The 57,671-nt window shown below is 39.4% G+C and carries 56 protein-coding genes (2 of these 56 only partly in view); 25 read left to right on the forward strand and 31 right to left on the reverse strand.

What is annotated here, in order from left to right; genetic code table 11:
• On the forward strand, window positions 1-1,011 hold the 3' portion of the coding sequence (locus tag EHQ70_RS02635; RefSeq protein WP_135583393.1) for a peptide chain release factor 3. The gene continues 579 nt to the left of window position 1, outside the view; the window shows 1,011 of its 1,590 coding nt (coding positions 580-1,590); its start codon lies beyond the left edge, outside the window; its stop codon occupies window positions 1,009-1,011.
• A 1-nt stretch (window position 1,012) separates the two neighbouring features.
• Here the strand turns inward: EHQ70_RS02635 and EHQ70_RS02640 are convergent, their stop codons facing one another.
• The 4 genes from EHQ70_RS02640 to EHQ70_RS02655 are packed head-to-tail and all read right to left on the reverse strand — an operon-like array spanning window position 1,013 to window position 6,891.
• Window positions 1,013-2,932 (reverse strand): PP2C family protein-serine/threonine phosphatase, encoded by a 1,920-nt coding sequence (locus EHQ70_RS02640; RefSeq protein ID WP_135583394.1) that lies wholly within the window; start codon window positions 2,930-2,932, stop codon window positions 1,013-1,015.
• A gap of 2 nt (window positions 2,933-2,934) precedes the next feature.
• On the reverse strand, window positions 2,935-3,873 hold the full coding sequence (locus EHQ70_RS02645) for an LBF_2017 N-terminal domain-containing protein (protein ID WP_135583395.1): 939 nt from the start codon (window positions 3,871-3,873) through the stop codon (window positions 2,935-2,937).
• On the reverse strand, window positions 3,870-4,766 hold the full coding sequence (locus EHQ70_RS02650; protein ID WP_135583396.1) for a FecR family protein: 897 nt from the start codon (window positions 4,764-4,766) through the stop codon (window positions 3,870-3,872). The genes EHQ70_RS02645 and EHQ70_RS02650 overlap by 4 nt, the downstream gene beginning before the upstream one ends.
• A gap of 22 nt (window positions 4,767-4,788) precedes the next feature.
• Complete coding sequence (locus EHQ70_RS02655) at window positions 4,789-6,891, reverse strand: (Fe-S)-binding protein (RefSeq protein WP_135583397.1); 2,103 nt, start codon at window positions 6,889-6,891, stop codon at window positions 4,789-4,791.
• Window positions 6,892-7,014: 123 nt separating this feature from the next.
• Here EHQ70_RS02655 and mqnC point away from each other — a divergent pair, with 123 nt between their 5' ends.
• On the forward strand, window positions 7,015-8,130 hold the full coding sequence (gene mqnC / locus EHQ70_RS02660; protein ID WP_135583398.1) for a cyclic dehypoxanthinyl futalosine synthase: 1,116 nt from the start codon (window positions 7,015-7,017) through the stop codon (window positions 8,128-8,130).
• 177 nt (window positions 8,131-8,307) lie between these two features.
• On the opposite strand, the gene EHQ70_RS02665 is transcribed toward mqnC, so the two are convergent.
• The 3 genes from EHQ70_RS02665 to EHQ70_RS02675 all read right to left on the reverse strand — a co-directional run bounded on the left by EHQ70_RS02665 (window position 8,308) and on the right by EHQ70_RS02675 (window position 11,055).
• On the reverse strand, window positions 8,308-9,468 hold the full coding sequence (locus EHQ70_RS02665; RefSeq protein WP_244288197.1) for a GGDEF domain-containing protein: 1,161 nt from the start codon (window positions 9,466-9,468) through the stop codon (window positions 8,308-8,310).
• An 89-nt stretch (window positions 9,469-9,557) separates the two neighbouring features.
• Window positions 9,558-10,376 carry a GerMN domain-containing protein gene (locus EHQ70_RS02670; RefSeq protein ID WP_135583400.1) on the reverse strand — a complete coding sequence of 273 codons (819 nt, stop codon included), beginning with the start codon at window positions 10,374-10,376 and terminating at the stop codon, window positions 9,558-9,560.
• Window positions 10,377-10,410: 34 nt separating this feature from the next.
• Window positions 10,411-11,055 carry an HAD family hydrolase gene (locus EHQ70_RS02675; protein ID WP_244288198.1) on the reverse strand — a complete coding sequence of 215 codons (645 nt, stop codon included), beginning with the start codon at window positions 11,053-11,055 and terminating at the stop codon, window positions 10,411-10,413.
• 82 nt (window positions 11,056-11,137) lie between these two features.
• Between EHQ70_RS02675 and EHQ70_RS02680 the strand changes: the two genes are divergently transcribed.
• From EHQ70_RS02680 to EHQ70_RS02690, 3 genes are read left to right on the forward strand one after another with little or no spacing between them, the layout of a single operon-like run.
• Entirely contained in the window at window positions 11,138-12,343 is a 1,206-nt protein-coding gene (locus EHQ70_RS02680; protein WP_135584307.1) for a KamA family radical SAM protein, read from the forward strand.
• Window positions 12,340-13,335, forward strand: coding sequence for a D-alanine--D-alanine ligase family protein (locus EHQ70_RS02685; RefSeq protein WP_135583402.1), 996 nt, complete (start codon window positions 12,340-12,342; stop codon window positions 13,333-13,335). Before EHQ70_RS02680 ends, EHQ70_RS02685 begins: the two co-directional genes overlap by 4 nt.
• Window positions 13,332-14,006, forward strand: coding sequence for an iron-containing redox enzyme family protein (locus tag EHQ70_RS02690; protein ID WP_135583403.1), 675 nt, complete (start codon window positions 13,332-13,334; stop codon window positions 14,004-14,006). The genes EHQ70_RS02685 and EHQ70_RS02690 overlap by 4 nt, the downstream gene beginning before the upstream one ends.
• Here the strand turns inward: EHQ70_RS02690 and EHQ70_RS02695 are convergent.
• Genes EHQ70_RS02695 through bfr form a run of 4 tightly spaced genes read right to left on the reverse strand, consistent with a single transcriptional unit; the run spans window position 13,998 to window position 17,109 of the window.
• The gene (locus EHQ70_RS02695; RefSeq protein WP_135583404.1) at window positions 13,998-14,351 is read right to left on the reverse strand and encodes a DCC1-like thiol-disulfide oxidoreductase family protein; all 354 of its coding nucleotides are present in this window, start codon (window positions 14,349-14,351) and stop codon (window positions 13,998-14,000) included. The genes EHQ70_RS02690 and EHQ70_RS02695 overlap by 9 nt on opposite strands.
• A 9-nt stretch (window positions 14,352-14,360) precedes the next feature.
• Window positions 14,361-15,506 (reverse strand): acetylglutamate kinase, encoded by a 1,146-nt coding sequence (locus tag EHQ70_RS02700; protein WP_135583405.1) that lies wholly within the window; start codon window positions 15,504-15,506, stop codon window positions 14,361-14,363.
• Window positions 15,503-16,696 (reverse strand): THUMP domain-containing class I SAM-dependent RNA methyltransferase, encoded by a 1,194-nt coding sequence (locus EHQ70_RS02705; RefSeq protein WP_425270016.1) that lies wholly within the window; start codon window positions 16,694-16,696, stop codon window positions 15,503-15,505. The genes EHQ70_RS02700 and EHQ70_RS02705 overlap by 4 nt, the downstream gene beginning before the upstream one ends.
• The gene (gene bfr / locus EHQ70_RS02710; protein WP_135583407.1) at window positions 16,633-17,109 is read right to left on the reverse strand and encodes a bacterioferritin; all 477 of its coding nucleotides are present in this window, start codon (window positions 17,107-17,109) and stop codon (window positions 16,633-16,635) included. The genes EHQ70_RS02705 and bfr overlap by 64 nt, the downstream gene beginning before the upstream one ends.
• 78 nt (window positions 17,110-17,187) lie before the next feature.
• Here bfr and EHQ70_RS02715 point away from each other — a divergent pair, with 78 nt between their 5' ends.
• The 4 genes from EHQ70_RS02715 to EHQ70_RS02730 are packed head-to-tail and all read left to right on the forward strand — an operon-like array spanning window position 17,188 to window position 21,156.
• Window positions 17,188-18,288, forward strand: coding sequence for a thiolase family protein (locus tag EHQ70_RS02715; protein ID WP_135583408.1), 1,101 nt, complete (start codon window positions 17,188-17,190; stop codon window positions 18,286-18,288).
• A complete protein-coding gene (gene waaF / locus EHQ70_RS02720) occupies window positions 18,288-19,358 on the forward strand; it encodes a lipopolysaccharide heptosyltransferase II (protein WP_135583409.1) in 1,071 nt (356 codons plus the stop codon). The genes EHQ70_RS02715 and waaF overlap by 1 nt, the downstream gene beginning before the upstream one ends.
• Entirely contained in the window at window positions 19,345-20,664 is a 1,320-nt protein-coding gene (locus EHQ70_RS02725; protein WP_135583410.1) for an aminopeptidase P N-terminal domain-containing protein, read from the forward strand. The genes waaF and EHQ70_RS02725 overlap by 14 nt, the downstream gene beginning before the upstream one ends.
• Before the next feature lie 33 nt (window positions 20,665-20,697).
• The gene (locus EHQ70_RS02730) at window positions 20,698-21,156 is read left to right on the forward strand and encodes a MarR family winged helix-turn-helix transcriptional regulator (RefSeq protein ID WP_135583411.1); all 459 of its coding nucleotides are present in this window, start codon (window positions 20,698-20,700) and stop codon (window positions 21,154-21,156) included.
• Window positions 21,157-21,173: 17 nt separating this feature from the next.
• On the opposite strand, the gene EHQ70_RS02735 is transcribed toward EHQ70_RS02730, so the two are convergent.
• From EHQ70_RS02735 to EHQ70_RS02745, 3 genes are all read right to left on the reverse strand, one after another.
• Window positions 21,174-21,932 (reverse strand): enoyl-CoA hydratase/isomerase family protein, encoded by a 759-nt coding sequence (locus tag EHQ70_RS02735; RefSeq protein WP_135583412.1) that lies wholly within the window; start codon window positions 21,930-21,932, stop codon window positions 21,174-21,176.
• A gap of 70 nt (window positions 21,933-22,002) precedes the next feature.
• A complete protein-coding gene (locus EHQ70_RS02740; protein ID WP_135583413.1) occupies window positions 22,003-23,184 on the reverse strand; it encodes a M20 metallopeptidase family protein in 1,182 nt (393 codons plus the stop codon).
• Window positions 23,181-24,740: a TolC family protein gene (locus EHQ70_RS02745; RefSeq protein ID WP_135584309.1), complete on the reverse strand. Its 1,560-nt coding sequence runs from the start codon at window positions 24,738-24,740 to the stop codon at window positions 23,181-23,183. The genes EHQ70_RS02740 and EHQ70_RS02745 overlap by 4 nt, the downstream gene beginning before the upstream one ends.
• Before the next feature lie 241 nt (window positions 24,741-24,981).
• Here EHQ70_RS02745 and EHQ70_RS02750 point away from each other — a divergent pair, with 241 nt between their 5' ends.
• On the forward strand, window positions 24,982-27,051 hold the full coding sequence (locus EHQ70_RS02750; RefSeq protein ID WP_135583414.1) for a thioredoxin domain-containing protein: 2,070 nt from the start codon (window positions 24,982-24,984) through the stop codon (window positions 27,049-27,051).
• Here the strand turns inward: EHQ70_RS02750 and rsfS are convergent.
• The 10 genes from rsfS to rplU all read right to left on the reverse strand — a co-directional run bounded on the left by rsfS (window position 27,038) and on the right by rplU (window position 33,903).
• Complete coding sequence (rsfS, locus tag EHQ70_RS02755; protein WP_135583415.1) at window positions 27,038-27,403, reverse strand: ribosome silencing factor; 366 nt, start codon at window positions 27,401-27,403, stop codon at window positions 27,038-27,040. The genes EHQ70_RS02750 and rsfS overlap by 14 nt on opposite strands.
• Window position 27,404: 1 nt before the next feature.
• The gene (locus EHQ70_RS02760; RefSeq protein WP_135583416.1) at window positions 27,405-28,562 is read right to left on the reverse strand and encodes a LytR C-terminal domain-containing protein; all 1,158 of its coding nucleotides are present in this window, start codon (window positions 28,560-28,562) and stop codon (window positions 27,405-27,407) included.
• Window positions 28,563-29,174, reverse strand: coding sequence for a bis(5'-nucleosyl)-tetraphosphatase (symmetrical) YqeK (gene yqeK / locus EHQ70_RS02765; protein ID WP_135583417.1), 612 nt, complete (start codon window positions 29,172-29,174; stop codon window positions 28,563-28,565). It abuts the gene before it with no gap.
• Entirely contained in the window at window positions 29,174-29,782 is a 609-nt protein-coding gene (locus EHQ70_RS02770; RefSeq protein WP_135583418.1) for a nicotinate-nicotinamide nucleotide adenylyltransferase, read from the reverse strand. The genes yqeK and EHQ70_RS02770 overlap by 1 nt, the downstream gene beginning before the upstream one ends.
• Before the next feature lie 2 nt (window positions 29,783-29,784).
• On the reverse strand, window positions 29,785-31,050 hold the full coding sequence (locus EHQ70_RS02775) for a glutamate-5-semialdehyde dehydrogenase (protein WP_135583419.1): 1,266 nt from the start codon (window positions 31,048-31,050) through the stop codon (window positions 29,785-29,787).
• A 4-nt stretch (window positions 31,051-31,054) separates the two neighbouring features.
• Window positions 31,055-31,915, reverse strand: coding sequence for a glutamate 5-kinase (gene proB / locus EHQ70_RS02780; RefSeq protein WP_135583420.1), 861 nt, complete (start codon window positions 31,913-31,915; stop codon window positions 31,055-31,057).
• Window positions 31,902-32,927: a GTPase ObgE gene (gene obgE, locus EHQ70_RS02785; RefSeq protein ID WP_135583421.1), complete on the reverse strand. Its 1,026-nt coding sequence runs from the start codon at window positions 32,925-32,927 to the stop codon at window positions 31,902-31,904. Before obgE ends, proB begins: the two co-directional genes overlap by 14 nt.
• A gap of 76 nt (window positions 32,928-33,003) precedes the next feature.
• Window positions 33,004-33,261, reverse strand: coding sequence for a 50S ribosomal protein L27 (gene rpmA, locus EHQ70_RS02790; protein WP_135569430.1), 258 nt, complete (start codon window positions 33,259-33,261; stop codon window positions 33,004-33,006).
• A 3-nt stretch (window positions 33,262-33,264) separates the two neighbouring features.
• Window positions 33,265-33,594: a ribosomal-processing cysteine protease Prp gene (locus tag EHQ70_RS02795; protein ID WP_135583422.1), complete on the reverse strand. Its 330-nt coding sequence runs from the start codon at window positions 33,592-33,594 to the stop codon at window positions 33,265-33,267.
• Window positions 33,595-33,903 (reverse strand): 50S ribosomal protein L21, encoded by a 309-nt coding sequence (gene rplU, locus EHQ70_RS02800; protein ID WP_002974492.1) that lies wholly within the window; start codon window positions 33,901-33,903, stop codon window positions 33,595-33,597.
• Window positions 33,904-34,021: 118 nt separating this feature from the next.
• Between rplU and typA the strand changes: the two genes are divergently transcribed.
• A complete protein-coding gene (typA, locus tag EHQ70_RS02805; RefSeq protein ID WP_135584311.1) occupies window positions 34,022-35,830 on the forward strand; it encodes a translational GTPase TypA in 1,809 nt (602 codons plus the stop codon).
• Between the two features lie 81 nt (window positions 35,831-35,911).
• Here typA and EHQ70_RS02810 read toward each other — a convergent pair whose 3' ends face one another.
• Entirely contained in the window at window positions 35,912-37,360 is a 1,449-nt protein-coding gene (locus EHQ70_RS02810) for an AsmA family protein (protein ID WP_135583423.1), read from the reverse strand.
• An 82-nt stretch (window positions 37,361-37,442) separates the two neighbouring features.
• Window positions 37,443-37,871: a hypothetical protein gene (locus EHQ70_RS02815; RefSeq protein ID WP_135583424.1), complete on the reverse strand. Its 429-nt coding sequence runs from the start codon at window positions 37,869-37,871 to the stop codon at window positions 37,443-37,445.
• Window positions 37,872-37,918: 47 nt separating this feature from the next.
• Between EHQ70_RS02815 and EHQ70_RS02820 the strand changes: the two genes are divergently transcribed.
• The 4 genes from EHQ70_RS02820 (at window position 37,919) to EHQ70_RS02835 (ending at window position 43,035) form a co-directional block, all read left to right on the forward strand.
• Window positions 37,919-38,926 (forward strand): hypothetical protein, encoded by a 1,008-nt coding sequence (locus tag EHQ70_RS02820; RefSeq protein ID WP_135583425.1) that lies wholly within the window; start codon window positions 37,919-37,921, stop codon window positions 38,924-38,926.
• Between the two features lie 171 nt (window positions 38,927-39,097).
• Window positions 39,098-40,918 carry a GAF domain-containing SpoIIE family protein phosphatase gene (locus EHQ70_RS02825; protein WP_135583426.1) on the forward strand — a complete coding sequence of 607 codons (1,821 nt, stop codon included), beginning with the start codon at window positions 39,098-39,100 and terminating at the stop codon, window positions 40,916-40,918.
• Between the two features lie 9 nt (window positions 40,919-40,927).
• A complete protein-coding gene (locus EHQ70_RS02830) occupies window positions 40,928-42,352 on the forward strand; it encodes an ammonium transporter (RefSeq protein ID WP_135583427.1) in 1,425 nt (474 codons plus the stop codon).
• A 38-nt stretch (window positions 42,353-42,390) separates the two neighbouring features.
• On the forward strand, window positions 42,391-43,035 hold the full coding sequence (locus tag EHQ70_RS02835; protein WP_135583428.1) for an LIC11874 family lipoprotein: 645 nt from the start codon (window positions 42,391-42,393) through the stop codon (window positions 43,033-43,035).
• Here the strand turns inward: EHQ70_RS02835 and EHQ70_RS02840 are convergent.
• A complete protein-coding gene (locus EHQ70_RS02840) occupies window positions 43,032-43,778 on the reverse strand; it encodes a menaquinone biosynthetic enzyme MqnA/MqnD family protein (RefSeq protein ID WP_135583429.1) in 747 nt (248 codons plus the stop codon). The genes EHQ70_RS02835 and EHQ70_RS02840 overlap by 4 nt on opposite strands.
• 71 nt (window positions 43,779-43,849) lie before the next feature.
• Between EHQ70_RS02840 and EHQ70_RS02845 the strand changes: the two genes are divergently transcribed.
• Window positions 43,850-44,707 carry a CheR family methyltransferase gene (locus EHQ70_RS02845; RefSeq protein ID WP_135583430.1) on the forward strand — a complete coding sequence of 286 codons (858 nt, stop codon included), beginning with the start codon at window positions 43,850-43,852 and terminating at the stop codon, window positions 44,705-44,707.
• Window positions 44,708-44,715: 8 nt separating this feature from the next.
• Here the strand turns inward: EHQ70_RS02845 and EHQ70_RS02850 are convergent, their stop codons facing one another.
• The gene (locus EHQ70_RS02850) at window positions 44,716-45,231 is read right to left on the reverse strand and encodes an HIT family protein (protein WP_135583431.1); all 516 of its coding nucleotides are present in this window, start codon (window positions 45,229-45,231) and stop codon (window positions 44,716-44,718) included.
• Between the two features lie 72 nt (window positions 45,232-45,303).
• On the opposite strand from EHQ70_RS02850, the gene rsmH reads away from it, so the two are divergent.
• The 7 genes from rsmH to murC are packed head-to-tail and all read left to right on the forward strand — an operon-like array spanning window position 45,304 to window position 52,934.
• On the forward strand, window positions 45,304-46,248 hold the full coding sequence (gene rsmH, locus EHQ70_RS02855) for a 16S rRNA (cytosine(1402)-N(4))-methyltransferase RsmH (RefSeq protein ID WP_135583432.1): 945 nt from the start codon (window positions 45,304-45,306) through the stop codon (window positions 46,246-46,248).
• Window positions 46,236-46,589, forward strand: a complete 354-nt coding sequence (locus EHQ70_RS02860; RefSeq protein ID WP_135583433.1) for a hypothetical protein — start codon at window positions 46,236-46,238, stop codon at window positions 46,587-46,589. Before rsmH ends, EHQ70_RS02860 begins: the two co-directional genes overlap by 13 nt.
• Complete coding sequence (locus EHQ70_RS02865; protein ID WP_135583434.1) at window positions 46,589-48,109, forward strand: UDP-N-acetylmuramoyl-L-alanyl-D-glutamate--2,6-diaminopimelate ligase; 1,521 nt, start codon at window positions 46,589-46,591, stop codon at window positions 48,107-48,109. Before EHQ70_RS02860 ends, EHQ70_RS02865 begins: the two co-directional genes overlap by 1 nt.
• 18 nt (window positions 48,110-48,127) lie before the next feature.
• Entirely contained in the window at window positions 48,128-49,240 is a 1,113-nt protein-coding gene (gene mraY, locus EHQ70_RS02870) for a phospho-N-acetylmuramoyl-pentapeptide-transferase (protein WP_135583435.1), read from the forward strand.
• Between the two features lie 23 nt (window positions 49,241-49,263).
• The gene (locus EHQ70_RS02875) at window positions 49,264-50,412 is read left to right on the forward strand and encodes an FtsW/RodA/SpoVE family cell cycle protein (RefSeq protein ID WP_135583436.1); all 1,149 of its coding nucleotides are present in this window, start codon (window positions 49,264-49,266) and stop codon (window positions 50,410-50,412) included.
• Window positions 50,409-51,494: a UDP-N-acetylglucosamine--N-acetylmuramyl-(pentapeptide) pyrophosphoryl-undecaprenol N-acetylglucosamine transferase gene (locus EHQ70_RS02880; protein ID WP_135583437.1), complete on the forward strand. Its 1,086-nt coding sequence runs from the start codon at window positions 50,409-50,411 to the stop codon at window positions 51,492-51,494. The genes EHQ70_RS02875 and EHQ70_RS02880 overlap by 4 nt, the downstream gene beginning before the upstream one ends.
• A gap of 12 nt (window positions 51,495-51,506) precedes the next feature.
• A complete protein-coding gene (murC, locus tag EHQ70_RS02885) occupies window positions 51,507-52,934 on the forward strand; it encodes a UDP-N-acetylmuramate--L-alanine ligase (RefSeq protein ID WP_135583438.1) in 1,428 nt (475 codons plus the stop codon).
• Here the strand turns inward: murC and EHQ70_RS02890 are convergent.
• The 3 genes from EHQ70_RS02890 to EHQ70_RS02900 are packed head-to-tail and all read right to left on the reverse strand — an operon-like array spanning window position 52,929 to window position 55,948.
• Window positions 52,929-54,029: a 5-(carboxyamino)imidazole ribonucleotide synthase gene (locus EHQ70_RS02890; RefSeq protein ID WP_135583439.1), complete on the reverse strand. Its 1,101-nt coding sequence runs from the start codon at window positions 54,027-54,029 to the stop codon at window positions 52,929-52,931. The genes murC and EHQ70_RS02890 overlap by 6 nt on opposite strands.
• A gap of 11 nt (window positions 54,030-54,040) precedes the next feature.
• Window positions 54,041-54,538 carry a 5-(carboxyamino)imidazole ribonucleotide mutase gene (gene purE / locus EHQ70_RS02895; protein WP_135583440.1) on the reverse strand — a complete coding sequence of 166 codons (498 nt, stop codon included), beginning with the start codon at window positions 54,536-54,538 and terminating at the stop codon, window positions 54,041-54,043.
• A gap of 30 nt (window positions 54,539-54,568) precedes the next feature.
• A complete protein-coding gene (locus EHQ70_RS02900; protein WP_135583441.1) occupies window positions 54,569-55,948 on the reverse strand; it encodes a UDP-N-acetylmuramoyl-tripeptide--D-alanyl-D-alanine ligase in 1,380 nt (459 codons plus the stop codon).
• Between the two features lie 51 nt (window positions 55,949-55,999).
• Here EHQ70_RS02900 and EHQ70_RS02905 point away from each other — a divergent pair, with 51 nt between their 5' ends.
• Both EHQ70_RS02905 and EHQ70_RS02910 read left to right on the forward strand, forming a co-directional pair.
• On the forward strand, window positions 56,000-57,040 hold the full coding sequence (locus tag EHQ70_RS02905; protein WP_135583442.1) for a Gfo/Idh/MocA family protein: 1,041 nt from the start codon (window positions 56,000-56,002) through the stop codon (window positions 57,038-57,040).
• Window positions 57,037-57,671: the beginning of an ABC1 kinase family protein gene (locus tag EHQ70_RS02910; RefSeq protein ID WP_135583443.1), read on the forward strand. It continues 997 nt past the right edge of the window; the window shows 635 of its 1,632 coding nt (coding positions 1-635); it begins with the start codon at window positions 57,037-57,039; the stop codon falls past the right edge of the window. Before EHQ70_RS02905 ends, EHQ70_RS02910 begins: the two co-directional genes overlap by 4 nt.

A 57,671-nucleotide genomic window follows, 5' to 3' on the forward strand; every position in this document is an offset into this window, starting at 1 on the left:
GATCGCACACCTGGTGGAAAACAAAAGGCAGTGTTTCGTATGGCAGGTCCGACTGATCCTAGTCTGGACGAACAGTTTGATGCCGAAATTGTCACTGCGTTTCGTGAACAAATTGATTTGGTAGAAAATGGAATTGGTCAAGTTGACAAAAATTCTTTTTTACTAGGAAAGGAAACACCGGTTTACTTTGGTTCGGCGGTCAATAACTTTGGAATCGAACTTTTTTTAAATAAATTTTTAGAGCTAGCACCTGGTCCTGATCACATTCCTCTTCGAGATGGGAATTATTTAGATCCGGTGAATGCACCTTTTAGCGCTTTTGTCTTTAAGGTCCAAGCCAATATGAACAAGGCACATAGAGACCGAATTGCCTTCCTTCGCATTTGTTCTGGTGTTTTTGAAAGAGGTCTTAACGTAAACCATAACCGCTTAGACAAACCGGTTAAGTTATCTTCTAGTTTCGCTTTTTTTGGCCAGGATCGGAACACCGTGGATACAGCTTATCCGGGTGATATCATTGGCCTCGTGAATCCAGGAACATACAAAATTGGAGATGTTCTATCTACTGGAAATACACCACCACTTCGTCCACTCCCAAGTTTTGCTCCTGAACTTTTTGCCACTATTTCTTGTAAGGATACCTTACAACTCAAATCCTTTAAGAAGGGTCTTGACCAGTTGGCAGAAGAAGGAATTCTTCACCTTTTCACCTCACGAACGATTGGTGGTGGAGTTCCTATCATTGGAGCTATGGGCAAACTACAATTCGAAGTTTTCCAACGACGTTTGAAAGATGAATATGGTGCAGATACCTCCATCCATATCCTTCCATACGGAATTTCACGTTGGGTGAAAAAAGAAGATCGTTCCAAAATTCCATCAAACGCTAATTTGGTAGAGGATCTATTTGGAAATATGGCACTTCTTTTTGATACAGAGTGGGATATGAACTATTTCCACAAAAACAACGAAGGAATTGAACTTTTAGACAATCCTCCTTTGGAAGACTGATTTAAATGACTTCTATCCCAATCCAGGTGATATCATCTAGGAATGGGATTCCTTCGGAATAAGATTTGATTTTAAGTTCTAACTCTTGTTTGATGAGGGACATGTGTTTTGACCCGACAGAATTAAAAAACTGGAGTAATTCCGGTTCATAGAGTTTTTCACTTTTAGAGTTTTCAACATCCTTCAATCCATCTGTAAAAAGAAAAAACCTGTCTCCTTTTTCCAGAGGAAGTTCTAAAACTTTGGGTTCTCTGTTTAATAACATCCCAAACATAGGGTTTAATTTTTCATAACATTCCATAGTTTTTGTTTGTTTTGAAAGATGCAACATACCTGGATGGCCTGCATTTCCATATTGAATTGTATTTTTGTTGAAATCAAAAAGTAAAAAAAGGAAGGGAACAAAGGCATAAGGATCGGGAAAGTTTGTAGAAACACCTTCATTCATTTTTTTTAGGATTTGTTTTGGATCCGATTCTGTTTTCACTATTTGGTGAAATAAAACACGAAGTACGGTCATCATCATTGCTGCTTTCACTCCATGCCCGATCACATCACCGAGTGCAAAAATAGAACGATTGTTACCTAAATCAATATAGTCATAGTAGTCACCTCCAACTTGGATAAGAGGTTTGTATAAAACTTCGTAATCTAGATGTGGGAGTATAATGATTTGGTTGGGAAGGTATTTTTTTTGTAAATCTTTTGCATAAGCCATTTCCGTTTCAAATTCCAAACGTTTTTTGGTTACGTTTTGAACAAGAACAAGGGCTCCACTGGCAAATTTATACTTTTGTTCTAAAAACCAAAGTTGGTATGTGATTTCTAATAAATATACAGAGCCATCCTCTGAATAAAATTCTGATTCTTCTTTCCTTAGGTTCTGCGCATCATTTTGTAATTTAGAATCGTCTTTTAGAAACAAACTGGCTTCTTTTTCAATCCATTCCTTTACCGATAGTTGGTCTCGGTATAGATTTGATACAAGAAGGTTGGGTTCAATTTCCTGGTTTTCTAATAGGATTTTGCCTTTGGGATCAAATAGAATGGCTGCATAGGGATATTCTTGTAAAAGAAGTCTAAGTTTTTGTTTGGATTCAATTTCCCTGAGAGAGATAACCATTGAAAATAGAAAAGATAATACAAATAAAGAAATCAGAATTAAAATATTTCTTTTTAAAGATTCCTTAATAGGAGCTAAAACTAAATCTTTTGGACTGACAATGAATAGGTGGAGTGGTAAGTGATACATTGGAAAACTGACCACGAAATAGTCCATTTCCTCTTTTATTGATTCATGAAGAGAGGGTAAATTGGAATGAGTTTGGAGAAAAGAACTGACATCTGACTTCCAAAATTCAGAAACCAAAAAATCATCTTCTATAAATCCAGATATCCCAAAATCTCCAGAACTATTTAGGATAAAAAGACCTTCATTGGAATCGCTAAATGGTGAATCAAGCAAAGCATCTTCCAGAAATTTTGCCGAATGAATCGAGATAAACTTTCCGTTCGATACAATTAGGTAAGAATTGGATTCTGATTCCCATTTGCAGCGAACAAGTGTTAATTCCTGTATTTCTAAAATATCTTTTGTGATCGGAAAACAATGAGATTGGATTTGAGAAAACTCTGAGAGAGGGAGGTAGCCAATATTTTTTTTGTTCGTAAGATCTGTATTAATTTGTTCTCGAATTTGGTTTTCCAAATCAATTGTTAAGAGTTGGATCCGAATGAGTTGGAATCTTTGGTTCCAGTCCAATGCTTCTCTATATCTGGAATGAATCATGGAGGAAATCAAAAGGAAATAGGGAATGATGAGAAACGCGATGATAGAAAGGAATAATTTGAGAAAGGACTTGGTTTTGACTACGTATAGAATATTATCCGACAACTCACGGATTCTTTGTCGAGAATACACGATTAGTTCCCTTGGTTGTTTTGTTTCAGATAAATTTTATTAGGAATCTCTTCATTGCCCAATCGATCTATGGCTGAAATTTCAATTTCCAAATCATTCGTACAAGAATTGAGAATACCCATCCAGGAATTTTTTGGATCCCACTCGAACCATTCTGATTGTAAATTTTTTCCACAGATTGTGCGAAACCGAATGGTATCAAGCCCCGAACCCTCATCGATAGCATTCAGTTGGAGATTTGTATTTTTTGAAACGTATTGAATGGATGACTTTTTATAAGTTTCTGGCTGCCAATGGAACTCAGTTTTTGGTGGAGTGTTGTCTACACTAAATTCCCAAACCTGCATAGAATCAGAAACCCCTAGTTCATTTGTGACTTGATATTCTAATTTATAATCTCCATCTTTCGAAAAACTAAGTTCGGGAAGTTTGGTTACTTTCCATGCTCCTCCGTTCAAACGATATCGAACGGATGTTTTCATTGGATGTATGAGGATAGGTTTTACTTGGATTTTGTTTTCGGTCAAAAAGAAATGATTGGTTCCTTTTGCATTGCTAATGGGAACAAGTACATCTGCCGTATTGGGTTTACGAGACACTACTTTTGTAGGTTCTTTTGGTTTCGGTTGTCCAAAGGAACCTACGGCATACAAATCCGTCCAAAATCCTCGGACTTGGCGTTTGGCAACGGCACGAATGCGAAAGTATTCATATCCATTAGGAATAAAAAGTTGAATTTTACCAGGATTGGAAAGCACACGGAAGGGAATTTCTAAATCAAAAGAAGTTTGTTTCCATAATTCAAATTCGTATTGGATGATATCTTCTCTATCCGGTTCTAAAGTAAAACGTATGGTTTTTGATTCGGAAAATATTGGAGTGCCTGTCGCCACCAAGAAAGAGAAAATGAAAGAAAACTGGAAACGGAATATAAGATTCATTCTTCTTTTGGTTTTGGTGGGTCCGGTAAAGTAAATGGTTTTAACGGAGGTTTTCCTTTTTCTACAAAGGTAGCAAATCCGGAAGCAACATTCACAGTGACATTTTCGGCTGTTACAGCCACAAGTCCCTCGTAACAACTTAAAGTTGTGTTTCCAGAAGCATCAACCTCAGTCACAAAATCGGTTCCTCGAACCTCAGATACTGCCGCGTCTGTTTTTAAGAGAAACATACGTTGGTTAGATGATGGTTTTTTCTGAATCAGGGAACGAATTCTTCCTCTACGTAAGTAGAGTTCATCTGGTTCCGTATCTGATTTTCCTTTTTCCATAATCACATGGCTGTTTTCTGTAATTTCAAACCGTGATCCTGATAACAAAAGAAACTGTGCTTCTGATTCTTTGAAGGTTCTAACTTCATCCTTAGCATAAAGTCCTTCTCCAAGAGTAGCCCCAGCCCAATCAGATTTTTTTTGAGATACTTTTAGAACTTCAGTTTTTCCTGAATATCTTTGGATGTCTGCTAAGGGTTTTTTACCCAGACTTTTTGGGATCCATAACTTCATTCCTGGAATGATGAGATTGGGATTATCGATTTGATTGGATTTCAGAAGTTCTTTCCACTTCCTTGGATCATCCAAATAGGTTTTGGAAATGATACTTAAGGTTTGGCCTTTTTCCACTATGATCGTGATTCCATCTCCATCCGGAGGTTGGATGATTGGTTTCGATTCAGCAAAAACTGAGATAGGCGAGAAGCTTGTTAAAATGATAAAAAGAAAAAGATAAAAAGAGAAAGGGAAACGGAGTGGTTCCCCAATAAAAAAGGCGGAAGTTTCCTTCCACCTTTTCCTTCGATACAGATTACTAAAGATGAGGAAATTTTGAAAATTCATACAATCCTCATCATTAGACTTGTTAGTCGATGTTTTCGGCAACTAATTCTGCAATGTCTTTTACTTTTACAGAATCAATTTTTTCTGCCGCTTTGACACCATCTGTAATCATTGTGATACAGAATGGACAAGCAGTTGCGATGGTAGTGGCTCCCGTATCCAGAAGTTGTCCAGTACGTTTGCTATTCACACGTGTACTTTCTGGGTTGGATTCATCCACATGTTCTTCCATCCAGTACTGCGCACCACCCGCACCACAACAAAGTCCTTTGGAGTGATGGTCGACTGCTTCTTCGATTTTACCACCGGATACTTTTTTCACAACATCACGAGGGTTGTCGTAATTGTTGTTATAACGACCTATGTAACAAGAGTCGTGGTAAGTATATTTTCCAGTGTTTGCATCATCAGCCACTTTCACATCAATTTTACCATCTTTAGAGAGTTGGTTGATGTATTCCGAATGGTGGATGACTTCGAAGTTTCCACCAAATTGTGGATATTCGTTTTTGATTGTGTTGTAGCAGTGTGGACAAGCAGTAACGATTTTTTTAATTCCGTAACCGTTGATTGTGTCTACGTTCGTTTGCGCTAGAGTTTGGTATAGGTATTCGTTACCACCGCGGCGAGCCGAATCTCCAGAACAACCTTCTTCGGTTCCAAGTATTCCAAAGTTTACTTCAGCCTTTTGCATGATTTTAACAAAGTCACGAGAGATCTTTTTGTTTCTTTCATCAAAAGCACCCGCACAACCTACCCAGTAGAGTACGTCCACGTTTTTGTCTTCTGCTTCTGAAAGAACCTTAACACCAAGTCCATCAGCCCAATCAGCTCTTGTATGAGCTCCCACACCCCATGGATTTGAATTGTTTTCCATGTTTGTGAAGGCTTTTTGTAGTTCTGGACTCATTTTTGATTCGGCAAGAACTAAGTGACGGCGCATTTCAATGATGGCGTTTACTTGGTTGTTTCCAACAGGGCATGCTTCAACGCACGCATAACAAGTAGTACATCCCCAAAGTGCTTCTTCACTTAAACCTTCATGTGAGTTGATGACTCCGGTTTCTAAAGCAGCAACTGCCTCTGCACCTTCCTCAGGAGTTTTGCCTGCACGAGCAGCCGCAACTTCTGGCATCTTCTCTAACATTTGGTGTTTGAGTTCTACAATGATAGCCTTAGGATTTAAAACTTTTCCTGTTCTGTTTGCTGGGCATTCTACTTGGCAACGACCACATTCAATACAAGACATACCATCGAGTAGGTTTGGCCAAGGAAAGTCTTCTACGCGGTTCGATCCCCAAACGGCATTTTCATCATCTAAATTGAGTTTTGATAATTGGCCTTTAGGAGTGTCTGTCGCAAGAAAGTAGTTAAACGGAGCAAAAATTAAGTGAGCGTGTTTTGATGTAGGAACGTACAACATAAACGAGAACACAGTGATGATATGTCCCCACCACATAATTTGGAAAACGATGTCGGCAGAAGAGTTCGCAACACCAATGGATTCCCAAACGGATCCGATAGCTCCATCAATGAGACCGGCATGAGTGAAATAAGTTGCCGCAACTGTTTTAGCACCATTCCCAAGTAAGGTGGTTACCATAAGAGTAGCGATCATACTGATCACAACTGCAGAAGCAGGAGAGTGAACATCAAGACCTTTTGCTTTTTTGATCCAACGTCTCCAAGCAAAGAATCCAAGACCGGTTAATACAAGAATGGAAACATAGTTTACTGCTTGTTCATAAATATGGTTTGCAGATTCACCCAAAAGAAATTCAGGAAGAGCAAATTTGTAAGGGTCATCCATTACATAACCAAACACACCAGCAACCATTTGGCTTGTTGTGTGGATGGTATACACGAGGAATCCGTAGAATACAAATGCGTGCATGATACCGCGCACTGGTTCACGAAAGTTTTTCTTTTGGAGGACTACGTTTATCAGAAAACTCTTTAAACGGAATCCGATATTTAGGTTCTTTTTAGCATCTTCATTGAAGAAAGCAGGACGACCATTGAAGATCAATCCGAGCCTATAAAGGATGGCGCGGACAAAGACAATGTTTGCCACGACGAAAAATGCTGTGAATAATAGGTGAAAGAGTATTCTTCCGATATCCATTTATGTTTATGCCCTTAAGGTGTTTGGTATTTCCTAGGATTTGTATAGAAAAATGAATGTCCAGGAAAATTCGGTTTTTACAGGGATCTATAGGCAGATTTCCTGTCCAAGTAGGTAGAGACCATGAACTTAGACTCGTTTTCATTTAGCCCGAATACCCCCAGTGATGCCATCCTTTTGCGTGCGGCAGAGGGCAAACGCATCTCTCCAGAGGAAGCCCTCATCCTTTACAAAGAAGGTGATTTTTTAAAGATCCAAATGGTGGCTCGCTACTTACGAGAAAAAATAAGGCCCCATACCCAGGCCAGTTACACAATGTTCCGGGTTGTGAACTATACAAATTATTGTAATGTTGAGTGTAGTTTCTGTTCCTTTATGGATGAGATTGGAAACGGAAAAGGATATGTCCTTTCGAAAAAAGAAATTTTGCAGAAAATGGATTACGCTGTGGAGGAAGGAGCGGACCAAATGTTCCTCCAGGGGGGAGTGTATCCAAACCTTCCTTTTGAATATTATTTAGATGTGATTCGCTCTGTAAAAGCAAAATATCCGAAGATGCATATCCGTGCTTTTTCGCCAGTGGAAGTGATCAATTTAGAAACAATCACTGGAAAGCCATTACGAGAAGTATTACTGATTTTAAAAGAAGCAGGCCTTGATTCCGTCCCTGGTGCTGGGGCCGAAATTCTCACGGAAAGAATGCGCCAAATCATCTCTCCGAAAAAAGCCACTGTATCCGAATGGGTACGAGCTATGGAAACCTGCCACGAAGTGGGACTTCTTGGATCGGCAAACGTAGTTTTTGGTTCGGAAGAAACTGAAGAAGAAGTAATCGAACATTTAAGTGTCGTTCGGGACCTCCAAGACCGCACGGGTGGATTTTTATCTTTTATTCCTTGGACTTTCCAACCGCAAACAAAACGTTTTAAAGTGAGACCAGTTCCCACACATGAATACCTAAAGGTTCTCGGAATCTGCAGGATCTTCCTGGATAATATCAAACATATTGAAACTTCTGTGATGGTTTTAGGAAAAGGTGTGGGGCAACTGGCTCTTTATTCCGGTGCTGATGATATTTCTTCCGTTGTGATTGAAGAAAATGTCCTTCGTTCCTTTGGATTGAAAACAGAAAAGGAAGCACGAAAATTTTTGACGGAAGGTGGGTTCCAACCGGTTCGCAGAAATTTACTCTACGAAGAAGAATATGACTGCAACCAGGTGGGAGCAGATTCCAACTAGATTTCCAATCTATCAAATCTTCTGGCTTTGCCTTGGTCTCGGTAGGTAAAAAAAAAGATGGGGGATTAGAGCTCCCCATCTTTCGAAATTTTACACCTTATCCGTAATGGACATAAACTGAGAATCAGTCTCAATATCAACACTAAAGATTTTTGTAAAACTTGTCGATCATTTTTTTTAAGATTCGATGAGAGTGATCCGGTTTCTGCCCTCATTTTTTGAGGTATAAAGGGCCGTATCAATTTTGTGGTAGAGTTCGTCAAAGCTAGGATCGTCTTCGGGACGGAATAGTGTGGCTCCAATGGAGACAGTTAGGGTCAAAGATTCCCCTGGTTGGTTGTGGATGGGGATCAGAAGACGTTCTAATTTTTCACGGATGGACTCCGTCAGGATTTCTAATCCTTCTTTGTCGATAGGAGAAACAAGTAAACAAAACTCATCACCACCAATCCTTGCTGCAATGTCAGTGATCCTTGTCCTAGACTTAACTGTTTTGGCAAAGGCTTGGATGGCAAGGTCTCCTTGTTTGTGACCATATTTGTCATTGATGAGTTTTAATCTGTCCAAATCCAAAATCACTAGTCCAATGATGAATCCTTCGCGGTTGGATCTTTTTTTATAGAGATCAAATTGTTCTAATAAATGCCTTCTATTAAAAAGTTCGGTCATTGAATCAACCCTAGATAGATCCTCTATCTTTTGATTGATCCGAAGTAATTTACCAACAGTGATTCGTAATCTAGCTTTGACTCTGTACTCTTCAAACCGCCAGTAGTTGATGAGCAGGTTCGCGACAAATCCAAAAACAAGTAAAAAGAAAACAATCAGAACGTCTTGGTAAAAGATAAAACGATCAAACCCTTGGATACGGGAAACGTTTAAGTGTAAAGGGATAAAAACGGCAATGTACAAAGTGGAAAGTAATAAAATTCGAAAGGGTTCAATCCACAAAAGGATAGAGGCACTCGCAATGACGATAGCCGAACCAAAAAGATAATAAGCATGATTGGGTTTATCATACACCATCATGGGGATATAAAGCAAAATAAGAGCAATGAGAACCAAACTTGTGATCCCATAGATATGCCTTTGGAATAGCCGAACTCTTTTTTTTCCAAAAAGGTAAACAAAGAAACAAATGGCTAAGGAAGAGATTCGAAAGAAAGCAATCCAGAAACTAGCTTCCTTTGTACGAACGAGTGAATCGACAAAAAGTAAAGAAACAATAGAGGTAACCGCAGTCATGACACTAAAAATCTGCAACGAGGAACCTATATCGGAAATATTTGTGGAGGTGAAGGTAGGGTGGTAGATTCGTAAAAACATTTTACGAAACACAAAAAAATACCTTTTGATTGTATGCCTACGCATGAATAAACCAGGACTTAGAATACAGGAAATCTACCATCTGTAAACCATTTACTGGGTCAGAAAATGATTACCTTTCTCTGAGATTTTGCGAGTATTTCCGGAATGGACAATCCATCACTTCCTAACGTGCGGATCCTTTCTCCATTGGAATAAAGAATGACCCCTTTAATTCCAAAATTACCAACCATTGTAAAAGAGATCTGGTCCAACCTATCTTTTAGGATCTCCATACTTCCGCCGTAGCTAATGTCTTCCGATACGGAAATATGCAGGATTCCGTCTTCCAATCGATAGTTAGGTTCCATTCGAACCTTTTTGGAGAGTGCCGATAAAACACCTTTTCCTTTTTCTTCCGCATTTGGACCTTTGGTGAGTTCTTGGAATAAAAAGGGAATGGGATCTCCACCTGGAAATTCACGGGAAAGTTTTACGAGTTGGGACTGGCTATTTTTACCAGTGCCATAAAATTTTAAAAAGTAAACAGGTAGAAAACCAGCATCCGCTTGCAGGCGTTTGCCGGCACCAGGGAATCGATCTTCCGGAAGAGTGATTTCAGGAATGGTATCATCCACGAGTTTTGTGCGTGATTTTTGTTTTGGTTCTGCATCTGGAAAGGTTTGCGTGAGGACTTCTTCTTCCCAGTTTAAATCATCTTCCCAGGTTTCTTTGCTAAAAGGATCCGTTGGTTCCGCAAATTTTGTTTTTTCTTGGGTTTTGCCGATGTTACGAAACCCTTGTTTGGGAAATAAATTTCCAGCGGCTTTTGGATCAAACCCCATCGATTTTTCAATGAGGACCAGTACAAGGAAAATTCCGCCAAGCAAATAGCGTAAAGATTTCCATTTATCTTCTTGGATTTGGGGAAGTACCGCCACACTATAAATGTCGGAGAGGGTAGGAAAAGGGAATTTAAAAAAACTCTTTTAAAGTCGGTAAATCGTCGAATTTCCAGTAAAAATCTGGAATTTCACCCGGAAGTCCATGCCCATAGGTGCAAAATCCAAAGGGGCAACCGTTTTCTTTGGCTGCTTCCCAATCGCTATATCTGTCTCCGATCATAGCAATGGATGTTGGTTCTAAATTGTATTTGCGAACATACTCAGCAAGAATTTCACCCTTGGTATGGATGGTGTCTTGGTTGATGACAACGATTGGTTCAAAGTATTGCAAAACACCAGCTGTGTCTAAAACAGTTTCAATATAGGCTTTTCTTCCATTGGAAGCACAAGTGATGGTATAACCTTTTTCTTTAAGGTAGTGAATGGTAGATCCAACACCTGCATAAAAATCCCCTCCGCCGCTCCGAATGGAATCACAGAGAAGGTCTAGAACCCTTCCAGAAATTCCATCTCTTTCTACTTCTGGCAAACTAGGGAGAAGATTGGCAAAAATGGTTCGCACTGGTTTTCCAATCTCATTCATAATCTGGTCATGGGTCGGTAAGGACGCGATTTTTCCCGTCTTGGCAGCAAACTCTTCGATTGCCTGCACGTACGTCTTAAAGATTATGGATTCTGAGGAAAATAAGGTCCCATCGACATCGAAGGCGACCATGCGGATTTCCCCCAGGCGGTTTTTTTGCATTACCACCAGAAAAGTATTTGGTGGTCTCTTGGCAAGTAAGGAATTGGAAGTTATGCTCGTGCAAAGCAGTTTATCAGAAGTTCTTCGGGCGCGTGAAGAGTTGTATTCCCGAACAAATTGGACGGATCATACCTCGCAGCTGCAAAACCGAATCAAAGGAGAAGACCTTTCTCGGTATTTTGTGCTGACAGAATCGGAAGAAATTGGAATCCGAGAAACCATTCGTTTGCATGTTTCTACTACCCCTTATTATCTTTCCTTGTCCAGTCCGAATGATCCCAATTGTCCCATCCGAAGGATGATTGTTCCAAGATCCGAGGAAGCTGTACTTTCCTCAGAAGAAAGTGCTGATCCTTTGGAGGAAGAACGACTAAGTCCTGTTCGTGGGCTCACTCATATGTATCCGAACCGGGTCTTATTATTTTCCAACCATTCTTGTAGTGTGTACTGCCGCCATTGTATGCGCGGTCGAAAGGTTTCTTCCAATGAGGAAAGAATGGAAAAAGGGGATTTAGAAAAGGCATTCGAATACATCCGAAACCATCCAGAAGTGGAAGATGTTGTGATTAGCGGGGGTGATCCCTTAAATTTAGCCGATTCTCGAGTGGAATGGATTTTGTCGGAACTAAACTCCATTCCTCATGTAAAAATCTGTAGGTTAGGCACAAGAAATCCTGTTACTTTGCCTTTCCGGATCACAGAGTCACTTTGCAAAATCATTGAAAAATATAACAACGAGCACCTATCTATTTTTTGTAATACTCAGTTCAACCATCCTATTGAATGTACAAAGGAATCCAAAGAAGCCATTCTTCAGTTGCTAAAGGCAGGTGTATCCGTCGGAAACCAGTCTGTTCTTTTAAAAGGGATTAACGATGAGGAAGAGACCATGCTCACTCTTCATAAAAAACTTTTAGAGATGCGAGTCCGCGCTTACTATCTTTATGACCCGGAGCTCATCCCTGGATCTAGAGGTTTTCGCACTCCACTTGCCCGTGGGATAGAAATTGTAGAATATATGCGTGGCAAAATTGGTGGGATGGGAATTCCGCAATTTGTGAACGACCTTCCTGGCGGCGGTGGAAAAATCACCATTGCACCTAACTGGTATTTGGGTTATATTCCTAAAACTCGCCAACATGTTTTCCGTTCGGCGGTCACAAAAAAAATCCATCTTTCCTTCGAACCGGTAGATTCCAACAAAGAATCTTATTATCCTATATTAAGCGATTCTGATTTGGAAAAACTAGGATTATGAAACGCACCGTCATTCTCGCTTGTGATGTATATGACCCCAAAACCCCTGAACTTTGTCAGGAATGGGAATCTGACGAAACCATTCAGAATATGGAAAAAACCATCCAGGATTTAGGTTATGATGTGGCAGTTCTATCAAACCCCTCCGAGATTGCCTCTGTTCTAAGTGGGATTCCTGTAACAGAAAGAACCCATTGGATGGTTTGGAATTTGGTAGAAGGATACCATTCACAAAGTCGCGAGGCTTATATACCGGCGTTATGCGAATATTTAGCCGTTCCTCATACTGGTAGTTCTGCTGCAGTCCAAACCCTCACTTTGGATAAATACAAAACCAAGGTTTTTTTAAAATCCTTCGGGATTCCAACGGCAGATTTCTGGTTAGTGGAAGATCCAAAGGAGAAACTGATCGCAAATTTTCCATTATTTGTAAAACCCAATGGCGAAGGTTCCAGTCTCGGGATTGGAGAAAAAAACCTCATCAAAACATCCGCAGACTGGGAAGAGGTTGTACCGGCTCTTGTGGAAAAATACAATACGGTCCTAGTCGAATCCTATCTCTCGGGAAGGGAACTCACGATTGGAGTTCTTGGAAACAAGGGAAATTACGAAGCCACAATACCGGCGTTTGTTGACTATCCGGGACCAGTCTACAGCGACCTTGTCAAATCAAAGGAAAGTTTTGTAGAATCCTTGGATTTTAAAGTACCAGAAGGACTTGCTAACTCTCTTCAGACTTATGCCATTCAGATTGCGAATTTACTCGGAAGTTCTGGATACCTTCGCATCGATTTTAAATTAGAAAAAAACTTACCCTATCTACTCGAAGTGAATGCTACTCCCGGGTTTTCTTCCATTTATTCCACCTTGCCCTTGTTATGGGAAAAAATGGGAAAAACATACTCGGAACTTCTAAACCATTGTTTAGATCTGGGATTTTCCGAATACCAACATCATTATCGTTATCAATATGCAAAGGATAGAAACCTATGAACATCGTCGAAACTTTAAAAAAGGATGTGGAAACCCATCCAGTCCTTAGATCGCAATGGTTATTAGAACGAAATATTTCAATGAGTTTTAATGACTTAATTTTATGGCTAAGCCAAGAATACTTTGTATCAATTGGTTTTGTGGATTGGTTTTTGAAAGTGGCTGCCAAGACCCGGGACCAAAATGCAAAGATCATTCTTGTCGAAAATATTTGGGGAGAACTGGGAGAAGGTAAAATAGAAGACACTCATGTTTCGATTTTAATCGAATTTTTAACAAAGTTAAACTTTGATTTTACAAATCATCATTTGTTACCCGAAACAAAAACCTATTTGGATAAAATGGAATCCATCATTGAAAAAGGATTCTTCTATGGACTCGGAGCATTAGGGCCTGCCAACGAATACCTTCTCAAATTAGAATATTCACAAATTGCGCGCGCTTACCAAAAACTAAAATCGGAAATGGCACTGCCCGAAGGTAAATTTTTTCAAGTGAACCTAGACGCTGACGAAGGCCATAGCCAAAAAATGTTTGAACTCATTGAAGAAACTGCCAAATCGGAGGAAGCTCAAAAACAAGTGATCGAAGGGAATTTACTGGCACTTGTTGCTCGGGAAGATTTTTACACTGGGCTTTCTCGTTTGGATAAGGAGCGAGTTTTAACTTAGTTTTGTTCGGAACCGCTTCAAGAGATACATCGTTGCCATTCCGAGAAACGGAACTAGCGGCAAATACAAAAGAAAACTAAAGTATTTGTATTTGTCCATTTTCCAAAATAGTTGCCTTACCGCAAAAAATCCAGGATACCGATTTCCAGATTCGATGAGTTGGACTTCTCCTGCACAAAGATCTTTGTTTAGTTGTTTGTGGATGGACTGAAGTTCGGTGTCTGTTAGTTGGTGGAAGGAGACAATGGCAATTTGATCCTTTGTTTTTTCACGAATGGATTTGGCAAGGCGAGTGCAAAACCCACAGTTTCCATCATAAACTAATACTGAATTTTTAGTTTGCATTAGAATTAGTTACTTGGGAAAAAAATCTTCCGGTTGTGATTTCAAAGTTTGGATTGTCGCAGGAATGAGTGACTGGTCGAGTCCCAACCAATAATAATACCAACTTTCATCCTTTTCAATCCCTTGGGCGACCGACATATACCATTTATTGATATTATTGTCTGGTTTACTCCTCCAAAATAGAGGTCGGCAATGTTCTAAAATTTGGTCCCAAATGTCTCGACCGACACCCGCTCCACGAGCAACCCCATTGACAGCAAATTTAGAAAGTAAATATCCATGTTCTGTTTTTTGCATCCAAGCGCAGGCCCGGTAAGATTCTTCTAAAAATAAAACATCAAATTTTGTTTTATAAAACTCTGGTTTTAACGGTTTCCCAAAAGATTCTTCAATGAGTTGAAAAACTCTTGTCATATCAACATCATCTGTGGAATGGCATACTTTGATTTTGTTTTTTCGCTTAACAAGTGTTCCGCTTCCCTTCACGGTAAAAAGTTCAGTAAGCAACGTGAATGGGGAAGTGAGAACAATACTAAATTTTGGATCTTCAATCTTGGACAAAAGATCCTCAGAAAGTTGGATGAATTCATCCTGCGATCTGGATAAAGTCATACCTTCTGGTAAGGATAACCTAGAATCACTTTGTAAGATGGATTTTACCTTACTCGTATTTGGGTCTTTCAATGGCCCATCAATGGATACATAAATTACTTTTGAAGAATGAAGGATGGAACGACAACGATCCAAAAGTGCTGAAAGTTTTTCAGATTCATCATCCCAAAGTAAGATGGGAATTTTTTTTTGACGAATGCTATTTGTTACTTCTTCCTTTAGAGATTGGTTTCGATCCACTACTTGGTAGGAAAAACCAAGGCTTCTTTCCCCATCTGCATTCATTTGTTCGAGTGGGAAAAAAACCTTCAAATATTGAAAGCTGTCCACTTCTAAAACAACAAAGGGAAAAAGATCGAGTTGGTAGAGGAGTTTTAGATCTGAAAAAAGAGCCTCAGAGCTATTAAAAATAGTTTCTGAATCTGCATACAGAATCGCAAACGATTCGGGAGATAAAGATTGGAATTCTTTTAAGAAAAGAAGTCCATCTCTTGGATCTCTTGTGATTTCAAAGACTCTGCTGAGTACGTCTTTGGAATTCATTTCCCCCCTCGGATCTCATAATCTACAATCTTTGCTTTGAGGTTTGCATGTTTCAAACTTAAATGTGCGTTTTCTTTGAGTCCAAACTTCCCAAGGAGAGAAAAATCTCCCGAAAGAACGGTAAACTTCCAACCGCCAAATTCATTTTTAATGACCTTTCCAAATTGAAAATACATCTCTTTTAGGTCATCCATTGGTTTCCCAATCCGATCCCCGTAAGGTGGATTTGTGACCACGTGACCTTTGTCTCCAAATTTGTTTTTTAGATCCAAACAGTTTCCAACTTCAAAGGAAACAAAGTCTTCGACTCCCGCCTCATAAGCGTTTTCTTTTGCTATGCGAATCGCTTCTGGATCCACATCAAATCCAAAAAGATGCGGGGAATTTGGTTTTTCCATTTTTCTTTCGGAAAACACATACGTAGGAAATAGGATCTGAAAGACAGGTGATTCAGCAAAAAGGAAACGATTGATTTCGCCATACAAACGTTCTCGGAGTGCGGCTTCAATGAGAATGGTTCCTGACCCGCACATGGGATCCACTAATGTACTTCCTTCTTTCCAACCGGAGACTTCGAGCATTGCTTGTGCGATGGGTTCCCTCACGGGAGCATTTCCTGCAAAGAGTCTGTATCCGCGTCTTCCCACTGGGTCTCCCGAAAGAGAAAGTTCAATGCTGAATTTGTCCGTATGCGATCTGACAACGATTGTGATATCCGCCATTCGTTTTTCGATTTCGGGAAGAGGGATTTTTTTACTGCGCAAACGATCGAGTACTGCATCTTTCATTCGATGCATCGTAAATTCTGAGTTTTTTAATTTGTCTTTAGTTTCGGCATCAATGCGAAAACTCACATCAGGGCCAATGTATTTTTCCCAAGGGAGTTCGCTGGCTTTGGCATAAAACTCATCGTAGGTTTCAGCATTCTCATGTAATAGCTGTAAGTTGAGTCTGGAAGCAAATTTTGTATGAATGGCAAACTGAATGACGTCTTCTTTTTTGCCGGAAAAAAAAACTCCACCTCTGTTAGAACTGCCTATTTTGAGGTGGTGAGCTTTTAATTCGGATTCCAAAAGCGGAGAAAGTCCTTCCCCGCAAATGGCATGGTAAGTAGGGTGAGTAGGTTTTATTCCGAGTCTCCTAATTTTTGAGCCAAGTAGTTTTGGATGCTGATAGAAGCGATGATGGATTTTTGTGTTTCAATCCAATCGATATGTTCTTCTTCGGAAACGAGAATCTTTTCCAAAAGTTCTCTAGTTCCGTTGTCTTTTGCAGCAACGCAGATATCGATTCCGCGATTCAATCGTTCCACAGCATTGTACTCCAACTGTAGATCATGATCCAACATTTCTGGAACGGTTTGGCCTACATTGATTTTTAGATACTTTTGTAAGTCAGGAGTTCCATCGAAAAATAGGATCCTTTCGATGATTTCATCTGCATGTTTCATCTCTTCGATAGACTCTTTTCTGAGGTATTCGGCAAGTTCCAAATATCCCCAATTTTTACAGACTTTTGCATGAATAAAATACTGATTGATGGCTGTGAGTTCTGCTGCTAGAACTTCCGCTAAAATGTCGATTACTTCTTTTTTTCCCTTCATATGGGTAGCCTCATTTTCTCTCTTCAAATGGAAAGATAATTGGTTTTCATAGAATAGGCAAGCGTAAAGTATATTCTAATGAAGAAAGTTTACATTCACAATCCAACATTGAGTGTATTCGGAAAACACAAAGGATCACAACTTGATTTATCCTTTGCGACCGCAAAACAATCTGTACATGAGTTTCAATCTCACAGAATTCAATTCATCATCTATGCTAGTTTTTCGCCTGATTCTTATAACAAAGAATACCATCTGTCCGCGAAACTTGCCGCAAGACTTGGTCTTCGTGATATCTATTCGATACGAATGGAAACAGCATCATCATCTGGAGCAGCTGCCTTTCAATTGGGAGTGAATTTGATTCTCAGTGGAAGATACGATCATGGACTTGTGGTTGCTACAGAACTTATGAGTCAATTGAATCGAGAGGAAAGTAATCTTTTGTTAGGTTCTGTTTTATCTGATTCACAACGATCTTTGGGAATGTCTATGGCACAAGGTGGGGCCATGATCACTCGTAAATACTTAGATGATTATGGTTACAAGGATGAGGATCTTTTTGCCATTGCAAAAAAACTTCACGACAACGGGCTAGAAAATCCAAAGGCACATATCAAAAAGAATTTGAGTCTGGAAGAATACCAAAACCAAACAAAAATCGCAAGCCCCTTAGGTTTGTATGATATCTCACCTTTGTCGGATGGATCGGCAGCCCTCATACTATCCAAGGAACCTAGTTCCATTTCTGTCAAAGGAATGGGTTCCGGAACGGCTCCCTTTTTAACTTCAGCGGATCCCAGTTTTCTTGCCAATCGAATCGCCTTTGAAAAGGCCTATGCTGAGGCAGGAGTGAACCCCCATGACATTGATTTTGCAGAATTACACGATGCTTTCACTCCTTTTGAGCTTGTAGGTGCCGAAGATGCTGGTTTTTTCAAACGAGGAGAGGCCTTATTCCAAGTAAAGGCAGGACTCACGCACCCTAAGGGAAAAATCCCTATCAATTCATCTGGTGGGCTCAAATCACGAGGCCACCCCGTGGGTGCTTCGGGTCTTGCACAAATTGTAGAACTTTGTCGCTTCTTTGAGGAATGGCCTGAAAAGCGGTTGGCAGTAGCACAAAGTATAGGTGGACTTGCTACAAACAACTTTGTGTCGATATTAGAACGAGACTGATGCCCGAAAAAATACTGATCATCCAAACTGCTTTCTTAGGTGACCTGATCCTATCCACTTCGTTTTTCCATGCGGTAAAAACAGAACACCCAGGGGCGGAAATCCATGTGCTTGTCAATGCAGGTACGGAATCTGTTTTGGATAACAATCCTGATTTAACGAAAGTTTGGTCATTAGACAAAAAACGAATCAAAAAGAATCCGTTTGCGTTTTTGCATTTCGCCGGATTGTTAAAAAAAGAATCCTTCAACAAAGTGTACTCAGCACACTTTTCGTTTCGATCCAGTTTATTGTCTTATCTCACTCGTGCACCCATTCGTATTGGATACAAGGAATCAGGATTTTCTTTTTTACATACAAGGACTGTACAAAGACCCAAACAAGGCCCCCATGAAGTAGAAAAACTTTTTTCACTTTTATTTGAAGAGTATGATTATCCAAGCGGACGAGAAAGAAGGCCTTATTTATTTCCAGGCCAGCTAGAGGAGGATTCCTTCCTAAGCAAAAAAAAGGGAATCCTTACGGGTGATGAAGGATACATTCTCATTGCACCATCATCTCTTTGGGAAACCAAAAGAATGCCGGAAGAGAAATTTGTCAGTGTCATCACCCAAATCTTACGCAAAAGAAAAGAAACTGTGATTCTTATTGGTAGCAAGGCTGATTTAGAAATTGAAAATACAATCTTTCGATTGATGAAAACGGAACCACTCCAACTCAGAGAAAGAGACCGTCTCCTTTCTCTAGTAGGAAAAACAAACCTAAAGGAACTTATGGTTTGGATTCGAAATGCAAACGCCATTATTTCCAACGATTCCAGTCCCATTCATTTTGCCTCTGCTTTCAACACTCCTACCGTAATGTTATATGGTGCAACCATCCCAGCATTCGGATATGGAAGCCTTTCCGATAGACATAAAATCATGGAGGTAAAAGGTTTAAATTGTAGGCCTTGCGGAATCCACGGTGGACGAATTTGTCCTGAAGGGCATTTCCGTTGTATGATGGACCAAAATCCCGTGCGTATTTTTGAAGCCTTAGAGGAAGTCATCTCTCATGAAATTACCTGATAAAAAAATAAAAGATTACAACAGTAAGTTGTACCGCAGCCGAATTGTTAACGTTCAAAAAAAATTAAAAACGGGTGAGATCTTTCTCTTATTTGCGGCAAGCCATAAAATTAGAAACAGAGATGTGGAGTATAAATTCCGTCAAAATTCGGATTTCTATTACCTAACAGGGATTACGGAAGAAGATTCTATCCTTGTCATCACAAAAGAAGTTGTTGGGATGTTTTGTTTACCCAAAGATAAAGAAAAAGAAATTTGGACAGGAATCCGACTCGGAAAAGAAAAAATCAAATCTATGTTAGGTTTAAATTTTTCTTACGACTTAAGTGATTGGGAAAAAGAACGACCTGCTATTCTCATTGGAAATCATACCCTCTACTATTTTTTTGGAGAAAATCCAGACCGAGACCGCGAACTCATTACGGAATGTCGCAACCTTTCGGAAAGAGCTCGCGAGGGAAAATTTGGTCCACACCGCATAGAACACCCTCATTTTTTACATGAGGAGAGACTCATCAAATCCAAAGAAGAAATTTCGCTTTTAAAAAATGCCGCCGAAGTCACAAAACTGGGCCATATGCGCATTATGCGAGAAAGTAAACCAGGGATGTATGAATACGAATTGGAAGCACTCCTTGACCAAGAGTATCTAAAATACGGCTCCATTGGTGGAGGTTATGGTCATATCGTTGCCTCCGGGAAAAATGCCTGTATTTTGCATTACGTCAATAATGATGATCTATTAAAAGAAGGTGATTTGGTTCTTGTGGATTCGGGAGCCGAGTGGAATTATTACACTGCGGATGTGACTCGTGTTTTTCCTGTAGGTAAAAAATTTACCGAAGCCCAAAAAACAATCTATGAAATTGTATTGTACGCACAAAAGAATGCGATTCTAAATTCTATTTCTGGAACTCCTTTCAATGAAGTTCATAAAAAAACAGTTCGTTTCTTAAGTGACTGCCTTCGCGAAATGGGTTTTCTAAAAGGAAGTTTAGAAGAAATCATCGATAAGGGAACTTATCGAAAATTTTATATGCACCGAACAGGCCATTACTTGGGAATGGATGTTCACGATGTGGGAAGATATTTTTTAGAAGGAAAATCCAGGCCGCTTAAGGACGGTCAGGTGGTCACAGTGGAACCTGGTTTATATTTCGATCCAACGGATGATTCCATCCCTAAAGAATTTAGAGGGATCGGAATTCGTATCGAGGATGATATTGTAATCCATGGAAAAACACCTATCAATCTAACAGAATCTATCCCTAAAGAAATTTCTGAAATTGAAGCTTTAAAGGCATAAACAATTCACTTATCTTGTGTTTGTTGGTAATTCATGAGTAGAGAACTTCCGAAACGATTTCGTTCTGTCCGTTATTTTGATCGAATCAGTTCCGAAATCGCTGAAATTGTTCGGTTGGAAATGGAAAAGTTAGGATACCCTGGCCTCACCACATCTCATTTTGAAATCCTTACCTTTCTTTTACGTAGCACCGTCCCGATCAATATGACACAAATTGCCAAAACCATTGAAAAAACAAAACCGACTTGTACGGTACTTGTGAACCGGTTGGTGAAAGAGGGTCTTGTCGAACGAAATCCTTCTCCAAGTGATGGAAGGGAGTGGGCTTTACTTCTATCGAAAGATGGGAAAAAAATAAGAAAGAAGATCGTGACTATTTCTGCCAAACTTCTTTCGTTACAAACTTGGGGAATCTCAAAAGAAAACGAGGATATTTTGTATCCTATCCTCGATCAAATTTACAAACATATCCGAAAGGAAAAAGAAAATTAGAAGTTTTGTTTCTCTCTTTAAGAAGTAAAAACAGGTCTCCTGACTTGGACCGAAGCAGCAATTCCTTCCTGTGCATCCGAAGATTGAATGCTAATGATTGTAGCTATAATATCTGGTTCAATCAAAGCCAATATATCTTTTTGTACATTCAAAATTCCTGATTTTGTATCTTTCATTGCGGACAAAGAATTTTTCTTTAATTTGGTTTGGAGAGATTTTGATTTTTTTCTTAAATCATCTTCCGTTGTTGTAATTTCTTCGAACAAACTCGGCATTTCTTTTGCTTTGAAAGCATCTCCGAGTAATACGTGACGTTTTGCAGCATCGTATCCGACAGCTTCGCCTAAAAGAGCATAAATAAAAGATGGGACTTGGATTCCAATTTTTACTTCAGGCAATCCAAAACGAATGTCTTCTGTAACAAACCGATAATCACAAACAAGAGCAAGCATGGCTCCATAGCCCAAAGCATGGCCTGAAATTTCAGCTATGGTAGGAACGGGAAGGGTATACAAACTTTTTAAGTTCTCATAGAATAAATTTAAAAAAGGAGCCAGATCTTTTGACATATCCATTGTGCTGACAGTAGTCAGATCAAGTCCCAAAGAAAAAGTACCTGGAGAATCACTTTTTAACACGATCACTTTGGAATTGGATTCCTTTGCAGTTTGGATTGTTTTCTTTAATTCCAAAAACGATTCATTAGAAAAACTGTTCTTGTCGTTAATGCCCAATCGGATAAAACCGATTCCGTCTATTTGTTCGAATGAAATCATGTAATCCTCTAAATTAGTTAGATATCTAACCAATAGGGGAAGGGGGAAAAATCGGCAAGATTAATTTTGTTTACTGGGAATTTAAAAGATAGGTTTTTATGACTTCTTTCATGACGACAAGGCCAATGGGAAGGGCATCTTCATCAAAATCGAAAAAAGAGCTATGGTGGGGATGGATAAAACCTTTGGATTCGTTTCTAGATCCGATAAAAAAATAACATCCAGGACGTTCCATAAGAAAGGCAGAAAAATCTTCCCCACCCATGGTTCTTGTATTTTCTTCCGTGAGGCAATTTTCCCCTAAAACATTCTTTGCAGCAGTTCTCACTATATCTGCCATAGCGGGATCGTTGATGGTTGGTTTATCGATCCGATTGTATTCGAAGTCCACCTTCGCACCGAAGCCACTTGCTACTTGGTTCACAAGGGATTCCATTCGTTTGGGAATCATTTCATAAACAGATTTAGAGTAAGTACGAACGGTTCCATGGAGAGTAGCAGTTTCGGGGATGACATTAAAAGCATTTCCTGAATGAAAAGAGCCTACTGTGACCACACAAGGTTCAAGTGGGTCAACGTTTCTCGAAACTAAGGTTTGTAAGGCTGTGACTAAATGAGACCCCACAACAATGGGATCCACCGTGTGTTGTGGCATTGCCCCATGTCCAGAAGTTCCCTTGACAGTGATTTTGAATTCATCCACGGAAGCCATCATGGTTCCGTTCACAACTCCGACTTTCCCAAGATCTATATGATTCCAAACATGGAGGGCGAAAACAGAGTCCACTTTGTATCTTTCCAAAATTCCAGAAGCGATCATTCGGTCAGCCCCAGATCCACCTTCCTCGGCTGGTTGGAAACAAAGAAGAACCCTACCTTTTGGAACAAATTCTGAAAATGTTGATTTTAGTTCGGAAGAAAGAGCCATAAGGATGCTTGTATGTCCATCATGGCCACAAGCATGCATCTTTCCCGGGTTTTTGCTTTTGTATTCGTGGTTGTTTTCTTCGTGGATCGGAAGGGCATCCATATCGGCACGAACAAGGATTGTTTTTCCAGGAATCCCTGAATCAAAAAGTGCGACAAGTCCAGTTTCTGCAATTCCTGATTCCACTTGAAAACCTAAAGATTCCAAATGTGCCTTCACAAAAGAGGCAGTTTCCCTTTCCTCATATTTGAGTTCAGGAGACTGGTGAAAGGTTCGTCTGTAGCGAACCATTTCCTCTTTTCGGTGTGAAGGAAGGAGTTTCATAATTTGTCGGTTTCTAGTTTGGCTCTCTTTTCGACTTCATCCAAAATGGAATAGAGATCGAGTCCATATTTCTCAAAAAGAGAATTTTTTGCCAACTCATAACGAACTAAATTAATATTAAAATTGATCTTAGCCTGCGTGACAGCGAGCTCTACATTTGCCAAACTATCTAGGGCATTTTTTACGTTAACAGCCGTATAGCGACCTTGTCGGAAACGTTCCATTAGCCCATTGTAAAAAATTTCTGTTTCTTTTCTTGTTTTGATTAGATCTTTCAAAAGAGCATGGCTTGCTATGAGTGCTTCATAACGATTGTCAATTTCTTGAGAAATTTCTTGTTCCAAGTTTTGGATTTTCATCTCATTTACTTTGAGATTGGTTTCCGCATCACGAATTCCTGCTTTGATTCCTAAATCCCAAAGAGGATATGACATTTTTAACTCAGCAAGAATTTGTGGGTAATTGAAGGATGTGATCCCTCGTTGGCGTGCGATGAAATTATCTTGAGGAGAAATAAAATTTTGACCAATGGAACTATAAGTAAAACTGGCAAGAAGTGATGGATCGTCTTCAGCAAGAGCTGTATTCAAAGCCAGTTTTGCAATTTCTCTTTCCCTTTTTAACATAAGGAAATCAGTCCTTCTAGAAAGTGCATACTCTTTGTCTGCTTTTAGATTGATCCCTGTAGGCAAAGTTTCGCTGAGATCAGTGACACCTTCAATAGAAGATCCTGTGTCTACATTCAGAATACGAATCAAATTTCTTTCGGCTTCAATTCGATCCACTTTTGATTTTGCTAAAAGAGATTGGGTTTTAAGATACGCCTGGTTCCATTGGTTGACTTCAAATCCTTCTGAAAGTCCAAGACCTGTTTTGCGTAAGGTTAATCTACGAATCTCTTCTGTGTTTTTAGAAACTTTTTCGTAAGTAGCAATTTGTGAATCTACGATGCTAAGGGACCAATAATCCACAAGAATCTTTACCACAAGTTGTGTTAAGATGTTGATATAGTTTTCGCGAACAAGAAGGGTTTGGTTTTTTAGAAGTTTTTCCTTATCTTCTTCGTTTCTTCCAAATCCATATTTAAGTAATTCTTGGGATAAAGTAACAGAAACTGCACCCGTATACATTGGTGGAGCCGCGAGCAAACTTCCAAATCCACTTTGCGAAGCAGGATCTTCAAAAGCGTTCACATCATACCGGATGGTACTGATCTCAGTTTTGAAATAGGTTCCGGTTTTGAACTGTTTTTCTATCCCAGCCGAAATTTTATCTTGGGATCGAATTGTTCCGGCAAAGATGTTGTTTCGGTTACTTGGAAAAAGTTGTTTGGAGGACTGGATGCTGGCCAAGGCTTTCCAAGAGTATTTGGACTCATTTTTCCATTCAGGACTATCTGCTTTTACAATTTCCAATTTGGCATTTTGAACAATGGTATTGTTTTCAATGACTTGTTCAATGGCTTGGGAAATAGTGAGTCTTAGTTTTTTGGGACCATTTCCCTCTTGGAGAGAATCTGGGATGGTATTGCCGTTTTCCCACTGGGAAAGTTGCATCCGTTTCACGTCCTCGTCAAAGTCTGATTCCGCAAAAACTGGCAGAGTGATCAAACTAAAAGATATTAACCAACTGGTCAACTTTCGAGAACTTATGAAAAAATACGGGGTAGAAATATTATGACTGTTCAATGGAAACTTATTAAACCCCTTACAAAAACAAGATGAAAAAATCAATCTTGTCAATCAACCTAAAATGTAAAAACCTACCTGGAGAAACGTTAGTTTCTGGGAGAACATTGTGGCAAATCTGTCGAAAAAACCGAATCGTCTGGTTCATGAAAAGAGTCCTTATCTGTTACAACATGCACACAATCCCGTAGATTGGTTTCCCTGGGGAAACGAAGCCTTCGAAAAGGCCCAAAAAGAGGATAAAATCATCCTTTTGTCCATTGGATATTCGACTTGTCACTGGTGCCATGTGATGGAACGGGAATCCTTTGAAGATGATTCCACAGCAGAAGTCTTAAACCGCGATTTCGTATGCATCAAGTTAGACAGAGAAGAACGACCAGACATAGATAAAATTTATATGGACGCCCTGCACGCCATGGGAACCCAAGGGGGTTGGCCTCTCAATATGTTTCTCACTCCCACAAAGGAACCAATTCTCGGAGGAACTTATTTTCCTCCCGAAAATCGCTACGGGAAACGCAGTTTCAAAGAGGTTTTGCGTTTGGTTTCAGAGGCTTGGAAGAACCAAAGAGAGGAACTGATTACAGCTGCTTCCGATTTGACACAGTATTTACGAGACAATGAAACTAGATCCAATGAAGGAAAGCTCCCAGCTAAAGAAATTATTGAGAAAAATTTTGAACGATACCTCCAAGTGTACGATAAAGAGTTTTTTGGATTCAAAACCAATTCTGTGAATAAATTTCCTCCTAGTATGGCTCTTAGTTTCCTTACGGAATTCTACTTACTGAAAAAAGACCCAAGAGCCCTGGAGATGGCTTTTAACACGGCTTATGCCATGAAGTCCGGTGGGATTTACGACCAAGTTGGAGGAGGAATTTGCCGTTATGCGACAGACCATGAATGGCTTGTTCCTCATTTTGAAAAGATGTTGTATGACAACTCTCTCTATGTTGGAGCTCTTTCTTTATTGTACAAGGCAACGGGAGAACCATTCTTTTTAGAAGTGATCCGGGAGATTGTAACTTATATCCGAAGGGATATGACCTTAGAGTCCGGCGGAATTGCGAGTGCCGAAGATGCTGATTCTGAAGGGGAGGAAGGTAAGTTTTACATTTGGAACCAAGAAGAATTTTTTTCCCTAGTTCCCTCAGAGGAAATCCAAGGATTTTGGAATGTGACCGAGGAAGGAAATTTTGAACATCATAACATTTTAAATGTTTATTGGAAGGGAAAAAATCCTTTTGTCGATGGAATCCAAATGAAACCGGAATTCTCTAAACAATTGGAATTAGCAAAAGAGAAGTTACTCACAGTTCGTGAAAAAAGGATTCGTCCCTTACGGGATGATAAAGTCTTAACTTCTTGGAATTGCCTTTGGATCCGAGCCCTTTTGTCTGCCTACGAGGTTTCTGGAGACGAGGAATATCTAAAAGATTCCAAAAAGATTTATCAATTTATCACAAAACAACTAGTAGGTGAGGATGGTTCCATCCTAAGACGATTCCGAGAAGGGGAAGCCAAATACTTTGGGACCCTTCCCGATTATACAGAATTCATTTGGGTATCGATGAAACTCTTCCAGTTGGATGAGGATATGGATGCCTATGCATTCGGAAAAAAATCATTGGATTATGTTTTTGCCAATTTTGAATCCAAGGTGGGGCCATTTTACGAATCCTATCATGGAAACGAAGATTTGATTGTCAGAACCATAGAAGGTTATGATGGAGTAGAACCTTCTGGAAATTCAACCATCTTACATTTGTTTCACCTTTTGTTTTCCTTGGGGTATAAAAACATAGATCTGCAAAAAAAAGCAAATTCCATCTTTGCCTACTTCCTTCCCGAACTCACACAAAATTCACTCAGTTATCCTTCGATGATTTCGGCGTTCCAAAAATTCCAATACCCATCCAAGGAAGTTCTAGTGGTGTATAGAGGCAAAGACCTTGAGGAAGTTGGATCCATTCGGAAAAAATTAGCAGGATTAAAAGATCCTAATTTAGTTTGGTTGGTAATAGAGGAATCGAAAGCGAAGGCATTGGTTCCAGAACTGGAACTCCTTACGGGAAGAGGTGCTGGTTCTGGAATTTTATACTATGTTTGTCAAAATTTTTCTTGTGAATTACCTAAAGACAACTGGGAAGAAACACTCAATCTTATACAACAATAGGAGTGGCATCGCCCCAGAGACGATCTAACGAATAATAAGTTCTCATTTCGTCTGTCATGATATGTACACAAATTTCACCGTAATCTAGAAGGATCCATCCAGTGGCATCTTTCGGAAGATCAGCGAGGTTTTGACGTTTCACTGCAAGTTTTAAAGGTTTCATATACTTATCAATGTCCTTCGCACAAGACCGACCTTGCGTTTCTGTTTTGACTGTTGCGAGTACAAATAAAGATAAATAACTATGGACATCTTTTAGATCCAAAAACTGAATGTTTTCACATTTTTTGTCAATTAACGTCTGTTTGATTTTTTTGAGATGTTCTAATGTCTCGGTGCTGATATTCGGCATTTTAGTCCTTGGAATTTTGAAAATCTTCCCCGAGTACGACAGTGGCATCTAGCCCCAGATCTTTTCTGAGTGCGAAGTAAACTCTTCGTCCTTGGAAGGTATCGGAGATAATATCTGTGTACTGTGTGTTTCCGGAGCGATTTAGGATGATACTGGATTTAAAACTAGAATCCCAGGCATTGTCAACAGAGAGAACTTTCAGACCCTTATCATTCAGAAGCACCTTACCGTATCTGGCAAGCCCATTTTTTGGGGTTCCATTCAGGACTTCAATCCGAGCTCTTTCGCCTTCGCTAAAGGAGAGGGACCTAAGTTCACTGGAAAATTTATGAAAAGCAACTTTTACAGTTTCTTCATTGGCTCTTAGGATTTCGTCTTTTTGTTTAGGCCTTCCAATCGGTTCCCCCGGTACTTCAGAAACACCAAAATGGATTTTTTCTTTTTTGAGAAAATCCATCAGAGTTTCCCATTCTTTTGTGGAAAGATTGGTTGTCATCTGCGAGTGAAGGTATGCAACTCTTTGTTTTCCAAGTAAGTCTCTTTTTTCATGAATGGCTTCAAGGATTGTTAAAAATACTGTTTCTTGGATTTCAAGTCTACGAATGTAGGAGATCATAGATTCATCCGTAAGAGAACTCATCCAATCAAAAGCATCTTCTCCGTCCAAAATATAAGTTTGTTTGTTCCTAGCATAATTTTTTGTTATATGAAGGGATTTTGGTTCAAAGAAAAAACCAAGTCCACCAAGTAAGTTAATCCAATTCTGGAATTGTGTTTTGGTCCAAACGATTTTGAAAGGGATATTAGAATCTAAAGTGTCTTCTAAAACTGATTCCACATACGATGGGGCAGAACTTCCCCTTTCTTTTAAAGATTTATCTCCATCGTCAAAACTGGTTTTGGGATTTACAAAGAAGAGGGCCGCTTTCTTTTCATTGGGATAAAATTCCGCATAAAGGGAAAACAGATATTCATCCTTATCACCTAAAACAGAGAAAAGGATAGGAAGTCGTTTGCTTTGAGACAATTTTTGATCTAAAGAAAATCCCCCTTTCGAACGAAAAACCAGAAAAAGAAGGGCAATCAAAAAGAAGGAACCAGCCGCGATCAAAAGAGTTTTTGCAGGGATCGGTTGTTTTTTAGGAGCTTCGCGTAACATCTATTTGGTTTCCTTTATCAAGTTTGCAGATTGGTTATACGTTTGGAACGTAAAGGGATGGATGACTTCCTTTTTTTCCATAAGAAAGGAAATGGTTTGAAAGGCTTTCATAAAAACTCCATAATTTAGATTTTCCTCTGTTTTCTGTACCCACTGGGAAAGATCTGGTTGCCGGAAAGCATAGTCGGATCCTAAAAAATCCGCGGCATAAAGAATTTGGTCCAAAAGTTTGGGAGAACTATTTCCTAAGGTATGGGAAGAAATAGCCTTTGTAATTTCAGGATCACTAAATCCATATTCTTTCTCAAGCCATAACGGAGCGGAAAAAGCGTGGAGGGCCTGCGAAGGAATTCCCGTTACGTCCAAAGAAAATTCATTGAAGAGTCCCGTATGGATTTCCGGTTTTTTCTGTTTGGTGATGTCATGGCAAAGTCCCGCGAGATAGGCTTTCTTTGGATTGGGATGCCCATGAATTTTAGCGAGTGACTCTGCATAGTCGGCAACACGGAAAATATGTTGGAGGCGGGTTTCCGTGACATGATTTGGAATTTCGTCCGTAAAAAATAAAATCCAATCCTCAAAAGAGGCATTTGATTTAGGAATTTGTTTCATTAAAATTTTCCTCCCTCTCTCGAGTTTAAAAACTTCAGGAGAAGTTCTTTGGTTTTGGGAAGAAGAAATTCATTCACTAAATTTCCATGAAAGATATGACGGATCTCCGTACTACTGATTGGTAAAACTGGGTTTCTTAATAGGTTTATCTTTGATTTGGGAATGTAACTAGGGATAAAAACTTCCTTTGGGTAGGGTGTAACTCTACGCACAACAATGATTTGTTTCATCATATCTAAAATTTCTAAATAGGATTTCCATTTGTCAAAAGAACCTAAATTGTCCTCGCCGATCACGAGGGAAATTTCTGAATTTGGATGGAGAGTGCGAAGGGTTCGTAAACTATCGATTGTAAAACTTGTATTCTGCTTTTTAATTTCCTCATCCCAAAGAATCACATTCTCTGAAAGGAAACTTTCAAATTCGGTAAGACAAAGTTCCCAAATTTCATTGGACCGAAACTCCTTTCCACCTTCCTTAAAGGGGGAAACAAAGTTGGGGCAAATATAAAGGAGAGCCTTTGGATAGGATTTGGAAACAGTTTCAATCACATGCCGATGGCCTAAATGGGGCGGATTGAAACTTCCTCCAAAAAACAAAACTTCCATTTTTAGCCCCGGACTTGTCCACTTCCTGTAACATAAGTTGTTGTTGTTGTTAGGTGGATAAGACCCATCGGTCCACGCACATGGAGTTTGCCGGTAGAAATTCCTACCTCAGCACCAAGGCCATACTCACCACCATCATGAAACCGAGTGGAACAGTTTACAAAAATGGCAGCACTATCCAACTCTTTTTGGAAAGTTTGGATCTCGGTTACATCTTCGGACAAAATACATTCTGTATGACCCGAACTGTATTTTCGAATATTTTCCATGGCTTCTGAAACAGATCCTACGAGTTTCACACTTAGTCTTGTGTCCAAAAATTCTGTATAAAAATCTTCCTCTGATGCTGGTTTGGCGGAAGGAAAAATTTTGGTAATGGATTTATCTCCAAGAATTTGGATTCCCGCAGATTCTAAATCTTCCAATAATTTCCCTAGATTCGGATAGTCTTTATGAATGAGTAAGTTTTCCAAAGCATTACAAACCCCAGGTCGTTGGACTTTTGAGTTGATTAAAATGGGAAGGACTATCTCAGGATTTGCCTGATTCGAAAGGTAAAGATTGGTCACACCTTTGTCATGTTTGATGACTGGGATTTTACTGTTTTCCGAAACAAAACGAATGAGAGCTTCACCACCGCGAGGAACAATCACATCAATCAAATCATCCAATTGGAAAAAGGGAACCATGGCTTCTCTATTTGTATTCTCTACAAATGTGACTACATCTTTTGTCACACCAGGTAAATTCTTTTCTTCGATTGCCTTGTGGAATAAAGAAGAAAGGATCAAATTGGAATGAAAGGCCTCAGACCCACCGCGCAAAATACAGGCGTTTCCTGATTTAAAAGACAAGGAAGCAATATCGATAATGACATTCGGTCTAGATTCAAAAATGGTCATGACCACACCAATGGGCACTCGTTTGGTAAGAAGTTCGAGTCCATTAGGTAAGATGGTACCACGAACCACTTCCCCCACGGGATCAGGAAGGTTACGAATTTCTTCGATGCTTTTTGCCATTCCCTTGATTCGTTTGGAATCAAGAAGGAGTCGATCCATCATCGAAGAGGATAAACCTTTCTCCTGGCCATTTTTCATATCAATTTGGTTTTTTTCGATGATCGCAGATTCATTTGCCAAAAGAAGTTCTTCCACACGTTTCAGAACCGAGTTTTTTTCTAAAGTGGTTAAACCTTTTAAGCCTCTACTAGCTAATCTGGCCTTGGTTGCTAGGTCTTTTGCGTAACTTGTCAATTCATCTGCCATAATTTTACTCCGAAGTTAAAGAAAAGAAATGGGTTTGGATTTCAGAAGCATTAGGAATTCGGTGTGGGAAGGAACTGTTGGCAATCAAGGTTCCAAAACTTTCCGTTTCAAAGAATTGGGAAATCGCATGTTTTCTCTCGCCATTCACAATCCCTGTTTTGATTCCGTAAGGTAACAAAAGTTTAGCGGCATTAATTTTGGTAAACATTCCCCCAGTTCCAGGGCCTGAAGGTCCTGTTGCCAGACTTTCTGTATCTTTTGTAATTTCAGTGAATAAATCAATTTTGAAATCTTCTTTCAAAAATCCATCGACACCTGTTAGAATGAGGAGAAGGTCCGCTCCTACAATGGAGGCAACAATGGCTGAAAGAATATCATTATCGCCTAAGTTAATTTCTTCTGTGGAAACGGAATCATTTTCATTGACTATCGGAAGGATTCCCCAATCCAGAAGTTGGCGAAAGGTCTGTTTTAGGTTTGTAAAACTTTTATCTTCATTCAAATCCTTTCTTCCAAAAAGAATTTGTGCCATAGGGATATTCACACGGCTAAAAAAACTTTCATAAAGATTCAGGAGTTTGTTTTGGCCCATAGCAGCAAACGCTTGTTTTTCGGCTAGTGTGGTTTTTCCATTCGGAACGTTTCCACTCTTTTCGTTCAGAAGTTTTTTTCCTTGGGCAATGGCTCCAGAGGAAACGAGAATCACTTCCTTTCCTTGGTCCCGAAGCGTTCGTATGTCACCGACTAAATCATATAAAAAATCATTGATTTTTGTTTCTTCACCGGAAACACGAGCGCTCCCAATTTTGATGACAATGAGTTTCGCTTTTTGAATTGAACTTAAAAATTCCTTACGTGTTTTCATAAACTAACTTCGATTTTTCAGGGAAGAATACTTTATCAATTCGTTCCAGTAGGTAGTCTAGGTTCGACTCCTTATCTGCAGAAATACAAATGATTTCCCCTAAATGGGAGTAGTTCTTTTGGATCTCCGCTGTGAATTCGGGATCCCCATCCCAAATATCCATTTTATTAATCACAATTAGGAATTTTTTCGCAAGTAGGGCTTCGTTATAATTTCCAAGTTCACTACGTAACATTTCCAATTCTTCTTCGAGCTGTAAATTCCCACCGTCAAAAAGAAAAAGAATCCCTTGGACTCGTTCAATGTGTTTTAGAAAGCTAATCCCAAGGCCTACACCCCGAGAAGCCCCTTCAATGATTCCAGGAATGTCTGCGACTGTGTATCGAAACAAATCTTCATGTCTATGCACCACACCAAGATTAGGTGAAAGGGTAGTAAAGGCATAACCTGCAATTTTTGGGTGAGCATGAGTGATTTTTGCGAGTAGGGTCGACTTACCAGCGTTAGGAAGTCCAACAATCCCAATATCTGCGAGTAATTTTAATTCTAATAATAAAGAAAGCTGACCACCATCTTCTCCGGGTTGGCTATAACGAGGTGCTTGTTGGACAGAGGTTTTGAAAAATGTATTTCCTTTTCCACCACGTCCGCCCGTAGCAATGGTAAAACTTTCGCCGTCGTGATTGAAATCATAGATGAGTTCCATGGTAACAGAATCAATGATTTGGGTTCCTACAGGAACTTTTAGGACTAGGTCCTCACCATTTTTTCCATTTCGATTCTGGCCAAGTCCTGGTTCTCCGTCTTGGGCTGCATACATACGATCCGGAAGGTAATTTTCCAAAGTCATCATTCGACCTTCAGCAACAAAGATCACATCGCCACCTTTGCCACCGTCACCACCATCTGGGCCACCAAATTCTACAAATTTCTCTTTATGGAAATGGACAGAACCTGCCCCTCCGTGTCCGGCTCGAATTTGAATGGGTACTTCGTCGATAAATCCGCTCATATAATCCTTTGGTCAAAAAAAAACCCGTTCAAGGGAGATCCTAAAACGGGTTTTGTCCTCACAATGTATGCGAGGATTACACTTTCGGGTAAACGGAGATTTGTTGTCTTTCTCTAGTTACATGTTCGAAAGTCACAACACCGTCAACAAGTGCGTAAAGAGTATGGTCACGACCAATCCCTACGTTTTTTCCGGGTTTGTATTCAGTTCCTCTTTGGCGAACAATAATGTTACCAGCAATTGCTAGTTGTCCACCGTAAACTTTTACACCAAGTCTCTTCGATACCGAATCACGACCGTTCTTTGTGGATCCACCACCTTTCTTTGTAGCCATTGTTTACCCCTTTATTATTTCGTCTTGGATGGAAATCGCTTGGGAATGAGAGTGTTCTAAAGATTTTAATCCAAATGAAACCATCGAAAGTAGACTTTGGTAGCCATCCCTTTGGTGCTTTTTGACTAAAAACATTAAATATCCATCTCGTTTTTCTTCCGATTCCAAACTGCCTTGTGATGCCAAATAAGAGTGAGCACTCTGAACCAGAGTGGAGACTCCTGCACACAAAAGATTTTCACCTTTCGAACCTAAGTCCTTGGGAGAATGTCCTTCCAGTTGGATTCCTGCGATTTTCCCTCCTAAATCTTTTAAAATCTTACTATAAATCAATTATCCGTTGATGGATACTACTTGGAGTTTTTGGAGTTGTTGTCTGTGTCCCCAAGACTTCTTGTAGTTCTTTCTTTTTTTGTATTTGAAACCGTGGATTTTTTCACCTTTGCAGTCTTCTAATACTTTCAAAGTCACTTTTGCACCGGAAAGTGCTGGTGAACCGATGTTCACTTTGTTATTATCGGAAAGGAGTAGGACTTTCGTTTCTACTGTGCTTCCAACCGAGTTTCCTGTTTTTTCTGCGACGAATACCTGGTCAGGAGACACTTTAAATTGTTTGGCTCCAAGTTCAATGATGGCGAACATATAACTATCCTAATCTCTTTCTCGAATGTAGTTCTTACCAGGATTTCTGATGGGCACCTCTTGTCAAACTGAAATCCCCATTTACAGCCTAACTGGATTAGAATTTCTGGTAAAAACAATGGAAATTCGCAACATCGCCATCATCGCACACGTCGACCACGGTAAGACGACACTTACAGATTGTATCCTTCGCCATACGGGCGCCGTAACCGCAAAAGAAGACCGAGAAAGACTCATGGATTCCAACACTTTGGAACAGGAAAAAGGGATTACCATCCTTGCCAAGAACACTTCGGTAAAATACAAAGGCACTCGCATTAATATCGTAGACACTCCAGGTCACGCTGACTTCGGAGGAGAAGTAGAACGAGTTCTGTCCATGACAGACTGTACACTTTTACTTGTCGATGCTTTCGACGGACCAATGCCACAAACAAGGTTTGTGCTTGGAAAATCACTCCAACTTGGCCATAAACCGATCGTAGTTGTGAACAAAGTAGACCGTGAAGGTGCAAGACCTGGTTACTCTGTAGACAAAGTATTTGATTTATTTAGTGATCTTGGTGCCACAGAAGAACAACTAGACTTTCCTATCATCTATGCATCTGCCAAACAAGGTTGGGCGGTAAACCAACTTTCCGAAGTACCGGGTGTAAACATTGAACCACTTCTTGATAAAGTTTTGGAACATGTGGCTGCCGTAAAAAACGAAAGTGATAAAGCCCTCCAATTCCAAGTCACAGCACTTGATTACAACGAATACGTAGGTCGTATCGCCATTGGTAAAATTTACCAAGGAACCATGAAAAAGGGTGCTGATGTAACACTCGCAAAAACAAACGGAACTACTGCTAATTATAAAATCACAAAACTTTATGGTTATGAAGGACTCACTCGTTACGAGATTGATGAAGCAGGTTCTGGAGATATCGTAGCGATGGCTGGGATTCCAGATGTGTTCATCGGGGATACAGTTTGTGATCTTGGAAATCCACTTCCACTCCCTGCGATCCAAGTAGAAGAACCAACTGTTTCCATGTTCTTTATGGTCAACAACTCACCGTTTGCTGGTAAAGAAGGAAAGTTTGTCACAACAAGAAACCTTCGGGAACGTTTAGACCGAGAACTTGAAACTAACGTGGCACTTCGTTTAGAAGAAACCGAAGACAAAGATCGTTTTAAAATTTTAGGACGTGGGGAACTCCACTTATCCATCCTCATTGAAAACATGAGAAGAGAAGGATACGAACTCCAAGTTTCTCGCCCAGAAGTAATCATCAAACACAATGAAGCTGGCGAAAAAATCGAACCTTACGAAACACTCGTGATGGATTTACCTGACCAATACTCTGGTGCTTGTATCCAGGAACTAAACCGCCGTAAAGGTGAGTTAACGGGAATGGATGCTCACACTTCTGGTATCACTCGTGTGGAATATGTCATTCCTACAAGAGGGATCATTGGATTTAGAGGTCATTTTATTTCTGAAACTCGTGGAGAAGGGGTAATGTCTAGCCGTTTCTTACGATTTGATAAATACAAAGGTGAAATTCCTGGTCGTAAAAACGGAGCTCTTATCTCTATGGACTCTGGAGAATCCACAGCATATGCATTGTGGAAGGTTCAGGAACGTGGGGATCTATTCATTGAACCACAAGTATCTGTCTATCCTGGGATGATCCTCGGAATGAACAGCCGTGATTCTGACTTAGAAGTAAACCCAGTTCGTGAGAAAAAACTAACTAACGTTCGTGCTTCTGGATCGGATGAAGCGATTCGTTTGGTTCCACCAAAGAAACTAACTTTGGAACAATCCATTGAATTTTTAGATGATGATGAACTTTTGGAAGTCACTCCACAAAGTTTGCGTCTACGTAAAAAAGTTTTGGACGCAAGTATGAGAAAAAGATCTAGTGGTGGGCGTTAGTCGGATCAATCCATTCTAACAACTACTGCAGATAGAAAAAGGGACTAAGATTTTAGTCCCTTTTTTATGTACTAATAGAGTTTAGAAACCTAAACCTTTCAGAGCATTTCCAGCTCCTGGAATTTTTTTCAAAGCATCGCCAGCTTTTCCTTTGATCACTTCTTTGACAGCTCCACCAATTAAGTCAGTTAAGGTTCCGAGACCCACACCCAGTTCCACATTCGGACTACGAATGTCTCCGTAAGTGCGAAAAGGAATGAAAAGCCTTTCATCTTTGACTAAGTTTCCCACAATTTTATTACGAATGGCTTTTGGATCCCCTTGGCCTTTGGTAGCTTGTTTGATTTTTTCATCCACAGATGCTAAAGACTTCTTGGATTCAGCTTCATCATACAACATCCCCATTCCCATTTCATGATAGTTCGTAGTGGTAATGATATACGATCCTTTTATAATTTGTAAGTCGTAGTTTTTCGTTGGGAAAGTCGGTTCGTCGAGAAAAGTTACCTTTCCATTGCTATACTCAACCTTAAAGGATACATCTTTCTTTAGTGCTGCTTTTTCTTTTAGTTTATCAAGTTTTAAACCAGCTTGGTTTAATGCGGGTAATTCACCAGCAATGGCATCAAACGCAGCAAATCCAGAAACAAAAGAATCTTCCTTCATTGTGACTTCATAGATGACTTTTGGATTCACAAGACCCGTTTTGACAACAAACGGAATTACCTTTCCTTCTGTTTCTAATATAAATTTTGCGGCTTCGTTTTTGTTTCTACCAATGATGGTAACATCAGCATCAAAATTTACATTCACACTGTTATGCGACTCAAGATCACTTCCATCAATATCAATGTCTTTTAATTCTAAATCTAGTTTTTGAATTTGAATTTGTTGGCCCGTTTTACGCATATTCACTTGGATGGTTCCATCTTGAATCCCAACAAGCCCCATTTTGATAGCAATCGGGATGTCTTTGATAGAGAATGGGCCTGAGGGCGGTGCACTTGCTTTTTCTTTTGCTTCTTCTTCCTCGGCAGCTTTTTTTTCCGCTAACGCTTCTGGGGAAAGTGCGGGATTTTTTTCGCCATCGACAATTTTTGGTGTTTTGAAAAGTGAACTAAGATTGTTACCACCATCTTCATTCATGGTTAAAGAGATTTCTGGTTTTTTCAGGACAAGTTTATTTACTTTTAAGGTTTTTGTCAGAAGAGCTAAAAAGGAAATTTTAACGTCTGCTTTCCCCAACTGGATAAGACCTTTTGGTTTAGTTTTTCTTTCATCGAGAGGAGTTCCTTTGTTTGCCACTTCATCACGCGGGGCAAGGATGATTCCTTCGATCTCAATTCCCGAAAGAACATTGAACAAACTGATATTGACCGATTCTACATGGGCCCTAACGTTTATGGATGATTCAATTTGTTTGACAAGAAAACTTGGAGTGATGAAACTCCCAGCAAAAACTAACGCGATGATTACGATGAGCAGAATGGCTGCAAAAAAAGCCCCAATTCCGTAACCTATTTTTTTCATATGGTCTCCTAATTTCGGCACTAATGAGTGGAATAGAGACTAAGTTCAATTTTGTTTCTGTAAAGTAAAAAAGGGAAAGAAATTAATCCAAAAACCTAACCGAACTGATAATGTTGGTTAACTGTTGGAAAAGTTCATCTCCTACTTCTTCATCGGAATTAAAAGTAACAAGAAGCATTCTTGATTGGTTGGCAACCATATACACCATCCATACTCGGTCTTCTTTTAGAAATTCGCAGGCACGAATGGAGGAACCTTCATTGTTTTCAAAAACAGCCACGTTTTCTGAATCGTAGTCAATTTCGTGGATTTTTAAGTAGTTCTCCAATTCTTGGTCTACATTAAAATCTTCCAATTTAGATTCGAAAGCATAAACCTGTAAGGCACCACCTCCATCTGGATGAAAAAAAGCAGGAATTTCCTCAACGACCATTTGTTCCCAGGAAGCCGGAAAAAGAAAAGAATACCAACCTTGAGGAGATCGAAATTGTTTGTACATTGGTTTTGTCATTGGAATTCCCTTTTCTTTCCAATAAATCTTTGGAGTAATGGCAGTAAATGATTTTCAAAAGAAAAAGCTACTTCCTGGTTTTCGGTCTTTCTCTTTCTATCAGTGTTTCGGGAAGTCTCTCGGCTCAAATTTCTGGGTATGAATCAGCCTATCCTTCCGCTTATTTACTTGGACTATCTTCTACGGGAGTGGTGACACAAAATCCGATGGGGAGTCTTTACGGAAACACTGCCTTTCTTACAAACCAATCAAAACATTTATTAGATGCAGGAGTAAATGCAAGTTATGCGAATCCGAAAATATCTCCGTTGTATCTTACCGGTGCCTTGTATTTTTCTTATTCGGACTCTTTAGGTTTTGGATTTCGCGGGAAACCGATTTTTTTACGTTCCTTTCCTGCCGTTGAAAGGTTTTCTAATTATGCATTTCAAGGATTTGTCAGTTGGAAATGGAACGAACATTTATCTTTTGCACTCAACCTTGGCCCAGGAGTTTCAGGAAGGCTTGGAGGTTATAGTTCTTATTCATGGAACGTTTCTGCGTCCACAGCAATTCAATATGGAGATTTTCGATTCGGTGTAATATTAGAATCACCAGGAAGTTACAGGTTTGATAAATATTTAGGATCGGAAAATTTAAAGGAACGACTCCCTGAACGTTTGTTAGTAGGTGTCGGTTATAAAATTACGGAACTCATTGATTTACAAGTCGAAGGGAATCGTACCTTTTTTGAAAAGTCCCATCTCTCATTGAATGGAGCGAATAATTCATTTTCCTATCCAATACGAACGATGTATGCAGGTAACGTTAGTTTAGTGATAGGCAAAATAGAATCCTTCCAATTTTTAACAGGAATTGGTAGAGAGTTTCGAGCAGATTCTAGTTTAAGAGGATTTTATACAGGGTCTTTGGGAATTGCAGGTTCCATTTTTCCCAAAGAATTAGGTGAAGGGTATCTGTATTCGGTTTCCATCCAGAGATCGGGTTTAAGTGTACCAGAACGAGACGGGGCCGAGACTCGCGCAGCAGCACAAATCCAAATCCAGTTCCAATGAAGAACACCATTTGCTTAATATTTAGGCAAATTGGATGATTTCCATAATTGGCTCCTGTCTCATTCGCTGAACTTTAGGACAAAATGTAGAGAAATATATGATATTCTGACTTCTTTAGGCGAGATGCATCGTCGGTACGATACTTGCATCTAAATCAGAAAGGTATCCTATATGGTTGATTTCAAAGTTTCCAAACGAATGCTCGTCAACTTCCGCGGACAAAACAAAGTCGTGGGAGGATTAACAGATAAAGATAAAATTGCGATCCTTCTCTACATTTCCAAAGAATTTGCAAATTTAGATAGAGAAGACCAACTCTTTTCCAAAGTCATCCTGATCTGTCAGGAAATTTTTGAGTCGGACAACACTACGCTCCGACTTTGGGACGGAGAGTTTCTCGTTCCCGTTAAGTTTGTCAAAGAAACAGAACCTCCTCGCAGAAATTTAGTTATGGGAGAAGGATATTCTGGTTCCGTTTTTGAAACGAGAGAACCAATTCTTGTGAACGATCTCACTCGATCGGCTCACTTCTTTGATGAGGGAGAAACTACCAAATCAGTAATGTGTGTCCCCATCATGCAAAAAGAAGAAATTCTGGGAACACTCGCTGTTGAAAGTGAACGGGAAAATTTTTACATTACTGATGATTTAGAAATTCTCGAAGCCTTAACATCACAGTTAGCCCTTGCTTTATATGGAGTTCGACTGATTGAAGGTCTTGTTACCGCAAGAGCTAGAGAGGCAGCCGTTCTTAACCAATTAGAATGGGATTTGAAAATGGGTCGAAATGTCCAAAGTCAAATCCTTCCCCAAGACCTGAGTGCATGGAACGGAATCTATTTTGCGAGTCACTATGAACCAATGGCAGAAGTCAGCGGCGATCTAGTGGATATCGTTAGACAAGGACATTCGTTAACAGCAATTAACATCGATGTGTCGGGACATGGAATTCCAGCGGCCTTAGTTACCATGGCCATCCATCACCAATTTCGTAGATCTGTAATGGCGGGGCTTGGACTAACAGAAATCATGGAGGAACTTGGTGAAAACCTTAGGGAACAATTACCAGAGTCTACATATTTTACTGCCTTTATGGTTCGTATTTTTAGTGATTATACTTTTGGTTATGTGAATGCAGGCCACCAACGAATGTTACATTACAAAGCTGCTGATGATACTTTCATCCAGTACGATACAAAAGGTGTACCTCTCGGAATTCTTCCTGTTAGGAAGATTGATTATGAAGAAAAACAAGGCAAACTAGAACCGGGAGATTTTCTCCTCTTAATTTCAGATGGGTTTAGTGAACAAAGAAATCATATGAAAGATGAAGTGGGAGTGGATCGAATTCTCACATGGTTACAAGACGAAAGAGAAAAACTTGTTATGGAAGGTCGTGGGAAAGTTGATTTGAAAAAATTGTCAGCTGCCTTTGTAACTCGATTTCGTGCTTACCAAGGTGATGTTCCGAATGGGGACGATTTGAGTTTTCTTTTCCTCTATTGTGGAGATTCCATTCCAGAAGCTTCGCATTACATACAACTTGCGAAACAATCAAATTCCAAAATGAAGATGGAAGAGGCTTATGCACAAGCCCTCAAAGCCTTCAGCATTGATTCTTCACTCAAAGAAATTTTAGTGTTTTTAGGGAAAATGTATTACCGGGACGGAAAATACAAAGAATCCATTCGGTATTTAGAAGAATATCTACGAACATCCGGTGATAATACTGCTGCATCTCATTTTATGATGGGTCGAGCGTATTACAAAGCTGGGATGATTTCTGAAGCAAAACGAGCTTTAAAGATGGCACTTTCCAGTGACCATAGTTTTGCTAAAGCAAGTATCTTACTTGCACAGTGTTATTTGAAAGAAAATGCGAAACCAAAAGCAATCAAAGTATTGCAACAAGGCGTAAAAAACACACCGCAAAGTATGGAGTTAAAAACTTCTCTTTTAAGGTTAGAATCACATTCGCAGAAAGCAAGTTAAGGAAAATTTATGAAACGATTTGGTATATTATTTAGTTTAACAGTCCTTCTGATTGTTTCCTCTTTGGGAGCAGAAGAGACTGAAGGCAACAAAGAAAGTTTAGAAACATTGGCAAAAGAAATGGCAAGTATCAAAGTTTCCTTAGAGGAAACCAAACTTGCACTGGAAACCACCAAACAGGAAGCAAATTGGGTTTGGACCTGTATTGCAGCCTTTCTTGTTTTTTTCATGCAAGCAGGTTTTGCTTACGTGGAGGCTGGATTCACAAGAGCCAAAAATGCAGTGAACATTTTAATGAAGAACTTCTCTGACTTAACTGTCGGAGCCATTGCTTATTGGGTGATTGGATTTTCCATTATGTTTGGTCCACAAATCCTTACTGGGTTTGGTGTAGGTGTTCCTGCCTTTGCAGAAACTCTGATCAATGCAGAAGATGGAAGTATGGATCCTGCTAAATATACTTTCTTTATTTTCCAAATTGTTTTTGCGGCAACTGCTGCCACCATCGTATCAGGGGCAATGGCTGAACGAACTAAGTTCTCTGCTTATTTGGTTTTTTCCATTATCATTACTGCGTTTATTTATCCTATCTTCGGATCGTTTGCTTGGGGAAGCCTCCTTGGAATCTCTACTGGATTTTTAGAAACCCTAGGACTTGGTGGTGGCGAAGGAGTTGGGTTCCATGACTTTGCTGGCTCAACAGTCGTACATAGTGTTGGTGCTTGGGCAGGTCTTGCTGGAGCCATTGTTGTGGGACCTCGTATGGGAAAATTCCAAACCGATGGTCGGGTGTATCCTATCTTAGGTCACAATATGTCGATGGCAGCATTGGGTGTGTTCATTCTCTGGTTTGGTTGGTTTGGGTTTAACCCGGGTTCCACAACTTCCATTGAAGGAGGAAGTTTTGCTCGCATTGCGGTCGTAACCCATATGTCTGCTTGTGCCGGAGCCATTTCTGCAATGATCCTCACATGGCTTCTGTTTAAAAAACCAGAGATCGGTCTAACGCTTAACGGGGGACTTGCCGGTCTTGTGGCCATCACTGCGCCTTGTGATGTCGTGAGTATCACTGGTGCTGTGATTATTGGAGCAATTGCCGGAATACTCGTCATCATCTCTGTTCTTTTTTTGGATAAAATCAAAATCGATGACCCAGTGGGTGCTGTTTCGGTTCACGGAGTTTGTGGGGCTTGGGGAACACTGGCGGTAGGGCTTTTTAGTCTGGATACTGGACTTTTTGTCGGTGCTGGTTTTGCCCAATTCGCAGCCCAGGCCATCGGTGTAGTGGTTGCCTTCCTATGGGCCTTTCCAACGAGTTTCCTTATGTTTTATGTAATCAAAAAGACTATGGGACTTCGAGTTTCGGAAGAAGAAGAGTTGTTAGGACTCGATATTTTAGAACACGGAAACGAAGCTTATCCTGTTTCCAAATAGTCCTTGACCCTAGGCTTTCCACATGGGAAGCCTAGGATGTGTTTCGTTTCCTTCCTTTTACACTCATTCTTTTATTTTTCTTTGGTTGTTTTGAATACGAAGAGACCATTCTTTTTCGAAAACAAAGTTCGGGGACAGTGGAAATTGCCTATACTGTTCCGCTAAAAAAGGATTCCAACGACTCACTCATCAAATTCCTACCGACTTCCAAAGAAGAAATCATCACTTCTATCAAAAAAAAATCGAATAACAATCTTCAGGTGAGAGACTTCACTTTCCGTGAATTAGAAAAATCAGAAACTACTGATATGTATTTTAAACGAAAAGGAAAGGTTTCTTATAAACTAGATTTTGAGGATCCATTGCATCTGGAAGGAGTGCTTGTGGGAACTTTTTCGATTAAGTCCAAACCGAGGACACTGATCGTAAAAAGAGATTTTCCGAACCTAACAGACAGTGCGATTACGGAATCTGGTGCGGGCGAAAAAAAGATCATTTCTGAAACTTCTAGACTTCTTAAGGAAGGAAGAATTCAATTTAAAGTTCTATTTCCTAAGGATTCCGAATGTAGTTCCAACAGAGGATTCATTGGACTTGGGAATTTAACTTACCAAATTCCCCTCCAAGAAACCTTGGAAAATCCAGAATCTAAAACCTGGGAATACAAACTTCGGTTTTTCTAAACGAGTTTTAATTCCTTTGCTGTTTTAATAAAAAGAGCAAACCCATCCAAATTTTTTTGTTCCGGAATGTAGTGTAACTCTTGTTTGAGATACCTATCTGTTATGGCAATGGGAAGTCTCTTTTCATCTTTAATGATCAAATCGAGTTCTTTTAATCCATATTCCAAGGCAGTTAAAAAAAGTCTGTCATCCCAAACTTTTCCTTTGGGAAAGGCCCAAAAAGCAAAACTAAAATAAAGCCCCGTAGAACGATTCCACCATTCCGCAAGGTCCACAACCTGGTATCCAGGAACTGGTGTTTGTAAAAGTGCGTGGTCGCCAAACAAAAGATGAGAACCTTTTCCCTCTTTCATCATTTCTGAGATTTCAGAAGCAGGGGTAGGAACCACTTCTACTAACTTTCCAAATTCCCGAAAGAGTAGGCATTGGAGAAGGGCCACACTCGAACGGGAACCTTTGTCAGTATAGACAACTTTGGGTAACCCTGGTTCCGATTCATGGCGAAAGAAAAGAACGGATCGAACCACATCTCTGGCACAAACCCCCACCACAGTCGTGTAGTCCAAAGTATCACGATTTCTTTCGCATTCTATGGAAGATACAAGGGCACAATCCAATTCTCCTTTTTTTAGGAGTTCGATGAGTACGCTTGGGTTATCGTACACTGGGATATATCCGGAGGTTCGCTCAAAATAGAGGGTTAGGGGGCGGGCATTCAGGTGTTTTACGATGCCTATTTTCATTATCTATTATCCCTTATAAAAAACAACTTGTCAGAACCGAAAAAGAGTGTCGAATCACTTACGAGGGCAACTTGGACTTTCGAACATCTTTAAACACAATCGGTGATGCCGAATTTGAATTCATTAAAAATTTAGTGTACAAACAAGCTGGTATTTTTTTAGCACCGCATAAAAAAATCATGGTACAGTCCAGACTCAATGCACGACTTCGCACTTTGGGAATTGTTAGTTTTGAGAACTATGTTGCCAAACTAAAACTAGACCCAAAGTTTGCAACGGATGAAATGCAAGAACTCATCAATCGCATAACAACGAATAAAACAGATTTTTTTCGCGAAAACCATCATTTTGAATTTTTAAAAACACAGTATTTCCCTGCTTTAGAACAAGCGGCGGCGGCAGGTGGTCCCAAAACTCTTAGGATTTGGTGTTCTGCCTCATCTACGGGTGAAGAACCTTATTCCATTGCCATTACGGTTTACGAATACTTTAATTCTAAACCAGGTTGGAATTGTAAAATTTATGCCTCAGACATCGATACGCAGGTGATTGCTACAGCCAAAAAAGGTCTGTATCGAGATGAAAGGTTGGAACCAGTTTCAGATACTATGAAATCTAAACATTTCATCAAAACAACAGACAAAGACCATGTGTTTTACGAAGCAAAACCGCATTTGAAAGCACTCATCGATTTTAGACAAATTAATCTTTTACACTTTCCTTTTCCCATTACCGAAAAATTGGATTTAATCTTTTGTAGGAACGTGGTGATTTATTTTGACAAACCAACACAAAAAACTTTATTCCAAAACTTTGAAGTCAGTTTGAAACCAAAAGGGTATTTGATTTTGGGACATTCAGAAACTATGTTTGGAATCTCAGATAGTTTTAAGTTTTTGGGACATACCATCTACCAGAAGAAAGACTGATCTAAACTCTAACTCAAGTCTTCTGCCCAATGTTTTTTTAGGTCATCCCACATTTGGTAAGGTTCATAGATCACAATTCTTGTATTGGAAATTACATCTAAAAACCCTGCCTCATTGGGAAACCTAGGGACTATGTGTTCGTGGATATGAGGAATAGAACCCCCGCTATTTTTCCCTAGATTGTAACCAATATTAAAACCTTGCACCCGCCATTGTTTTTCCAGAATCCTCATCGCTTTTTGAGTGAGTTTATGGATGTCCAGAGCTTCGTCTTCTGTTAACTCCAGGTAGTGGATGATATGACGTTTGGGAAAGATAATGATATGGCCTGGATTGTAAGGGAAAAGATTGACCGAAACAATTGAAAGTTCTGTTTCTGCAATGGTCAGATTGGGAACGATTTCGTTTTTATCACGTACCCCACAAAGAATGCAGTCCACATTGGGTCTGTCCCCTTTGGCATATCCCAATTTCCCTATACTGAAGAGGTTTTTTCTATGGGAGTGTTCTTCATAGGAGCTCATTGATACTTTCAATCTCCCCAAAGGATTAAAGGATTGCAAGGATTTTGACAGATATACAGTAAGAAAGTAATAGTGTCAGAATCGCCTCATATCCCCGTACTTCCAAAAGAAGTCATTGATTTACTCCAAAAAACGGAAAGCCCCGAACCCAAATGGTTCCTTGATGGTACAGCCGGTGAAGGTGGGCATTCCAAACTCATTTTACAAACTTTCCCGAATGCCAATCTCATATTGATTGATCGTGATTCTGTGATGTTGGAACGAGCCAAAAAAGAAATTTTATCCGTCATTGGTTCCCTCGATCGAGTCCATTCTTTTCAAATGAACTTTTCAGAAGTGGATCAAGATCTTTTGGATTCTGTGAGTTGTCCAGGTCTTGATGGAGCGCTTGTGGATTTAGGAGTTTCTCTTTTTCATTTTTTACATTCTGGTCGCGGGTTTACCTTTAAAAATGAAGAACCTTTGGACATGAGGCTCGAACCAGAAGTGGGCAGAAAAACTGCAGCCGATGTAGTCAATTATAGCACAGTCCTTCATCTGAAAAAAGTATTTTGGGAATATGGAGAGGAACGTTGGGCCTTAAAAATTGCAAATAACATTGTACAGTCGAGGCATAAAAAAAAATTCGAAACTAATACGGATCTGGTAAAACTTGTGGAGTCATCGATCCCTAGAAAGTTTTGGCCCAAAGAAACCCATCCTGCCACAAGGATATTCCAAGCCCTTCGGATCGAGGTCAACGAAGAGTTGTTACATGCAGAAAAGGGAATCAGGACTATCACAGATTGTTTAAAAATTGGTGGAGTACTCGCTTGTATTTCCTTTCATTCCTTGGAGGACCGAATTGTGAAGTGGACCTTTCGGGATCTAAAGGCAAACCATCCCTTCGAAATTTTAACCAAAAAACCTATTTTACCTACGGACATAGAAATTAGAGAAAACCGAGCCTCTCGATCTGCAAAATTACGGGGCATTCAAAGAATAGAACCGATATTGAATAAGAGATGGGAACGATGAAAGGAAAGTTAAGGAAGATTCCAGATTTGGTTTTGGATTTTCTTTCTCCGCTAAAACCTTTGGTGGTTTTACTTCCGTTTTTATTATTTTTTTATTCCATCGTTTGGCAAGGACTTACAAAAGCAAAACTAACAAGACAAATCCATGAAAGAACTTCTACAAAAGAAGAGTTAAAACGAAAAAACGATGAACTCAAAATTGGGATCGTAGCATACACTTCCGCAGAACGAATTGAGACCCTATATCGTAGAACCTATCAATTTTTACCTATCAGTTTAGGAAACCGAACTGTGACGATTGAACTTCCACCAATCCCAGACCTCGGGACCAAAGAAAAATAATGAAACTATCCGAACTTATCAAACGAATCCCCGAAGTAAAACTCATCAAAGGGGATAACTCTATTGAAGTGAATTATATCTGGGGAGATAGCCGGAAACTAAAACCGAACGATATCTTTGTATTACCGGAAGACACAACAGAAAGACAAGAATCCTTTTTATCGATGGCACTAGAAAGCGGTATAAAGGTAGTCCTCGTATCAAAACGCCATTTGAAATTAAAAGGATTGGAAAAATTTCCAGTGATCCTGGAAACAGAAGATACGGTCGGAGAAGCACATGGTAAACTTGCTTGTCTTCTTGCCGGAAACCCAGCCAAAAAATTAAAAATAATCGCCATCACTGGTACAAACGGAAAAACTTCTTTAACCTTTATCCTTTTCCACCTAGCAAGAAAAGTTGGAAAAAATGCGGCTCTGATCGGAACCGTACAAATCCAAATTATGGATCGTGTTTTAGAATCGGGATATACAACTCCGGATGCCTCATCTCTCAACCTTCTCCTCAAACAAATGTTAGAAGAAGGGATCGAATATGTGTTTATGGAAATGAGTAGCCATGGGCTCAAACTTGGGCGAGTTGCCGGTTTAGAAATTACCTGCGCTGGATTTACCAATCTTACACAAGATCATTTAGATTTTCATTCTAATATGGATGATTATTTTGAGAGTAAATTTAAAATTTTTCAACTCTTAGAACAATCATCAGTAAAAAACAAATTCGGTCTTGTGGCGGGGGATGTTCCTTTTGGATCCGAAATGATCGCACGGATCGAGAAGGCAAAGTTAAAATCTCCCATTTATATTTTTGGAAAGGCAGGTGAGTTCAATTTTTCGAATACCAAACTTTCTTTATTACAGAGTGAATACCGATTTCACAAAAAAGCAAAAAATTTACCATTTGTAGAAGTTCGATCTATCAAAACAAATCTCCTTGGAAATTTCAATGTATTCAATACTTCCTTTGCTCTAGCGATTGCATATGAACTTGGGTTTCCATGGGAAGAAGTAATCTCTTGTTTAGAAAATATTCCCACTGTTCCTGGTAGATTCCATGTGGTTCCCTATCCCGACAAATCACGGATTGCTGTTGTGGATTACGCTCATACCCCAGATGCCTTAGAAAATATCTTAAAGAGTTGTGTGGAAATTGCTCCGAAACAACTCATTTGTCTTTTTGGATGTGGTGGGGATAGAGATCGCACCAAACGACCGCTAATGGCAAAGATTGCAGAAAAATTGGCAGATTTTGTGATTCTCACTTCTGATAATCCAAGAACCGAAAATCCAGAATCCATTTTGGATGAAATTGAATCTGGTTTCTCTCGTGGTTTTAAAAGGTATGAAAAAATCACGGACCGAAGGGTTGCCATCCAAAGGGCTGTCGGTCTTTTAGAACGAGATGGGATTTTGGTGGTGGCGGGGAAAGGTCACGAAACCTACCAAATTCTAGGAAAAGAAAAAACAAAATTTGTAGATTTCGAAGAAATAGAGAATGCATTTCAAAATTTAGGACTTTAGGTCGATAGGGGAAATAGAATGTTCCAGTGGATTTATGAATCGTTCGGAAACGATTACGGTTTTTTACGAGTTTTTAGTTATGTAACCCTCCGAGCCATGATGGCGGGACTTACCTCTATGTTCATCACCTTTCTATTTGGGAAAACTTTGATTGCCTTTCTTCTTTCCCTAAAATTTCGAGAATCTGTTCGCAATGATGGCCCCCAGTCTCACGCAGCAAAATCGGGAACTCCAACGATGGGTGGACTCATTATGATCCTTTCTCTTACCGTCTCTACCTTGTTATGGGGAAACCTTTCAAACTTAAATGTTTTGTTACTTTTGATTTCTGCCATTTTATTTGCTGGTCTTGGATTTACTGATGATTATATGAAATCTGTAAAAAAAATCAAAGGGGGAATGCGAGCAAGAACCAAATTTCTTGTGACTATCTTCTTTGCTGTTTCCATCACCACTCTGTATTTTTACTTTACTGGTAAATCAAACTCAGTGGCGACCAAAGGTGTAGTCTTCACAATTACCGATTTGTTTTTACCCTTCGTGAAAGGACCCGTTTGGAATTTAGGGCTTTTGGCAGTTCCTTTTGCTATCATTGTTTTGATTGGTAGTTCGCACGCGGTTAATCTTACCGATGGACTGGATGGACTGGCCTCCGGAACGGTTGTGATTGCAACGGCGACCTTTGCATTGATTTCTTATGTATCAGGAACGCCATCAGCGGCAAACTATTTGCACATTCCTTATCTACCAGGTTCTCATGAATATGCAGTTTTTCTTGCGGGACTCTCTGGTGCTTTGCTTGGATTTTTATGGTTCAATTGTCATCCCGCGCAAGTTTTTATGGGAGATACTGGTTCTTTGTTTCTTGGTTCTACCTTAGGTCTTGTTGCCATTATGTTAAAAAAAGAAATCCTTCTTGTGATCCTTGGCGGTATTTTTGTCGCAGAGGCAGTGAGTGTGATTTTACAAGTGGGATCTTTCAAACTCACGGGAAAACGAATTTTTAAAATGGCTCCCTTACACCACCATTTTGAATTGTCAGGTTGGTCGGAAGAAAAGGTAGTGATTCGTTTTTGGATCATTGGGATCATCCTTGCCATCATCACTTTGTCTACACTAAAGATCCAATAGTCGACCAAGGTTCAATCGAAAGTATGGAAATCTATAGGTCGATTCAAAACCTCTTTCGATTTGGAACTTCGAGGTTTGATGGGCCGGTTCTGTATGGAATTTTTTTCCTTTTTGGAATGGGTGTTGTGGTGATGTACAGCGCCTCGGTCATTCCCGCCGAAAGGGAATTTTCTGATTCCAATTATTACCTAAACAAACAATTGTTATGGGGAGTCATTGGGATCTTTAGTTTTTTGGTTTTTAGCCAGGTTCCATATCAATTTTTAGTTAGATGGTCTTTTGTATTTTCTGTTCTTAGTTTGTTACTTCTCATTTCTGTTTTTATCCCTGGTCTTGGGAAGTCAGTAGGAACCAGTTATGGAAGGAGTTTCAATCGTTGGATTCAAATTGGTGGGATTCAAATCCAACCTTCTGAATTTTCCAAAATCAGTATTTTGCTTTTTTCTTCTTATTTTTTCTATAATTTTGATTTCAAAAAAGTAAAATGGGATCGGAAAAAAATTGTCTCTGTTCTTTTGATTCTTGCCACCTTAGTTTTAATTGTGATTGAACCTGCGTTTGGTACCACGATCGAACTCCTTCTTGTTTTATTTTTCTTTGTGTTACTTGCTGGTTTTCCTATGAAACGGCTCTTTATCTTAGGTGCTTCTGTATTGCCACTACTTGTCGTTCTTGTCACCCAAGTGGGATATCGAAAAAAACGTTTGGAAATTTGGCTTGATCCTTATAAATTTCGATTTGATGAAGGGCATCAGCTTGTGACGAGTTTTCGTGCTTTTTTTGATGGGGGAAGTTTTGGTCGTCCCGTTGGCTCCGGTTATGCGCATCGTTATTTGGCTTATAGCCACACTGACTTTGTGATGGCTTCCTTTGTGGAAGATTTCGGTTTTTTAGGATTTTTTGTTTTTTTATCTGTCGTAGTTTTTCTCTTCCTTAGAATTTACTTTTTACTTCTCCGTACAAAAGACAAACTTGGGTTCTTTCTCGGGTCAGGAATTTTGATTCTATTTGGATTCCAAACCATATTGAATCTTTTTGTCATCACAGGGATTGTTCCCGTAACTGGAATCTCCCTTCCGTTTTTAAGTTACGGGGGATCGTCTCTCATCACAATCTTTATCCTATTCGGAATTCTTGCCAACATCACGAGTAAAGAGAATTTGGTATTATGAGTGGTTCTGTATTGATTGCAGCCGGGGGAACCGGTGGACATATATCTCCGGGTGTAGCGCTTGCTGAAGTTTTAGCAGAAAAAATATCCTCCTTTGGATTTGATGCGGTTTATCTGCATTCACTTGTCCGCAATAAAGATAATCCCGATCTTTTGAATCCGCCTTGCCAAGTTCTTTGGCATAACGTACCTCAGTTAGGAGGTCTCAAAACATTGGTTTATCCTTTTTTATTCCTTTTTCCTTTTTTGAAAACCATCCTCCTTTTTCACAAGTTAAAAGTAAGGGCAGTGATTGGAATGGGAGGGTATTCAAGTCTTCCTTCCATTCTTTATGCGATTCTATTTCGTAAACAATTGTACCTATGTGAACAAAATTGTGTTCCAGGAAAAATAACTCGTATCTTCTCTCGTTTTTCCAAAAAAATTGCCTTCAGCTTTCCCTTAAGCAATGATTATGCGATCAAGGGAAAAACAATAGGAAATCCTATTCGCAAACGAGTGATTCCTGAACACTTAAATATTCGCCAAAACGAAAACCTACACGAAGGCAAAAAGAATACAGTAAATGTACTTGTACTTGGTGGTTCACAAGGCGCAAGACAACTCAATCAAATGATTTTAAAAACAATGGAAAATCCGGAAATTGCTTCTAAATATAAATTTAGATTACTCACAGGAACTTCCCTGTATGAAGAAACGAAAAGTAAATCTTCTGGAAATGCGGAAATTATCTCTTATGCCAATGATATGAAACCCAATTATGAATGGGCCAATATCGTAGTGGCAAGATCCGGTGCGGGAGTTCTCGCAGAATGTCTGGTGTTTGGACTCCCTATGATTCTAGTTCCGTATCCGTTTGCAGCAGACAACCACCAAAAAGAAAATGCAAATTATATTGAATCACAAGGTGCTGGAGTGACTATCCACTCTACATCGGAAGACCCCACAAGACTTGTCCAGATTCTACTTGGCTGGAAGGATCATTCCGAAATTCTGCGGGAAATGGGCCATGTTTCTCTATCTCTTTCCAACGTAAATGCAGCTTACCAAACTGTTTCTTATTTTTTTACCGATAAAAACTGAAATGGTTCTTCAATGAAAGGTCCGATTTTATTTTTAGGAATAGGTGGGAGTGGGATGTCAAGTCTTGCTCACATGGCTCTTGATCTAAAACTTTCCGTTTACGGTTATGATCAAAAAAATTCCGATACAACCAAGTTTTTAGAAGAACGTGGTGCTATCATAAAAAATGACATTTCCCAAATTTCCTTAGAGGGAATGAATATGGTGGTCTATAGTTCCGCTATTAACGACAAACACAAACAAGTGTTTGATGAAATCAAAGAAAAAAATATTCACCTCAAACATAGATCCGAGTTCATGCATCTTTTGGTTTCTAACCAGAAATCAATATCTGTTGCAGGAAGCCATGGTAAAACTTCTACAACGACTATGGTTTCCCAAATCCTTTCCGAACAGGGTTTTGATCCAACCATTATGATTGGTGGAGACACAAGCCTTCTGGAAAAACGAGGGGGGAAAATGGGAAAGGGGGAGTTTGCTGTTTATGAATCCGATGAATCGGATGGTACCTTCCTCAAACACAAAGCACAAATTCGTCTTCTTACCAATATTGACAATGACCATCTGGATTATTACAAAACCAGAGAACGATTGGAAGATGCTTTTTTTGAATATATGGGTTTTGGGAGAGAAGGTGATGTTGTGCTCTATGCCTCTGACCCTGGAATTCGAGATGTTCTCCTTCATAAAACAAAAAATACAAACATCCATCCAAACTTCAGACTTTATCTATGTTTAGATTTAGCAGATACAAAATCGGATTGGTTCCTAAACTTAAAAACAAAATTAGGGGAGAAGGTCATTCCGATCATTTATCAAATGAATGACGATCGATTAGAATTTCATTTCCCTGGATTCCAATCATTATCCCTCCACTTACCCTACCCAGGTGTTCATTATCTTACCAATGGCCTTGTCGCTCTTGTTGGTGCTTATATTTCCGGAGTGTCTCCTGATGTTTCGATAAACATCCTTTCTCGTTATATTGGCGTAAAACGGAGACAAGAAACCCTAGGAGAATGGAAGGAAATCACCGTGATGGATGATTATGGTCACCATCCTACAGAGATAGAAATGGTGATTCGTTCTTTGAAAAATAAATTAAATTCCAAGGGCAGGCTTGTTGTACTTTTCCAACCGCATCGTTACACTCGGACAGAATTGTTGCTTGAAGACCTTGCAAGATCATTGGCGGAAGCTGAAGTTCTTTTCCTTCTCCCTATTTATTCTGCAGGAGAAAGACCAATTCCAGGAATCACCCATGAGTCTTTTCAACCATTTTTAAACAAGGAACATACTGAATTTTTAAAAGGAGAGATGGATTTAGATCTTCTAGCCATCAAATCCAAATTAAAAAAAGGTGATCTATTACTTTGTTTAGGTGCTGGGAATGTAAGAGACTGGGGTCTTCAGTTGTTAAGAGAAAACTCTAAATCATAAGTCATGAAATAGAGGATTTACTTCTTCTAAACTTCCTCTAAAATTCATATGCCCCATCTTTCTTCCGATTTTCGCATCTTTTTTCCCATAAAGATGTAATTGGTATCTATCATCTTTGAGAAGAGAACGAGCGATAAATAAACTTTCTTCAAATTCATTTCCCAAAATATTTTTCATCAGAGTTGGTTTTGGCCTAACATCTGTTGGGGGAAGATTGCCAGTGATAGCAGAAACATGTAAGTTAAACTGAGATAAACTTTGACAATCTTGAGTGAAATGACCTGTATTGTGTGGTCTTGGGGCAAACTCATTTAGATACAAATGATTGTCTTTTAAAAAGAATTCCACACCCAAAGTTCCCACATAGTCCAAAGAATCTGCGAGTTTTGAAGCCATTTCAATTGCATCCAAATTGAGTCCGGTCGGAATTTTTGCAGGGTAAATAGAAAGGTCTAAAATATGATTTTTGTGTTCATTTTCCACAGCACCATAACAAACAATTTCTCCATTTTGAAACCGCGTTAGGATGATACTAATTTCTTTCTGGAAAGATATAACTTCTTCGACTAGGTATTCTTCTTCTTTTTTAGAAAAAGCAGTTTCTAAAAAACTTTTGTAAGCAACTTCATCTTTTATTTTTACCTGGCCTTTTCCGTCATAACCAAACCGAAGAGTTTTGATGATCCAAGGGAAAGGAATAGCGATTTCAAATTTGGAAGTATCTTTTGTTAGGTGGAAAAAATCGGCAGTTCGAAATCCTAATTTTCGGAAATGTGTTTTTTCTAGAGATCTATCCTGTGCAATGATGAGAGCCTTTGGTGGTGGAAAAATGGGAGTCTGTTTGGATTCAGATTCTAAAAATTCTAATGTGGCCTTTGGTATGTTTTCAAATTCAAAACTTAATACATTCACCTTAGAAAGAAATTCTTTGATTTCAGATAATGATTCATAAGAAGCCACAGTGGCGATAGCTCCAGCTTTTGCCGACGGAGATTCTTTATCTGGAGAATAACAATAAAAATCATAACCCAGAGGAAGGGCTTCCAAACACATCATTTGGCCTAGTTGTCCAGATCCCAAAACACCAATTTTCATATTTTTTCTCTTTAGATGAGTTCGCTATTTTTTGAAAGAGCCAGGTTTCGATTTTTGATTGCATAGGACTCTAACTTTTCATGTAAGGAAGCATCCCATACAGAGAGAATACGAACCGCAAGTAAACCAGCATTTGCTGCACCGCTCGTTCCAATGGCAAGGGTTGCAACAGGAACTCCCTTTGGCATTTGCACAATGGAAAGAAGACTATCCATTCCATTCAAAGCCTTTGATTGAACCGGAACACCTAAGACTGGTAAAGTGGTTAAAGAAGCAGTCATCCCTGGAAGGTGGGCAGCCCCGCCGGCACCAGCAATGATCACACCAAATCCATTTTGTTTTGCCAATTTTGCAAACTCTACCATTCGTTCTGGCGAGCGGTGTGCAGAAACAATTTCTTTTTCAAATGGAATTCCAAACTCTGTCAAAATATCACAGGTTTCTTTCATGGTTTCCCAATCGGAATGAGATCCCATAATGACAGCTACTTTTGGTAGATTTGTAGGCATACGTGTAATTTAGGAAAAGCCATTTCTTCATCAACCCTTAAATGTTTCTAAGGCAGATACAATTCTCTCCATTTTCATCGATCTAGAACCTTTCACCAGAAGAACTGATTTTTTAGGAATTTTTGATTTAATGTATGAAATAAGTTCCTCTACATCCGTAAAATTCAGAGCTCCTGGAACTTTTTTTACCATAGGTTTTGTTTCTTCACCAAACCCAAGTAAGACTCCTTTTTTTAAATTAAAAATTTCCTTTCCTATTTGTTCATGATAGTATTTAGAAAATTTGCCAAGTTCCTTCATGGAACCAAGGATCCAAACTATGTTTTGTTCGCGAGCAAACTGATCGGCAGCACCAATACTGGATAACATAGACTCTGGATTGGCATTATAACAATCGTCAATGATGGTATAATACCCTCGATTGATATTCAATCGTTTGTCCGGGCTTTTGTATTTTTGAATGGTGTTTAGGATTTGGATTGTATCAATTTTAAAATGGATACCAACGGCAAACATCCCACGCACATTACTAAGGAGTTTTTCACCTGGAAGTTTCCATTGGATTTTGTTTCCTTTCCATTCTAATAAAAATCCGTTTGTTTCTATTTTTTTAACTTTGAGATTTGGATTTTTTTTATGATTCCAAACGACTAGGTGTATATTTTGTTTTTTGGTGCGGAGTTTTGCACGGTTTAGAAATTCCAAATCATCTGGTACAAAAAGTACGGATGATTTTGGCATTCCATTAATGATATCAATTTTTTCCTCAGCTATGGCTTCTCTTGATTTTAGATTTTCAATATGAGCAGAACCAATATTTGTGATTAGGGCATGAGTGGGTTCCGCAATCATGGAAAGCCTTGCAATTTCCCCTCGGTGATTCATTCCAAGTTCACAAATCACAACTCTTGTTTCTTCTTTGATCCGAAAAAGAGTAAAAGGGAGACCAATTTCATTATTGTAGTTTTTTTCCGTAACCACCAAGGATTTTGAACTTAAAAAATTAAAAAGTCCACCTAACAAATCTTTTGTAGTCGTTTTTCCGGAAGATCCTGTTACAGCCAGTAGAATGGGATTGAACCTTTTTCTATGATAGTTCGCAAGGACACCAAGGGCTGCCAAAGTGTCGGGGACGATGATGGCTTTTTTACGGTCGGAACCAGAAAGTCCTTTTAGAATAGGATGGTTTTTTTCGCAAAGGAAACCCGATGCACCTTTCGAAAGAGCGTCAGGAATAAATTCATGGCCATCTCTTGTCCCTCGCAAAGGAACAAACAAAGACCCTGGTTTTGATTCGGCAGAGGAGGTTGTAATCCAATCAAAACTTGGATTCTCACTCCGTTCCCAATGTAAGTCCTTAGAAAACAAACTTAGAATAGTTGACAGGGAATATTCAAATGGTGCGATCATAGCTTCTACGCCAGTTTCTTTCAGAAAGAAAGATTTGGAAGAAAAAGATAAATGAAAAGATCCAAAATCAAAACCATCCTGATCGGTCTAGGACGGATTTGTTCCGGATTGGAAGCGGATCCTTTTCGAAAAAAACCCTGCACCCATATGGGGGTTTTGCAATCAGACTGGGGGAAAAAAAGATTCGATGTTTCATTAGGACTCGATACTCAGGAAAAACAATGTGAAGTTTTCCAAAAGCAGTGGAATGCCAAAACAGAGTTGGTTTCTTCTAATCCTAAAAATACCTCTTTCCCTAAAGACATACAATTAGCGGTGATTTCAACCCCAAGCGCCTATCATGAAGACTGGGCCATCCATTGCATTCAGTCAGGAATTCCCCATTTACTCATTGAAAAACCAGTGGCTTTATCAGAATCGGGAGCCAAACGAATCCAAATGGCAGCCAAAAAACAGAAAACAAACATTTGGATCAACCACGAAAGAAGGTACCATCCAAGTTACCAATATGTCAAAGACCAACTAACAAAGGGGTCTTTTGGAAATCTAAAATCCATACGTGCTTCTGTTTTCACTTCGGCAAAAAATCCAGGTCTTGCCTTTTCCAAATTAGGGGGAGGTCCGCTCCTCCACGACGGAACCCATGCAGTGGATCTCATCCACTGGATTTTAGGAAAACCTAAATTAGTAGATTCTAAACTAGAAATTCCTAAAAAAGGAAGTATTGAGTCAAGAGCCGTTGCTTGGTTTGAAACCAAAACAGGAGTTGAGGTTTTTTTAGATGTTTCTGGTGGGCGAGACTACTTTCAATTTGAACTGGATCTCCATACGGATACTCATAGGATATTTTGTTCAAATGATGGATTTGTTTTTTACCAATCAACACAATCGAAATTGTACAAAGGGTTTCGAAGTTTGGTTCCTTACGTCCCAAAACAATTTCCAAAACCAGAAATTTCCAATGCATTTTTAGGAATTTATGAAGAAATCTTCCAAGTTGTGACAGGTAAAAAACAAACTATGGAAGGAACTTTATCAGACAATATCGAAATTCTAAATTTGATAGAATCGATTTATAGGCGAAAACGATGAAACCAAAACAAAACAGGTCTATTTCTATTTATTTTTTTGTCATTCGAACTTGGTTTGAATATCTATTCTTAAGTAAAATCAAAAAAAAAATTACCTCTCAAACAAAATATGAAAAAGTCCGAATCAAATTTCTCACTAGAAAAGGAAAAGAAACAAAAAATCTATTCTTTCAGTTAGGTGGAGTTTATATAAAAATTGGTCAGTTTGTTAGCAATTTATTCCATATTCTACCTGAAGAATTTTTATGGGAACTTCAAGATTTACAAGACAAAATCCCACCTCGAGATTTCGAAGATATCGACAAACGTTGGATTCATGATTACAAAAAATCCATGTCAGAAATTTTTACCGATTTAGACAAAACTTCTTATGCTAGTGCCTCTACCGCACAAGTTCATATTGGATATTACAACGAAAAAAAAGTGGCCATCAAAACTTTGTATCCTGGGATTGAAGAAGATGCCATTCGGGATTTAAAAACCATATCTCGCGTTCTTTGGTTAGTCGATAGATTTGTGTTTAAAATTTCTGCAAAGGAAGTAAACGAACAATTAAATGTTATGATTCGTTCCGAACTCGACCTCCGCAGCGAACTAAAAAATTTAAAATACACCAAACAATTATTCGCACT

The organism is Leptospira congkakensis (assembly GCF_004770265.1).
Taxonomy (GTDB): domain Bacteria; phylum Spirochaetota; class Leptospiria; order Leptospirales; family Leptospiraceae; genus Leptospira_A; species Leptospira_A congkakensis.

Bases quoted from the DNA above. Each gene is read 5' to 3' on its own strand.
- EHQ70_RS02645 (WP_135583395.1), bottom strand. From the start codon at position 3,873: ATGAATCTTATATTCCGTTTCCAGTTTTCTTTCATTTTCTCTTTCTTG.
- EHQ70_RS02650 (WP_135583396.1), bottom strand. From the start codon at position 4,766: ATGAATTTTCAAAATTTCCTCATCTTTAGTAATCTGTATCGAAGGAAA.
- EHQ70_RS02655 (WP_135583397.1), bottom strand. From the start codon at position 6,891: ATGGATATCGGAAGAATACTCTTTCACCTATTATTCACAGCATTTTTC.
- mqnC (WP_135583398.1), top strand. From the start codon at position 7,015: ATGAACTTAGACTCGTTTTCATTTAGCCCGAATACCCCCAGTGATGCC.
- EHQ70_RS02675 (WP_244288198.1), bottom strand. From the start codon at position 11,055: ATGGTCGCCTTCGATGTCGATGGGACCTTATTTTCCTCAGAATCCATA.
- EHQ70_RS02680 (WP_135584307.1), top strand. From the start codon at position 11,138: ATGCTCGTGCAAAGCAGTTTATCAGAAGTTCTTCGGGCGCGTGAAGAG.
- EHQ70_RS02685 (WP_135583402.1), top strand. From the start codon at position 12,340: ATGAAACGCACCGTCATTCTCGCTTGTGATGTATATGACCCCAAAACC.
- EHQ70_RS02690 (WP_135583403.1), top strand. From the start codon at position 13,332: ATGAACATCGTCGAAACTTTAAAAAAGGATGTGGAAACCCATCCAGTC.
- EHQ70_RS02695 (WP_135583404.1), bottom strand. From the start codon at position 14,351: ATGCAAACTAAAAATTCAGTATTAGTTTATGATGGAAACTGTGGGTTT.
- EHQ70_RS02700 (WP_135583405.1), bottom strand. From the start codon at position 15,506: ATGAATTCCAAAGACGTACTCAGCAGAGTCTTTGAAATCACAAGAGAT.
- bfr (WP_135583407.1), bottom strand. From the start codon at position 17,109: ATGAAGGGAAAAAAAGAAGTAATCGACATTTTAGCGGAAGTTCTAGCA.
- EHQ70_RS02715 (WP_135583408.1), top strand. From the start codon at position 17,188: ATGAAGAAAGTTTACATTCACAATCCAACATTGAGTGTATTCGGAAAA.
- waaF (WP_135583409.1), top strand. From the start codon at position 18,288: ATGCCCGAAAAAATACTGATCATCCAAACTGCTTTCTTAGGTGACCTG.
- EHQ70_RS02725 (WP_135583410.1), top strand. From the start codon at position 19,345: ATGAAATTACCTGATAAAAAAATAAAAGATTACAACAGTAAGTTGTAC.
- EHQ70_RS02730 (WP_135583411.1), top strand. From the start codon at position 20,698: ATGAGTAGAGAACTTCCGAAACGATTTCGTTCTGTCCGTTATTTTGAT.
- EHQ70_RS02735 (WP_135583412.1), bottom strand. From the start codon at position 21,932: ATGATTTCATTCGAACAAATAGACGGAATCGGTTTTATCCGATTGGGC.
- EHQ70_RS02740 (WP_135583413.1), bottom strand. From the start codon at position 23,184: ATGAAACTCCTTCCTTCACACCGAAAAGAGGAAATGGTTCGCTACAGA.
- EHQ70_RS02745 (WP_135584309.1), bottom strand. From the start codon at position 24,740: ATGCAACTTTCCCAGTGGGAAAACGGCAATACCATCCCAGATTCTCTC.
- rsfS (WP_135583415.1), bottom strand. From the start codon at position 27,403: ATGCCGAATATCAGCACCGAGACATTAGAACATCTCAAAAAAATCAAA.
- EHQ70_RS02760 (WP_135583416.1), bottom strand. From the start codon at position 28,562: ATGTTACGCGAAGCTCCTAAAAAACAACCGATCCCTGCAAAAACTCTT.
- yqeK (WP_135583417.1), bottom strand. From the start codon at position 29,174: ATGAAACAAATTCCTAAATCAAATGCCTCTTTTGAGGATTGGATTTTA.
- EHQ70_RS02770 (WP_135583418.1), bottom strand. From the start codon at position 29,782: ATGGAAGTTTTGTTTTTTGGAGGAAGTTTCAATCCGCCCCATTTAGGC.
- EHQ70_RS02775 (WP_135583419.1), bottom strand. From the start codon at position 31,050: ATGGCAGATGAATTGACAAGTTACGCAAAAGACCTAGCAACCAAGGCC.
- proB (WP_135583420.1), bottom strand. From the start codon at position 31,915: ATGAAAACACGTAAGGAATTTTTAAGTTCAATTCAAAAAGCGAAACTC.
- obgE (WP_135583421.1), bottom strand. From the start codon at position 32,927: ATGAGCGGATTTATCGACGAAGTACCCATTCAAATTCGAGCCGGACAC.
- rpmA (WP_135569430.1), bottom strand. From the start codon at position 33,261: ATGGCTACAAAGAAAGGTGGTGGATCCACAAAGAACGGTCGTGATTCG.
- rplU (WP_002974492.1), bottom strand. From the start codon at position 33,903: ATGTTCGCCATCATTGAACTTGGAGCCAAACAATTTAAAGTGTCTCCT.
- typA (WP_135584311.1), top strand. From the start codon at position 34,022: ATGGAAATTCGCAACATCGCCATCATCGCACACGTCGACCACGGTAAG.
- EHQ70_RS02810 (WP_135583423.1), bottom strand. From the start codon at position 37,360: ATGAAAAAAATAGGTTACGGAATTGGGGCTTTTTTTGCAGCCATTCTG.
- EHQ70_RS02815 (WP_135583424.1), bottom strand. From the start codon at position 37,871: ATGACAAAACCAATGTACAAACAATTTCGATCTCCTCAAGGTTGGTAT.
- EHQ70_RS02820 (WP_135583425.1), top strand. From the start codon at position 37,919: ATGATTTTCAAAAGAAAAAGCTACTTCCTGGTTTTCGGTCTTTCTCTT.
- EHQ70_RS02825 (WP_135583426.1), top strand. From the start codon at position 39,098: ATGGTTGATTTCAAAGTTTCCAAACGAATGCTCGTCAACTTCCGCGGA.
- EHQ70_RS02830 (WP_135583427.1), top strand. From the start codon at position 40,928: ATGAAACGATTTGGTATATTATTTAGTTTAACAGTCCTTCTGATTGTT.
- EHQ70_RS02840 (WP_135583429.1), bottom strand. From the start codon at position 43,778: ATGAAAATAGGCATCGTAAAACACCTGAATGCCCGCCCCCTAACCCTC.
- EHQ70_RS02850 (WP_135583431.1), bottom strand. From the start codon at position 45,231: ATGAGCTCCTATGAAGAACACTCCCATAGAAAAAACCTCTTCAGTATA.
- EHQ70_RS02860 (WP_135583433.1), top strand. From the start codon at position 46,236: ATGGGAACGATGAAAGGAAAGTTAAGGAAGATTCCAGATTTGGTTTTG.
- EHQ70_RS02865 (WP_135583434.1), top strand. From the start codon at position 46,589: ATGAAACTATCCGAACTTATCAAACGAATCCCCGAAGTAAAACTCATC.
- mraY (WP_135583435.1), top strand. From the start codon at position 48,128: ATGTTCCAGTGGATTTATGAATCGTTCGGAAACGATTACGGTTTTTTA.
- EHQ70_RS02875 (WP_135583436.1), top strand. From the start codon at position 49,264: ATGGAAATCTATAGGTCGATTCAAAACCTCTTTCGATTTGGAACTTCG.
- EHQ70_RS02880 (WP_135583437.1), top strand. From the start codon at position 50,409: ATGAGTGGTTCTGTATTGATTGCAGCCGGGGGAACCGGTGGACATATA.
- murC (WP_135583438.1), top strand. From the start codon at position 51,507: ATGAAAGGTCCGATTTTATTTTTAGGAATAGGTGGGAGTGGGATGTCA.
- EHQ70_RS02890 (WP_135583439.1), bottom strand. From the start codon at position 54,029: ATGAAAATTGGTGTTTTGGGATCTGGACAACTAGGCCAAATGATGTGT.
- purE (WP_135583440.1), bottom strand. From the start codon at position 54,538: ATGCCTACAAATCTACCAAAAGTAGCTGTCATTATGGGATCTCATTCC.
- EHQ70_RS02900 (WP_135583441.1), bottom strand. From the start codon at position 55,948: ATGATCGCACCATTTGAATATTCCCTGTCAACTATTCTAAGTTTGTTT.
- EHQ70_RS02905 (WP_135583442.1), top strand. From the start codon at position 56,000: ATGAAAAGATCCAAAATCAAAACCATCCTGATCGGTCTAGGACGGATT.